45 protein-coding genes, 2 tRNA genes and 1 pseudogene (1 of these 48 running past the window's edge) are annotated in these 57671 nt (G+C 73.4%); 30 read left to right on the forward strand and 18 right to left on the reverse strand.

What is annotated here, in order from left to right:
• Nucleotides 1-178 precede the first annotated feature (178 nt).
• The 3 genes from FMEAI12_RS27545 to FMEAI12_RS27555 are packed head-to-tail and all read right to left on the reverse strand — an operon-like array spanning nucleotide 179 to nucleotide 2830.
• Complete coding sequence (locus FMEAI12_RS27545; RefSeq protein ID WP_112108378.1) at nucleotides 179-1012, reverse strand: enoyl-CoA hydratase; 834 nt, start codon at nucleotides 1010-1012, stop codon at nucleotides 179-181.
• Nucleotides 1013-1058: 46 nt separating this feature from the next.
• Nucleotides 1059-1895: an SDR family oxidoreductase gene (locus FMEAI12_RS27550; protein ID WP_112108379.1), complete on the reverse strand. Its 837-nt coding sequence runs from the start codon at nucleotides 1893-1895 to the stop codon at nucleotides 1059-1061.
• On the reverse strand, nucleotides 1892-2830 hold the full coding sequence (locus tag FMEAI12_RS27555) for a zinc-binding dehydrogenase (protein ID WP_071060338.1): 939 nt from the start codon (nucleotides 2828-2830) through the stop codon (nucleotides 1892-1894). Before FMEAI12_RS27555 ends, FMEAI12_RS27550 begins: the two co-directional genes overlap by 4 nt.
• 268 nt (nucleotides 2831-3098) lie before the next feature.
• On the opposite strand from FMEAI12_RS27555, the gene FMEAI12_RS27560 reads away from it, so the two are divergent.
• Nucleotides 3099-4259: a hypothetical protein gene (locus tag FMEAI12_RS27560; RefSeq protein WP_235014640.1), complete on the forward strand. Its 1161-nt coding sequence runs from the start codon at nucleotides 3099-3101 to the stop codon at nucleotides 4257-4259.
• Nucleotides 4260-4278: 19 nt separating this feature from the next.
• Here FMEAI12_RS27560 and FMEAI12_RS27565 read toward each other — a convergent pair whose 3' ends face one another.
• The 4 genes from FMEAI12_RS27565 to FMEAI12_RS27585 form a co-directional block, all read right to left on the reverse strand.
• Nucleotides 4279-5538 carry a choice-of-anchor D domain-containing protein gene (locus FMEAI12_RS27565; protein ID WP_235014642.1) on the reverse strand — a complete coding sequence of 420 codons (1260 nt, stop codon included), beginning with the start codon at nucleotides 5536-5538 and terminating at the stop codon, nucleotides 4279-4281.
• Nucleotides 5539-6071: 533 nt separating this feature from the next.
• Complete coding sequence (locus FMEAI12_RS27575) at nucleotides 6072-6737, reverse strand: response regulator transcription factor (RefSeq protein WP_012157783.1); 666 nt, start codon at nucleotides 6735-6737, stop codon at nucleotides 6072-6074.
• A gap of 461 nt (nucleotides 6738-7198) precedes the next feature.
• A tRNA-Pro gene (locus FMEAI12_RS27580) sits at nucleotides 7199-7275 on the reverse strand.
• A gap of 160 nt (nucleotides 7276-7435) precedes the next feature.
• Nucleotides 7436-8347, reverse strand: a complete 912-nt coding sequence (locus FMEAI12_RS27585; protein ID WP_112108399.1) for a metallophosphoesterase — start codon at nucleotides 8345-8347, stop codon at nucleotides 7436-7438.
• 230 nt (nucleotides 8348-8577) lie between these two features.
• Here FMEAI12_RS27585 and FMEAI12_RS27590 point away from each other — a divergent pair, with 230 nt between their 5' ends.
• A complete protein-coding gene (locus tag FMEAI12_RS27590; protein ID WP_112108381.1) occupies nucleotides 8578-9036 on the forward strand; it encodes a GatB/YqeY domain-containing protein in 459 nt (152 codons plus the stop codon).
• Between the two features lie 30 nt (nucleotides 9037-9066).
• Here FMEAI12_RS27590 and FMEAI12_RS27595 read toward each other — a convergent pair whose 3' ends face one another.
• Nucleotides 9067-11409: a penicillin-binding protein gene (locus FMEAI12_RS27595; RefSeq protein WP_200835434.1), complete on the reverse strand. Its 2343-nt coding sequence runs from the start codon at nucleotides 11407-11409 to the stop codon at nucleotides 9067-9069.
• Nucleotides 11410-12203: 794 nt separating this feature from the next.
• Between FMEAI12_RS27595 and FMEAI12_RS27600 the strand changes: the two genes are divergently transcribed.
• Entirely contained in the window at nucleotides 12204-12560 is a 357-nt protein-coding gene (locus tag FMEAI12_RS27600) for a WhiB family transcriptional regulator (RefSeq protein WP_071066206.1), read from the forward strand.
• Nucleotides 12561-13021: 461 nt separating this feature from the next.
• On the opposite strand, the gene FMEAI12_RS27605 is transcribed toward FMEAI12_RS27600, so the two are convergent.
• The gene (locus FMEAI12_RS27605) at nucleotides 13022-14512 is read right to left on the reverse strand and encodes an ArsA-related P-loop ATPase (protein ID WP_235014644.1); all 1491 of its coding nucleotides are present in this window, start codon (nucleotides 14510-14512) and stop codon (nucleotides 13022-13024) included.
• Nucleotides 14509-15528: an ArsA-related P-loop ATPase gene (locus FMEAI12_RS27610; RefSeq protein WP_071066205.1), complete on the reverse strand. Its 1020-nt coding sequence runs from the start codon at nucleotides 15526-15528 to the stop codon at nucleotides 14509-14511. Before FMEAI12_RS27610 ends, FMEAI12_RS27605 begins: the two co-directional genes overlap by 4 nt.
• 119 nt (nucleotides 15529-15647) lie before the next feature.
• Between FMEAI12_RS27610 and FMEAI12_RS37395 the strand changes: the two genes are divergently transcribed.
• The 5 genes from FMEAI12_RS37395 to FMEAI12_RS27635 all read left to right on the forward strand — a co-directional run bounded on the left by FMEAI12_RS37395 (nucleotide 15648) and on the right by FMEAI12_RS27635 (nucleotide 22628).
• Nucleotides 15648-15809, forward strand: coding sequence for a DUF4177 domain-containing protein (locus FMEAI12_RS37395; RefSeq protein WP_012157776.1), 162 nt, complete (start codon nucleotides 15648-15650; stop codon nucleotides 15807-15809).
• 88 nt (nucleotides 15810-15897) lie between these two features.
• Nucleotides 15898-16389, forward strand: a complete 492-nt coding sequence (locus tag FMEAI12_RS27620) for a RidA family protein (RefSeq protein ID WP_071066204.1) — start codon at nucleotides 15898-15900, stop codon at nucleotides 16387-16389.
• A 38-nt stretch (nucleotides 16390-16427) separates the two neighbouring features.
• Nucleotides 16428-17519, forward strand: a complete 1092-nt coding sequence (locus tag FMEAI12_RS27625; protein WP_112108383.1) for an NUDIX hydrolase — start codon at nucleotides 16428-16430, stop codon at nucleotides 17517-17519.
• Entirely contained in the window at nucleotides 17516-18295 is a 780-nt protein-coding gene (locus tag FMEAI12_RS27630) for an MBL fold metallo-hydrolase (protein ID WP_071066202.1), read from the forward strand. Before FMEAI12_RS27625 ends, FMEAI12_RS27630 begins: the two co-directional genes overlap by 4 nt.
• 475 nt (nucleotides 18296-18770) lie before the next feature.
• Nucleotides 18771-22628: a tetratricopeptide repeat protein gene (locus FMEAI12_RS27635; RefSeq protein ID WP_112108384.1), complete on the forward strand. Its 3858-nt coding sequence runs from the start codon at nucleotides 18771-18773 to the stop codon at nucleotides 22626-22628.
• A gap of 115 nt (nucleotides 22629-22743) precedes the next feature.
• Here the strand turns inward: FMEAI12_RS27635 and FMEAI12_RS27640 are convergent, their stop codons facing one another.
• Together FMEAI12_RS27640 and FMEAI12_RS27645 are read right to left on the reverse strand one after the other, a co-directional pair.
• On the reverse strand, nucleotides 22744-23433 hold the full coding sequence (locus FMEAI12_RS27640; protein ID WP_018506292.1) for a Crp/Fnr family transcriptional regulator: 690 nt from the start codon (nucleotides 23431-23433) through the stop codon (nucleotides 22744-22746).
• 290 nt (nucleotides 23434-23723) lie between these two features.
• The gene (locus tag FMEAI12_RS27645) at nucleotides 23724-23960 is read right to left on the reverse strand and encodes a hypothetical protein (protein ID WP_012157770.1); all 237 of its coding nucleotides are present in this window, start codon (nucleotides 23958-23960) and stop codon (nucleotides 23724-23726) included.
• A 119-nt stretch (nucleotides 23961-24079) separates the two neighbouring features.
• Between FMEAI12_RS27645 and nth the strand changes: the two genes are divergently transcribed.
• The 4 genes from nth to FMEAI12_RS27665 all read left to right on the forward strand — a co-directional run bounded on the left by nth (nucleotide 24080) and on the right by FMEAI12_RS27665 (nucleotide 27237).
• Nucleotides 24080-24805 (forward strand): endonuclease III, encoded by a 726-nt coding sequence (gene nth, locus FMEAI12_RS27650; protein WP_012157769.1) that lies wholly within the window; start codon nucleotides 24080-24082, stop codon nucleotides 24803-24805.
• A 140-nt stretch (nucleotides 24806-24945) separates the two neighbouring features.
• Nucleotides 24946-25623: a CoA pyrophosphatase gene (locus FMEAI12_RS27655; protein ID WP_368672115.1), complete on the forward strand. Its 678-nt coding sequence runs from the start codon at nucleotides 24946-24948 to the stop codon at nucleotides 25621-25623.
• Nucleotides 25620-26036, forward strand: a complete 417-nt coding sequence (locus tag FMEAI12_RS27660) for a cupredoxin domain-containing protein (protein WP_112108386.1) — start codon at nucleotides 25620-25622, stop codon at nucleotides 26034-26036. The genes FMEAI12_RS27655 and FMEAI12_RS27660 overlap by 4 nt, the downstream gene beginning before the upstream one ends.
• A 19-nt stretch (nucleotides 26037-26055) precedes the next feature.
• On the forward strand, nucleotides 26056-27237 hold the full coding sequence (locus FMEAI12_RS27665; RefSeq protein WP_071066198.1) for a MarP family serine protease: 1182 nt from the start codon (nucleotides 26056-26058) through the stop codon (nucleotides 27235-27237).
• 9 nt (nucleotides 27238-27246) lie between these two features.
• Here FMEAI12_RS27665 and FMEAI12_RS27670 read toward each other — a convergent pair whose 3' ends face one another.
• The gene (locus FMEAI12_RS27670; protein ID WP_112108387.1) at nucleotides 27247-28302 is read right to left on the reverse strand and encodes an alpha/beta fold hydrolase; all 1056 of its coding nucleotides are present in this window, start codon (nucleotides 28300-28302) and stop codon (nucleotides 27247-27249) included.
• 124 nt (nucleotides 28303-28426) lie between these two features.
• Entirely contained in the window at nucleotides 28427-28927 is a 501-nt protein-coding gene (locus FMEAI12_RS27675; RefSeq protein WP_112108388.1) for a phage holin family protein, read from the reverse strand.
• 311 nt (nucleotides 28928-29238) lie between these two features.
• Here FMEAI12_RS27675 and FMEAI12_RS27680 point away from each other — a divergent pair, with 311 nt between their 5' ends.
• The 7 genes and pseudogenes from FMEAI12_RS27680 to FMEAI12_RS39545 all read left to right on the forward strand — a co-directional run.
• Complete coding sequence (locus FMEAI12_RS27680) at nucleotides 29239-30228, forward strand: hypothetical protein (protein ID WP_071066195.1); 990 nt, start codon at nucleotides 29239-29241, stop codon at nucleotides 30226-30228.
• Nucleotides 30229-30386: 158 nt separating this feature from the next.
• Nucleotides 30387-31859, forward strand: a complete 1473-nt coding sequence (gene ssd / locus FMEAI12_RS27685; protein ID WP_112108389.1) for a septum site-determining protein Ssd — start codon at nucleotides 30387-30389, stop codon at nucleotides 31857-31859.
• A gap of 215 nt (nucleotides 31860-32074) precedes the next feature.
• A complete protein-coding gene (locus tag FMEAI12_RS27690; protein WP_235014646.1) occupies nucleotides 32075-33454 on the forward strand; it encodes a TadA family conjugal transfer-associated ATPase in 1380 nt (459 codons plus the stop codon).
• Nucleotides 33451-35016, forward strand: a complete 1566-nt coding sequence (locus tag FMEAI12_RS27695; RefSeq protein WP_112108400.1) for a secretion system protein — start codon at nucleotides 33451-33453, stop codon at nucleotides 35014-35016. Before FMEAI12_RS27690 ends, FMEAI12_RS27695 begins: the two co-directional genes overlap by 4 nt.
• A gap of 191 nt (nucleotides 35017-35207) precedes the next feature.
• On the forward strand, nucleotides 35208-35462 hold the full coding sequence (locus FMEAI12_RS38735) for a DUF4244 domain-containing protein (RefSeq protein ID WP_071066192.1): 255 nt from the start codon (nucleotides 35208-35210) through the stop codon (nucleotides 35460-35462).
• Nucleotides 35463-35472: 10 nt separating this feature from the next.
• Nucleotides 35473-35883 carry a TadE family type IV pilus minor pilin gene (locus FMEAI12_RS27705; RefSeq protein ID WP_112108391.1) on the forward strand — a complete coding sequence of 137 codons (411 nt, stop codon included), beginning with the start codon at nucleotides 35473-35475 and terminating at the stop codon, nucleotides 35881-35883.
• Nucleotides 35880-36257: pseudogene (locus FMEAI12_RS39545) on the forward strand (Rv3654c family TadE-like protein); the annotation flags it as partial. The gene FMEAI12_RS27705 and the pseudogene FMEAI12_RS39545, both read left to right, overlap by 4 nt.
• 131 nt (nucleotides 36258-36388) lie before the next feature.
• On the opposite strand, the gene FMEAI12_RS38740 reads toward FMEAI12_RS39545, so the two are convergent.
• Nucleotides 36389-37438 (reverse strand): hypothetical protein, encoded by a 1050-nt coding sequence (locus tag FMEAI12_RS38740; protein WP_235014648.1) that lies wholly within the window; start codon nucleotides 37436-37438, stop codon nucleotides 36389-36391.
• Nucleotides 37439-37546: 108 nt separating this feature from the next.
• Nucleotides 37547-39979, reverse strand: coding sequence for a DEAD/DEAH box helicase (locus FMEAI12_RS27715; protein ID WP_112108401.1), 2433 nt, complete (start codon nucleotides 39977-39979; stop codon nucleotides 37547-37549).
• Between the two features lie 335 nt (nucleotides 39980-40314).
• Between FMEAI12_RS27715 and FMEAI12_RS27720 the strand changes: the two genes are divergently transcribed.
• The 9 genes from FMEAI12_RS27720 (at nucleotide 40315) to FMEAI12_RS27760 (ending at nucleotide 54707) form a co-directional block, all read left to right on the forward strand.
• Nucleotides 40315-40656, forward strand: a complete 342-nt coding sequence (locus tag FMEAI12_RS27720) for an STAS domain-containing protein (RefSeq protein ID WP_012157755.1) — start codon at nucleotides 40315-40317, stop codon at nucleotides 40654-40656.
• Between the two features lie 36 nt (nucleotides 40657-40692).
• Nucleotides 40693-41295: an ATP-binding protein gene (locus FMEAI12_RS27725; RefSeq protein ID WP_071066188.1), complete on the forward strand. Its 603-nt coding sequence runs from the start codon at nucleotides 40693-40695 to the stop codon at nucleotides 41293-41295.
• Nucleotides 41296-41952: 657 nt separating this feature from the next.
• A complete protein-coding gene (locus FMEAI12_RS27730) occupies nucleotides 41953-44313 on the forward strand; it encodes a sodium-translocating pyrophosphatase (RefSeq protein ID WP_071066187.1) in 2361 nt (786 codons plus the stop codon).
• A 655-nt stretch (nucleotides 44314-44968) separates the two neighbouring features.
• A complete protein-coding gene (gene topA, locus FMEAI12_RS27735; protein WP_112108393.1) occupies nucleotides 44969-48073 on the forward strand; it encodes a type I DNA topoisomerase in 3105 nt (1034 codons plus the stop codon).
• The gene (gene tmk / locus FMEAI12_RS27740; protein WP_112108394.1) at nucleotides 48073-50496 is read left to right on the forward strand and encodes a dTMP kinase; all 2424 of its coding nucleotides are present in this window, start codon (nucleotides 48073-48075) and stop codon (nucleotides 50494-50496) included. Before topA ends, tmk begins: the two co-directional genes overlap by 1 nt.
• 16 nt (nucleotides 50497-50512) lie before the next feature.
• Nucleotides 50513-51769, forward strand: coding sequence for a DNA polymerase III subunit delta' (locus tag FMEAI12_RS27745; RefSeq protein ID WP_112108402.1), 1257 nt, complete (start codon nucleotides 50513-50515; stop codon nucleotides 51767-51769).
• Between the two features lie 42 nt (nucleotides 51770-51811).
• The gene (locus FMEAI12_RS27750) at nucleotides 51812-52717 is read left to right on the forward strand and encodes a metallophosphoesterase (protein WP_112108395.1); all 906 of its coding nucleotides are present in this window, start codon (nucleotides 51812-51814) and stop codon (nucleotides 52715-52717) included.
• A gap of 162 nt (nucleotides 52718-52879) precedes the next feature.
• Nucleotides 52880-53926 carry a regulatory iron-sulfur-containing complex subunit RicT gene (locus FMEAI12_RS27755; RefSeq protein WP_112108396.1) on the forward strand — a complete coding sequence of 349 codons (1047 nt, stop codon included), beginning with the start codon at nucleotides 52880-52882 and terminating at the stop codon, nucleotides 53924-53926.
• A 112-nt stretch (nucleotides 53927-54038) separates the two neighbouring features.
• The gene (locus tag FMEAI12_RS27760; RefSeq protein ID WP_071066210.1) at nucleotides 54039-54707 is read left to right on the forward strand and encodes a histidine phosphatase family protein; all 669 of its coding nucleotides are present in this window, start codon (nucleotides 54039-54041) and stop codon (nucleotides 54705-54707) included.
• Here the strand turns inward: FMEAI12_RS27760 and FMEAI12_RS27765 are convergent.
• A complete protein-coding gene (locus FMEAI12_RS27765) occupies nucleotides 54667-55398 on the reverse strand; it encodes a response regulator transcription factor (protein ID WP_012157746.1) in 732 nt (243 codons plus the stop codon). The genes FMEAI12_RS27760 and FMEAI12_RS27765 overlap by 41 nt on opposite strands.
• 459 nt (nucleotides 55399-55857) lie before the next feature.
• Between FMEAI12_RS27765 and FMEAI12_RS27770 the strand changes: the two genes are divergently transcribed.
• Nucleotides 55858-55929, forward strand: a tRNA-Thr gene (locus FMEAI12_RS27770).
• Nucleotides 55930-56089: 160 nt separating this feature from the next.
• On the opposite strand, the gene FMEAI12_RS27775 is transcribed toward FMEAI12_RS27770, so the two are convergent.
• Nucleotides 56090-56632: an inorganic diphosphatase gene (locus FMEAI12_RS27775; RefSeq protein WP_112108403.1), complete on the reverse strand. Its 543-nt coding sequence runs from the start codon at nucleotides 56630-56632 to the stop codon at nucleotides 56090-56092.
• Between the two features lie 616 nt (nucleotides 56633-57248).
• On the opposite strand from FMEAI12_RS27775, the gene dacB reads away from it, so the two are divergent.
• On the forward strand, nucleotides 57249-57671 hold the 5' portion of the coding sequence (dacB, locus tag FMEAI12_RS27780) for a D-alanyl-D-alanine carboxypeptidase/D-alanyl-D-alanine-endopeptidase (protein WP_112108404.1). It continues 1065 nt past the right edge of the window; the window shows 423 of its 1488 coding nt (coding positions 1-423); its start codon is at nucleotides 57249-57251; its stop codon lies off the right edge, out of view.

Raw genomic sequence — 57671 nt, forward strand, 5'->3', positions numbered from 1 at the left:
ATCGCCACCCCGGCCGCATCCTGACCCTGCCGGCCTCCGACCAGCCCCGACCGTGGCGGTCGGGTGAATCCCACCGGACTCACCCGACCGCCACAGTCGTCCACGCGACGGCCCGCACCCGACGGCCGGGGCCGGATCGCCGGGTGCCGGATCGCTGTCGCGGTGACCGCGGACCGGGTCAGGCGCGGGTCTGCTGGCGGCCGCGCTGGGTGACGTCGGTGCGCCGGGCGGCGACGTGGCTGGTTCCGGGCCGCCACATCTCGGCCATGAGCCCTTCGGCCAGGTGCGCCTCGTCGAGGGTCGCCGTGTTCGCCAGCTGCCGGTAGTGCAGCAGCAGCCGGCGAACGCTCTGCCCGTCGTTGCTCACGATGTCGCCGGCCAGCCGCCGCGCGCACCCCAGCAGCTCGTCGTGCGGCACGACGTGGTTGACCAGGCCGAGCCGCAGCGCCTCCGCCGCGGTCAGGAAGTTGCCGGTCAACGACATCTCGACGGCCCGGCGCAGCCCGATCGACCGCGCCAGCAGGACTGTGGCCCCGCCGCCCGGCATGATCCCGAGCCGGGCATGGGTGTCTGCGAACAGGGCGCGCTCCGAGGCCACCAGGAACGTGCACTGCAGGGCCAGCTCGAGGCCTCCCGTCACGGCCACGCCGTTGACGGCTCCGATGACCGGCTTGTCGATGACGGGCAGGAACCGGAACAGCCCGTTGTCGTACCGCTCGGGCCCCTCCCCCGGCCCGCGCGGGACGGCGGAGGGCGGCACCTCGCCCGAGACCTCCTTGAGATCGACCCCGGCGCAGAACGCGGGATCGGTGCCGGTCAGGATCACCGCGTCGACGCCGGGATCATCCCCGGCCGCGGCGACGGCGTCCCACAGCGCGTGCGTGAGCGCCCGGCTGAGCGCGTTGCGCGCGGCGGGCCGGTTGAGCGTCACCGTCGTGACGCGGTCCGCGGTCTCGACTACGACGACGGGCTCGCTCTCGCCCACCACCGCCACCCCGCTTCCGTAGGTCATGGATTCACCATCGGGTCAAGGATCCACCGGCTCGGGCGGTGTCCCGCTACCGCACGGCAGCGGCGGCCGGCCCACGCACGGCCGCCGCGACCCCGCCGTCCACGAGGAGGTCGATGCCGCTGACGAAGCGCGCCTGGTCCGACAGGAGGAAGGCGACCACGTCGGCGACGTCCTCGGACTGCCCGATGCGGCCGACCGGGGTCCGTTCGACGAGCGCCTGCATGGAGCTGTGCTCCGCCGCCTCCTGCTTGCCCTGCGGCGTGTCGATGATCCCCGGGGAGAGGGAGCAGACCCGGCCGCCGAGCGGCCCGACCCGGACGGCCTCCTGCTGGGCGAAGCGCTGCACCCCCCGCTTGGCCCACGAGTAGGCCCAGCCCGAGTCCTCGACCGTGGCGCCGAGCGCGGCGTGGATCCGGTCGAGGAGGTCCGGGGCGAGCGGGTCGTCCAGCGCGGCGTCGGCGGTCGGGTGGGGTTCACCGATCGCCAGGATCGGCGCCATCGAGGCGAAGTAGACCGACGCCGTGCCGGCCGTGGTGAGCGGCCGCAGCGCCTGCGCCAGCTGCGCCGTGGCGACCAGGTCGACGGCGAAGATGCGCCGCCAGTCGGCCATGGTCGGGGAGATCCCGGCCGCGTGGGCGACGGCGCGCAGCGTGCCGAGCTCGGCGACCCGGGCGGCGAGCCGCTCCACGCCGTCGACGTCGGTGATGTCCAGGACGAACGGCTCGACGGTGGCCGAACCGGCCTTGGTGAGCTCGCCGACCACTCCGGCGACGGCGGGGTCGCGGTCCACCAGGAGCAGGACGTCCACCAGGTCGACGAGCCGGTGGGCGCAGGCCAGGCCCATGCCGCGGCCGGCCCCCGTCACGATGCCCACGGTGCTCACGGCTCGATCACCACCCGCAGCGCGCCGGCCTTGCGGTCGGCGGCGACCCGGAACGCCTCGGCGGCGTCGGCGATCGGGAACCGGTGGGTGATCAGCGTCCGGGTGATCTCGGGGTCCTTGGCGAGCATGGCCGCCGCGTCCTCCATCTCCCGACCGTTCTCATGGGCGCAGTAGCCCATGGAGGGGATGAGCCGCCCCTCGCGGTGGAACAGCGGGCTCCAGTTGACCCCGACCTTGGCTGCCAGCTGGACCCCCACGCAGACCACCGTGCCACCGGGGGCGACGAGATCGATCGCGCGGTCGAGGCCGCTGTCCGAGCCGGCGGCCTCCACGACGACGTCGTAGAGCCCGTCGTGGGCGAGCGTCGCGCCGAGCCGCTCCCCGGCCTCGGCCTGGTGGGGGTGACGCGCGTCGAGGGCGATCTCGGGTGCGCCCTGGTGCCGCGCACCGGCGACGGCGAGCAGGCCCAGCGCACCGGCCCCGACGACGGCGACCCGGGTGTTCGGCCCGGTGCCGGCGAGCCGCAGGGCGTGCCAGGAGACCGACGCCGGCTCGACCAGCGGGGCGTCGCGGACGTCGAGGCCGGCCGGGAGCGGGACGAGCCGCTCCGAGGGCACGCGGAACTGCTCGGCTATCCCGCCGTCGGCGGTCGCGCCGAGGGCCTGCTTCGTGTGCTGCACGCAGAGGTTGTACCGCCCCTGCCGGCAGAGGTCGCACACCGTGCAGCCCATGATCGCCTCGACGATCGCCGCCGACCCGTCCTCACGCACGCCCGCCAGCTCGTGCCCGATGATCCGTTGGCTGCCTAATCTGATGTACAGGAGGTCGGAGCTACAGATGCTCGCGGCCGCGATCTTCAACACCTCACCGGAGCCGGGCGGCTCCTCGAGGTCGACGACGCTGACGCCGCCGTTGCCGGCGCGTACGGCTTTCATGGGAGCTCCCTGACGGTGACGATTCGATCCGCCCTTGTCACCCGCATCACCAGAACGCTGTTCTGACCATGCGGAAACAGCTTCTTCATCGCCGGAATCGTACTCTCAGCACCCCGCCGCGGAAACGGTATCGCCGCTTCCCCACCGGCCCCGCTTTCCGGCGCCGGATCTGACCGCGAGACGTCGCCGCGCCGTCGATATGGTGGGGATCTTCCCGGACGAAACAGTCGCCCACCCGACGGCGGCGGCCGCGGGACAAGGGGCGCACGTGCGGCAACGGGCGACGGCGGTGCTCTCGGTGGCCGCACTGACCATTGCGGCGGTCTGCGGGCTCGCCGCGTGCGGGGGCGCGTCGGGCGACGCCGGCTCGGCCGGCGGCGAGGTCCGCGCCGTCGACGGGCCGGTCGACATGGGTGCCCTCAACGACGTCTGCGCCGGGAACGTGGCCCTCACCTCCGCTCCGCCCTACACCGGGCCGGCACCGCATCCGGTGGCATTGTTCAGCCAGCATCAGGGAAACGACCCCACCGGGTCGACGTTCCCCGTCCGGCTGCTCCAAGACGTGGGCCAGCCCGAGCGCGACGCCTTCCTGGCACGGCCGGCGCAGACCCAGCTCGTCGCGTGCGCCGAGCGGGACGCCCGCGAACCCACCGATGTCATCTGCCGTTTCGACATCGGCAGCCAGAAGCAGGTGCCGTTCTTCCGCACCTCGTACCGGATCACGGTGCGCGCGGCGCACACGGGGCAGGTCGTCGCCACCGTCCCGGTGAACCCGGCCGCCGCGGGGTGCCCGACCTCGGTGAAGGTCGCCTGGAGCGGCGCGGAGGTGTTCAGCGCCCCGACCGACCGTCAGATCGTCACCGCGCTGACGCCCTTCGTTTCCTGGGGCGGAACCGGGACACCGCCGGTGCCCGCGGGCCCGGAGGATGCCCCGGCCGCGGGCGGGGCCCCGGTTGTCGAGGGCTCCGTCCAGATGACGACCGGGCCGGGGGTGGACCCCGCCAGCCCCGCGGTCCGCGCCCATCTCACCTTCTGGGACGCCTTCGCCCGGGCCCAGGAAGGCGACCGCGCCGCCCTCGGCACGCTGCTGGACCAGGTCGACGGATCTTTCTTCGGCACGCTGACGACCATCCTGGACCAGAACCGCGCCATCCCGGGCCGATCCGTCCGCGGGCCGCTGCGGCTCCTGGTCACCGGGGTCTCGGCCGGGCCGGAGGGCGGGGCGGAGGGCGGAGCGGCCGCCGTGGACAGCTGTCTGGACGAGACCGGGCGGGAGACCCTGGAGCAGTCGCTGCCCACCGGGCAGATCGGCATCGCGTCCCGGATCCGGGTGAACCTTGCCCGTGACTCCACCGGCGAGTACCGGGCCACGGGCTTCGCCGATGCGCCACCGGCCCCGTGCCCACCCCCCTCCGGGCGGATCAGCTAGCCCGAGGGCGGAAACGGGTTCAGGAGGCGGAGAGGGTGACCTCGGTCGCGGGCCCGGCGAGATTGTGGTGGATGACCAGGGTGGCCGTCGCATCGGTGCCGCCCTGCGGCGTGTACTCGGGGGTGACGACGCACCGGGCGCCTGTCGGCAGGGACGCGCCCTCGCAGTCGCTCGTGTAGCTGAACGCGGCGGCGTCTGATCCCACGATCTCGACGGACGTGACGGCCAGCGGGTCGTCGCCGGTGCTCTCGACCGTCACCGGCTGGCAGGCGGAGCTGGTGCAGAACACCGTCTCCGGCGTCACGGCGATGCCGGGCTCCGGGCCGGGCGGCGTCGTCCCGGCGCTCCCCTCCAGGTTCACCTCGTTGGCGGGACCGCTGAGATTCTGGTGGATGACCAGCGTCGCGACGGCCGCCTCGCCGCTGTCCAGCGGCACGTAGCCGACGCTGAGGGTGCACTGCCCGCCGGGCGGCAGCTCGGCCTCGCAGCCCGCGTCCACGGAGAACGCATCGGCGTCGGGACCGATGATCTCGGTCGAGGTGACCCGCAGCGTGCCGGTGCCGGTGCTTTCCACGGTCACGGTCCCGGCGCACCCCGAGTCATCGCAACTCAGCGTCTCCGGGGTCACCTCGATGCCCGGCTCACCCGGCCCGCCGCTCGGCCCGCCGTCGTCCGGTGTGGCCGAGGGGTCCGTGTCCTCGGGAACCTCCGGCAGTACCTCGACCTGCTCGGACTCGAAACGGTCACCGGAGTCGTCGTCTGTCGCTTCGGCGACCACCCCGGTCGCCGGGCCGGTCACCTCCAACAGCGCGACGTTCTCCTCGGCCTGCGGGACGAGTCGGTTCGCCCCGTCCACGGAGAAGTGCAGGTTCACCGCGGCCAGCAGCGTGAACCAAGCATCCTTCAGCTCACCGGCGACCTTGTGACGAAGGATCATCAGGGTTCGGTCCGATGGGACGTCCCGCGGCAATGCAACCGATTCGCTGATCGTGAAGGTGCCGATCGGGGTCACCAGGTCACGACTCGCGCTGACGTCGATGTTGCCGTTCTCATCGATGGCGAACACGATGGGCGCGAACGGTGGCTTGTATTCGGCCTGGCAGGCACTGGCGCCGACTAGAACAACGACCGCCAGCAGAAATCCTGCGGCGCGGCGCCGACCGGCCCGGGCCACCGCCGTGAACCCGGTACGATCCTTCCGCCGCCGCCTCCTCGGCTTCGCCGCCACCGCACGGGTCTCGCCTTCCTTCGGTACGCCCGGCCTGAGATCGATGCTCACCTGAGACGTCACTGGAAGGCCCCCCGGCTGTGAGTGAACGGGCGTTTGGCGCGCGGAACCACGCTGGCCCGATGGGCCAGCGCACCCCCCCGTGGCGCGCTGGCCCGGGTTCACCGGACCGGCCGCGGCGGATGTGGCCGGCGATCCGGCTGACCGGCGCGGGTGCCGTTTTCCCACGGGGCGCTGTTTCCCCCGAAGGATGATCGGTCACGAAGATGAGCCTGATCTTTCCGGGAGCGGCCAACATCAGGGGTAGCCCTGAAACCGGGACCGGCTTCGAGTGGCATCCTCGGACAAATGTCCGCCACGGCGCTTCTCACGGATAACCACGCGAATTTCTGTGCCCTGGCAAGCGTCACCCTGACGGCCGGCGGCTACCGGGTCGTCGGTGACGCCGGACAGGATGGGCCGGACTGGCCGCGGCGGTCGCCGTCATCCCGGACATCGTGCTGCTCGTCCTGCAGCTTCCCGACCTCGACGGCCAGTCGGCAGCCGAGCCTGATCGCGTCGTCGGCGCGCCCTGAACACGTCGGTCAGTGATGTGCTCGCAGATAGGTGAGCACCGCGAGAACCCGCCGGTGATCGTCCGGTTCGGGTGCCAGGCCGAGCCGGGTGAAAATGCTGCGCACATGGGATTCGACCGTCTTCGGAGTGAGGACCAGCTGCGCACCGATCGCCTGGTTGGAACGGCCCTCGGCCATCAGCGCGAGCACCTCCCGTTCGCGGGCGGTCAGGGTGTGCAGGGGATCACGCCGCGACCGGGCGGCGATCATCAGGTCGACGACCTCGGGGTCGAGAACGCAGCCGCCCGCCGCGACCCGGGTAACGGCCTCGACGAACGCCTCGATGCCGGTCACGCGCTCTTTGAGTAGATAGCCCACGCCCCGGGCGTTCGCGCCGAAAAGCACCGGAAGGTAATGCGACTCCAGGTAGTGCGAGAGCAGCAGCACCCCGAGGTCCGGATGCCGGGCGCGCAGCTCCACCGCGCTCTCCAGCCCTTCCAGCCGGCCGGTGGGAGGCATGCGGATGTCGATGACCGCGATGTCGGGGCGTAGCGCCGAGACCGCGTTACGCAGCCCGTCGGCGTCGCTCACCTGCCCCACGACCTGGAAGTCGTGCTGCTCCAGCAGCCAGGCGATGGCCTGACGGAACAGCGGCGCGTCGTCCGCCAGGACGACCCGGGTCGGCGTCACACGCATGGGAGCACAGCTCGTATGGACGTCCCACCTCCGGCACGGTCGCCCACCGTCAGCCCGCCGACGACCGCGGCGACCCGGACGACCACGCCGACGGCCACAACACCGAGCACCACAGCCGCCCGTACTCGGTATGGACGAGCCGGCTTGTCCCCCTTGGCACCGCCCCAGCATCCCAGACCCGCCACGAAACGTCACAGACCTGACACAAGGAGATCGCACGTCTTACCGGACCCGCCGCGGGCCCAATCAAGTCGGCACGCCCCGCCGGCCACGTCTCTATGTACGGTTCCGAGCAACCGCGGCGGTTCGAGCCGTCCGAAATCCCCGGCTGTCTCCGGCGACCTCGGGGAGATTCCCGATGAGTTGAATCTTCTCAGTCCGGTGGGCGGAGGGCCGGCGGCTCAGATGGTCACCCAGAGCGGCGAAGAGGCCACTTTCAATGATCGAAAGTGGCCTCTAGCTGGTCGGGGTGGCGGGATTCGAACCCACGACCTCTTCGTCCCGAACGAAGCGCGCTACCAAGCTGCGCCACACCCCGCGACCGTGGCTCAGTGTACTAGACGCAAGGATCCGAGTGGCGTGCCGGGGTGCCCCGGTTTTCGGAACGGTCCACCGGGCCGGCACCGGCGCTCCGCCGGCTCGCCCGCCCTCCAGCCCGCCCTCGGGACCGCCGGCCTGCCCTCCGGGGACGGCACGGATCAGCGACGTTCGGTGAGCGTGAGCAGCGTTGCCTCCGGGCGGCAGTTGAAGCGGAACGGGGCGAACGGTGAGGTACCGAGCCCGGCGGACACGTGCAGCCAGGAGTGCCGCCCGCCCGCCGCGTGCCGCGACAGGCCCCAGGCCCGCTCCCGGCCGATGCCGCAGTTGGTGACCAGCGCGCCGTAGCCGGGCAGCCGGATCTGTCCGCCGTGGGTGTGGCCGGAGAGGATGAGGTCGACCCCGTCCGCCGTGAAGGCGTCCAGCACCCTGGGCTCGGGGGTGTGTGACAGGCCGAGCGCCAGCGCCGCGCCCGGCTCGGGCGGGCCGGAGACCAGGGCGAGCCGGTCGCGGCGCAGGCGGGCGTCGTCGACCCCACGCAGGTCGAGGGTGCGGCCCCCCATGTCGATCGTGCCCCGGATGTTGGTCAGCTCACGCCAGCCGCTGGCCGTGGCGAGCGCGCGGGCGAAACCCGCCCAGTCGAGCGCCGGGCCCTTCGGCCCGGGCGTGTACGTGCGTTCGAGATAGCGGTGTGGGCTGCGCAACGTTGGTGCGTGGTAGTCGTTGTTGCCCGGCACGAACAGGCCGGGGAAAGTGAAGAGCGGGTCGAGCGCGGCGAGCAGCGGGGCCTGGGCCCGGGGGTGCGAGAGCACGTCGCCGGTGAGCACGACGAGGTCGGGGACCAGCCGGGCCAGATCCGACAGCCAGGCGAACTTGCCGTGCTGGTTCGGGGTGACATGCAGGTCCGAGATGTGCAGCAGGCGCAGAGAGGTACTTCCCGGCGCGAGAACCGCCACCTCGCGCCGGCGCAGGGTGTAGGCGGTCCGCTCGTAGACGCCCGCGTAGAGCGCGGTGCCGAGACCCGCGGCCGCGAGCCCCGACACCGCGCGGACAGTTCCCCGGCTCGGTCGCATCGGTCGCATCGCTCCAGTCTCGCCCAGCCGCACGACGGCCCGGCTGCCCGGTGCCACGCCCGCGGACGTGTCCGACCACCCCGGCGGACAGGTCCCGCCACCCCGGCGGACGTCCCCGGTCGCGTCGGCGCCGTCTACCAACGGCCGCACCGGCGCGAACCGGACCAGCGGCTGCACCTGAACGGAAACCGCGTGGCCGCCGGTGCGGGCGGGCCGTAGGCTCGGCGACCATGAACACACTCAAGGAGCGGCTGCGCGAGGATCTCACTGTCGCCATGCGAGCACGTGACGACCTGCGCCTGTCGACGCTGCGCCTTGCCCTCGCCGCGGTGAAGGACGCGGAGGTCGCCGGCACCACCGCCCGGGAGCTCGACGACGCCGAGGTCGAGAAGATCCTGGCCCGGGAGGTCCGCAAGCGCCGGGAGGCCGCGGAGGCGTTCGCCGCCGCCGGGCGGCCCGAGCAGTCCAGCCGCGAGAACGCCGAGGGTGACGTTCTCGCCGACTACCTGCCCAGCCAGCTCGGCGAGGACGAGCTGCGAGCGATCATCGACGAGGTGATGGCCGAGCTCGGGCTCACCGGCATGAAGGCGATGGGCCAGGTGATGAAGGCCGCGCAGGCTCGCATCGCCGGCCGGGCGGACGGGAGGCGGGTGTCCGAGCTCGTCCGCGCGCGGCTGAGCGAGTCCTGACAGCCGGATCCCGCCGCGCCGCGCCGGCCTTCAGTTCCGGAGCTGGTTGCGCAGGTCCGGCAGCCTCGGGATGCCTGCGCGGCCGTCCCCCGCCGGTGGGGCGGCGGGCTGGCCGGGGCGTGCGCCGGCGCCGTTCGGCAGCAGCACCGCGCCGGTGAGGCCGCCGGACACCTGGAGCACCACCTCGGTGTCCATGGAGACCTCCCCCCCGGGCTCGGGAGCCATGCCGACGACGATCCCGGGCGGGGCCACGTGCGGCACGGTCTCCGAGCGGACCCGGAATCCCAGCGAGCGCAGGGCGTACTCGGCCGCCTGCTGGCTCTGCCCGCGGACGTCCGGCAGGGCCTTCTTGGGCACCTGCGGCTGGGTGTTGTCCGGCGCCGGCAGTGGCATGACGGGCAGCGCCAGGCCGTCGATCGTGCGCGTCATCGTCCGGGCCCAGATCTGGGCCGGGAATCCGCCGCCGAACACCACACGGCTGGTGAGCACGTTGCGAAGCTGATGAGTCGTCGGGCCGCGCGGGTCGGCGAGGGTGACCGCGGTGGCCAGCTGCGGGATGAAACCGGCGAAGGACGCCGTGCTGAATGCCTCGGCCGTTCCGGTCTTGCCCGCCGCCGGACGTCCGATCTGCGCGTTCCCGGACGCGGTCCCGTGGTTGATGACGCCCTGGAGAACCGAGGCGACGGTGTCCGCGATCCCGGGGGCGAGGACCTGTTCGCATGGCTTTCCGGTGTTGAAGGCCAGCGGACGGTCAGCCGTCCCGACGCGCTGTGTGATCGAGAGCACTGTGCGGGGATAGCAGCGGTTTCCGCGGGCGGCGAGCGTCGCGTAGGCGGTGGCGAGGTCCAGCGTGCTGATCTCGTTCGAGCCGAGGATCGCAGAGCCGTCGACCGGTCCGATCCCCCCGCCCCTGCACTCGGGGTCGTTCTCTTCGTTCGGCCGGATCCGGCAGGAGGAGACGCCTAGCCGGCGGGCCATCTCGGCGGTCTTCATGACACCGAGACGCTCGGCGAGCTGGATGTAGTAGGTGTTGACCGAGTTCCAGGTCGCCGTGGTGAGGGAGTAGAAGCCGTCCTCGCTCGGGTCGGCGTTGCTGTAGCAGTTCTTCCCGCCCGGATCGGGGTTGGGGAAGCGCTCCGAGCGATAGCACAGCGGCGAGTGGAAGGTGGTCGACAGCGGGATGTTGTTCTCCAGCGCGGCGGCCAGTGTGAAGACCTTGAACGTGGAGCCGGGCGAGAACGAGTCGGGGTCGACCGGGTAGATCTCCTTGGTGTGGACGAAGTCGGCGGTCAGCGCCGGCGGCTGGTTGTCGTCCGGCGTGCCGTAATCCCGGTTCACGGCGAGCGCCAGCACGTTGCCGGTGCCCGGCTGCACCATCGCGACGCCGGCGGCGACCCGGTTCCCGGTGGGGATCACCTCGCGTGCGGACGTCTGCGCCGCGCCCTGCGCGACCGGGTCGAGCGTGGTCCGGATGGTGAGCCCGCCCTCGAACAACAGCCGGCGGGCGTCCTCGGGGGTGGCGGCGAACGTCCGGTCGGCCAGCAGCACCTGGCGGACGTAGGAGCAGAAGAAGGGGGCTGAGGAGTCCTGGCAGGCGTCAGGTGACCGCGCCGGGCGGTTGAGGACGAGTTCCTCGGCCCGGCCCGCCTTCCACGCGGCGGCGTCGAGGTGGCCGAGCTCGCGCATCCGGTCGAGGACGATGTTGCGGCGTTCCCTGGCGGCCTGCGGGTGAAGCGCCGGGTTGTACGCGGTGGGGTTCTTCACCAGGCCGGCCAGCATCGCCGACTGGGTGACGCCGAGCTGGCTGACGTCGATGTTGAAGTAGTGCCGGGCGGCCGCCTGGACGCCGTACGCGCCGTCGCCGAAATAGGCGATGTTGAGGTACCGCTCGAGGATCTCGTCCTTGGTGAGGTGTTCTTCCAGATACAGTGCGTAACGGGCTTCGCGGAGCTTGCGGTCGACCGTCTGCTCGGTCGCGGCCGCCTTTTCCTCCGGTGTCCGGGCGGAGGCCAGCAGGACGTTCTTCACGTACTGCTGGGTGAGGGTCGATCCGCCCTGGGTGACCCCGCCGGACTCCTGGTTGGCGAGGTACGCGCGGATCATTCCGCGGTAGTCGACGCCGGTGTGCTCGTAGAAGCGCGCGTCCTCGATGTCGATCATCGCCTGGCGCATCTGCGGCGGGACCTTGTCCAGGGTGACGATCTCGCGGTCCTGCTCGCCGCGCAGCACCGCGATCTGGTTTCCGGCGGCGTCCAGGATGCGTGAGGGCTGGGCCAGCGGGGGGACGGTCAGATTCGCGGGGAGAGAAAGGAAATGGTCCGCGCCGCCCTTGGCGGTCACGCCGGCCAGGCCGATGACGGGCAGCGCGAGCATGCCGACCAGAACGCCCGCCACCACGCTGGTGGTGAGGACGCCGAGCAGCCGTTTCGGTGTGACTCGGCGGCGGCGCGCCGAGTCGGGCCCGATATGCCGTGAGGCTGGGCCGGAGGCCGGCGCGGACAGGCCTGATTGCCACGTGGACCGCGCGTCGGCCGCGCCGCGGAGTTTCGACCGGATCACGCCTGGACCCACCGTGGCGCCGGGAACGCTCCGAACACGGCGTGCACGGGGTACGCGGGGAACACGGGGAACGGCTGGGTGCACGGAACGCCCCGGGGCTCGGTCCCGGCTTCGGCGACCGGCGCTTCACCGGTGTTTCGGCCTGGTATGAACACTGAGCCCGGGACCCCCTGCTCGAGTCCTCCGCTGCCGTCGACGATGCCCGCCTTCGTCAGGTGCCCGCACCGGCCGCGGCCGAGGCGCTGATCCAGTACTGCGCTGACCCAAACACCGTGCCCGCCCGGGGCCCGCCAGTCCAGGACTGTGGTCCCGCACACTGCCCGCCCGGGACCACACGGGCACACACGGCAAGGCGTCCGAACGGCTACCTCATCGAGCTAAGACTACGACGCCACAGCAAGGTCACGGTTGCGTCACCGAAGTGACACACGGGCGTCACAGATCGCACTACTGCGGCGATCGGGATCAATGGCCCGGACTAGTCATTTGGACAACCACCCGTGTGGGGTCTGTGCCGTGGCCACGCCACTCCGTACGGTTTCGGTTCAACGCCACGTCACCACCCGCACGGGCCCCCTGACCCGGACTCGAGAAGAAAGGCAGGTGGCATGACCAGTAGCCTGACCCCACCCGTCAGCCTGTCACGCCGTACCAGTACGACCGGGCTCGTCGGCTCCACCACCGACGGCGACTGGACGGCCCACGCCGCCTGTCGCGACCTCGACCCGGATGAGCTCTTCGTCCAGGGAGCGGCCCAGAACCGGGTGAAGACCAGGTGCTTCGGGTGCGTCGTGCGCACCGAGTGCCTGGCGGACGCCCTCGACAACCATGTCGAGTTCGGCGTCTGGGGAGGAATGACCGAGCGGGAGCGCCGCGCGCTGCTCCGCCGCCGTCCGGACGTCACGTCCTGGCGGAAGCTGCTCGCGGACGCCCAGGCGGATCACCGCTCCGCGTCCGCCGGCTAGCCCGGCCTCGAGCCCTCATCCGGAGGTGTCCGACGACAGCGGGGTCGAGCGGACACCACCACCCCGAACGTGACACCAGCAGTACACAGTTGTTTCCATCCGAGTCGCGTATAGCCCGGATGGGCGGTGAAGTCTCCACCAGTGGCGCTGGTCCCCCGCAACATCCCGGGCAACACGTTCCTGTGTATGGCCCGGACGGGCGGAGGCCCTCCTTGGACCCGGGTTCACATCGCACCGGCGCGATTCCCGGGGCCGTCATCTCAGTGCGTCAAGCCAGTTCAGTGCGTTGAGTCAGTGCATCGAGCGAGTGCATCGAGTTCCGTACGCGGTCCCCGACGGGTCCCGCGGAACGACCCTTCGTGCCTACGGCAGGACCCCGCCAGGTGCCTACGCCAGCCACCTCCACGTCGGCCTCCCCCAGAACACGCGCCGCGCGCTCCCACCCGCCGTTCCCCGGCCGGTCAGCCGGCCGCCGCGGCCCGTTCGTCCCCGGCGAGCGCGCGACCGATCTCCCGCAGCCCGGCCAGGTCGTGGACGTCCTCGGACAACGCCTCGACCTCGACGAGTGCCGTGTCCGGATGGGCACTGGTGAACCGTTCACGCAGCCGGACCTCACGTTCGGCGAGCCGCGCCCGGTCGGCGTGGATACGCAGCACAGCCGCGGCCAGCGGATGCTCGCCGTGGTCGGTGAGATTCTCAGCGGCGGCCAGCCCCCGCTCGACGGTCAGCGCGGAGGCGGCGCAGAAGTGCATCCTGTTGACGATCAGTCCCGCGAGCGGCATGCCGTCCGCGTCGAGCCGGTCCACGAAGTAGGACGCCTCCCGCAGCGCGGCCGCCTCGGGCGCCGCGACCACCACGAAAGAGGTGCCGGGCGCCGCGAGCAGGCGGAACGTCTCGTCGGCGCGGGCCCGGAAACCGCCGAACATCGTCTCCAGCGCGGCCACGAACTGGCTCACGTCGGCCAGCAGTTGCGCGCCGAGCACCTTCGTGATGACCCGGGTGAACATGCCCAGGCTGGCTCCGATGACCTTCGCGTACGCCCGGCCACCGGCCTTCGCGGGCGCCAGCAGCAGGCGCAGCAGGCGCCCGTCGAGGAAGTCGCCGAGCCGGTTCGGCGCGTCCAGGAAGTCCAGCGCCGAACGGGTCGGCGGGGTGTCGACGACGATCAGGTCCCAGGAGCCGCTGGCGTCGAGCTGCCCCAGCTTCTCCATCGCCATGTACTCCTGCGTACCGGCGAAGGACGACGACAGCGACTGGTAGAACGGGTTCGCCAGCAGCGCCTCGGCCCGTTCGGGCGTGCTGTGGTCGAGGACGATCTCGTCGAACGTCCGCTTCATGTCGAGCATCATCGCGTCGAGACGGCCACCGGCGGCCGGGTCGACCCCCGCGACCTCGCGGGGGTTGTTGTCGAGCGCGGTCAGGCCGAGCGACTGCGCGAGGCGCCTGGCCGGGTCGATCGTCAGTACCACCACGCGCCGGCCACGCTCGGCGGCGCGCAGCGCGAGCGCGGCGGCGGTCGTGGTCTTGCCGACCCCGCCCGACCCGCAGCACACGATGATCCGCTCGGTGTCGAGCATGGCGTCGACGTCCAACCGCGGGACCCCGAGCGGATGCGGACGCGGCCGCGGCCGGCTCGGCGCCGTCCGCTGACCCCGTCCCGTGGCCCTACGGGCCCCGGTCGCCTTCCGCGGCGATCCGGGCGTCGCCTTCGCCCGCCCCGTGGTGGTCTTCTTCCCCGCAGCGCGTGATCCCGTAGCGCGTGCCCCCGCGGCGCGGGTCGGCTTCCCGGCCGTCGCGCCGGAACCACTCTCACCGGCGCCATCGCCGCCACCGGACGGCGGCCCGCCACCGGCCCGCCCGCGGCCGCCCGTGGAGCCACCGGCCGGGTCCATGCCGGTGGTCGGGTCCATGCCGGTGGTCGGGTCAGCCGGGTTCTCGCCCGCGGGGGTCATGCCACCATCCGCTGGGCTCGGAGCATCTCGGCGAACCGGTAGAGCGAACCGAGATCCACGCCGTCCGCCAGCAGCGGCACCTCGTAGACCGGACGTCCCAGCGCGGCGATCTCGGCACGTTGCGCCGTCTCCAGCGCGACCCGCTCGGCGTGCTGCGCGGCCTCCCAGGCCAGGTTCGAGATCAGTTCCTCGGTCGGCTCGATGCCGGTCTCCTTGATGCCGGTGGCCAGTTCCTCGCGGTCGAGCTGGCCACGCCGGGCCAGGTCGAGATCGCCGGGGGCGAGCAGCGGGCTGCGCACCATGTTCACCACCACCGCGCCGACCGGCAGGCCCACCTCGCGCAGCTCCCGGATGCCGTCCACCGTCTCCTGGACCGGCATCTCCTCGAGCAGGGTGACCAGGTGGACCGCCGCCCGCTCGGGCGCCAGCACCGCCATCACGCTGTCCGCCTGTGCCCTGATCGGGCCCATCCGCGCCAGCCCCGCGACCTCCGCGGTGACGTTCAGAAAACGGGCGATCCGGCCGGTGGGGGGCGCGTCGAGCACGACCGCGTCGTAGGCGAGCCCACTCGGACGGGTGCCGTCCGGCCGGTTGACGGCCTCCTTCACCTTGCCGGTGAGGAGCACGTCACGGACACCGGGGGCGACCGTGGTGGCGAAGTCGACGGCGCCGATGCGGCCGAGCGCCCGACCCGCGCGGCGCAGGTTGTAGAACATCTCGAGGTACTCCAGCAACGCCTCGTCCGCGTCGATGGCCAGCGCGAAGACCTCGCCGCCGCCGGGCGCGCTCGCCACCTTGCGCTCACGGTAGGGCAGCGGCGGGGTATCGAAGAGCTGGGCGATCTGCTGGCGCCCCTCGACCTCGGTCAGCAGCACCCGGCGCCCCCCGGTGGCCAGCGCGACGGCCAGCGCGCCGGCGATCGTGGTCTTTCCCGTGCCGCCCTTGCCGGTGACGATGTGCAACCGACAGTCCCAGGGGCCGGCGGTCGCCGCTGGCGCGTTGTCGTCACCGGTCACGTGCTCGACCGTACCCGTGGGCCGCCGATCCGGACTGCCACGCCCCGGACCCTCGTCACGGCGGCCACACCGCCTACCCAACCGGGTGGCGGTCCGCGGATGCTCTAGGGTCCATCGTCATGCAGACCAAGTGGGAGTACATGACTGCCCCGCTCCTGATCCACGCCACCAAGCAGATCCTCGACAACTTCGGTGCCGACGGCTGGGAGCTCGTCCAGGTCGTCCCCGGGCCCAACCCGGAGAGCCTGGTGGCGTACTTCAAGCGGCCGAAGTCCCAGTAGGGACGTCCGCCCGCGACGGGACGGTCGCCCCCGCCCCCCGCCCCCTGTTCCCTGACGTGCCCTCCTCGACAGAAGGTCGACTCCGACGATGACCGCTCCCGTCCCGCCCGCGGCCGCCACGACGCCGTCCGGGCGGCTCGCCGAGCTCGGGCTGGTCCTCCCGGCGGTGCCCACCCCGGCCGGGGCCTATGTCCCCGCGGTGCGCGACGGCGATCTGGTCTGGACCGCGGGGCAGCTCCCGCTGGTGGCCGGGAAGCTGCTGGCGTCCGGCCTGGTCGGTGCGGAGATCACCGCCGAGCGGGCCGCTGAGCTGGCCCGCGTGTGCGCGCTCAACGCGCTCGCCGCGGCCGCGGCCGCGGCGGGTGGCCTGGACACGATCACCCGGATCGTGAAGGTCGTCGGCTTCGTCGCGAGCGCGCCGGGATTCGTCGGCCAGCCGGTCGTCCTGAACGGCGCCAGCGAGCTGCTCGGCGCCGTCTTCGGTGCCGCCGGACTGCACGCGCGCTCCGCCGTCGGGGTCGCGGCGCTCCCGCTGGGAGCGCCCGTGGAGGTGGAGCTCGTCGCCCGCGTGGCCGGCTGACCTCGGCTTCTGCCGGCCGTACTGTCTACCATCAGGGGATGGCTGATCATCAGGCGGCAATCGTCGCCCGGTTCGGCGCGTCCCGCCGGATGGAACCGGAGGAGGAACTCCGGCTGGCTCGGCTGGCCGCCAACCCGGCACCCGCCCGGGACGCGGCGACCGTTGTGCTCCTGCGCGACGCGCCGGTCGGGTCCGGCATCGAGGCCTACCTGCTCAGGCGCACCCGGGCGATGTCGTTCGCGGGCGGCATGCACGTCTTCCCGGGCGGGCGGGTCGACCCGTCGGACGCCGCCGAGGATCTCCCGTGGGTCGGGCCCTCCGTCGAGGAGGCGATGCCGGGGCTGGACGACGATCCCGCCCGCGCGCGGGCCCTGGTCTGCGCGGCCGTCCGCGAGACCTTCGAGGAGTGCGGCGTCCTGCTCGCCGTACCGACGGGCACATCCGTACCAGCCGGCGGAGCCACGCCGACGGGCAGGAACGTGCCGGCCGGACGTGTCGACGCGGCGGGCGGCGCTGCCGGTACCGGCGATCCGGGCACCGGCGATCCGGGCTGGGCCGCCGAGCGGCGGGCGGTGGAGAGCCACCGCAGTGGCCTCGCCGAGCTGCTGACCCGCCGCGGGCTGGCCCTGCGGGCCGACCTGCTGGCCCCGTGGACCCGTTGGATAGCCCCCGAGCTGGAGCCACGACGGTACGACACCAGGTTCTTCGTCGCCGCGCTGCCGGCCGGGCAGCTGCCGGGCGAGCTCGCGACGGAGCTCTCGACCGAGGCTGACGGAATGCTGTGGATCCGTCCGGCGGAGGCGATGGAGCGGTTTGTCGCCGGCGAGATCGGCATGCTCCCGCCCACCGCCTTCACCCTCGCGGAGCTGTCGGCCTACGACGACGTCGCCGGTGCGCTCGCGGCCGCGCGCACCCGCGACCTGAAGCCGATCATGGCGAGGATCGTCGCCCGCGACGGCACCTGGCAGCTGTCGTTCCCACACCTGTTACCGCCGGACGGTGCCCTCGGCACACCGCCGGACGGTGCCCCCGGCACACCGCCGGACGGTGCCCCCGGCACCGAGCCGGGCACGCCTTCGGGAACCGCCCCGGCACCGGCCGCGGGCACCCGCGGTGGTGTCCCGCGGTGACCGCCCTCCGCCGGGTCACGAAGCTGGCCTCCGTCGTCCTCGCGCCGAATCCCGGCCCGATGACCCTCGACGGCACGAACACCTGGATCCTGCGGTCACCGGGCGACGCCGGCTGCGTGGTGGTCGATCCCGGCCCCGACCACGGCGAGCACCTCGCCCGGGTCGCGGCCGCCGGCCTGGTGCGCACGATCCTGCTGACCCACGGCCACTCCGACCACAGCGAGGGCGCCGCGACGCTGCACGCGCTGACCGGGGCGCAGGTGCGCGCCCTCGACCCAGCGCACCGCCTCGGCTCGGAGGGCCTCGGCGCCGGGGACGTCGTCGCCGCCGCCGGGGTCGAGTTGCGGGTGCTGGCCACCCCTGGGCACACCTCGGACTCGCTGTCCTTCGTGCTGGCCGGCGACGACGAGCACCCGGCCGTGCTCACCGGCGACACGATCCTGGGGCGCGGCAGCACGGTCGTCGCCCATCCCGACGGCCGGCTCGCCGACTACCTCGCGAGCCTGCGCCTGCTGCGCGAGCTCGGCGACACCACCGTGCTGCCCGGCCACGGCCCCGAGCTGCCAGCGGCCGGGCGGGCGGCCGAGGCATACCTGGAGCACCGGGCCCGGCGGCTCGATCAGGTGGTCTCCGCGTTAGCCGATCTGGGTGCGTCGGCCGAGCAGGTGACGCCGATCGACGTGGTCCGGATCGTGTACGCGGACGTCGACGTGGCACTCTGGCCGGCGGCCGAGCTGTCGGTACGGGCCCAGTTGGACTATCTCCGCCCACGCTGAGCCACCCGCCGCCGCGCGCGCGGGGTCACCCCGGCGCACGCCGGTCCGCCACGCCCCGCGCAGGTCAGGGCCCCGGCGGCGGTCACCGCGGGTAGCCGGCGGGGCCGGTGTGGACGTTCAGAGACTGGCCGCAACCTGCCGAAAGACGCGGGTCATATCCCGGAAACCGGGTAGACAAGTGAGCTGCGCCACTATAGAGGCCGGGCCGCTCGCGGTCTGGATCCCCGCGAACGGGGCCAGGTCGGTCATCCGACACACCTTGATCCAGAAAGGGAGACGAAGGCCACTAAACTTTCCGGCGGAGGAGACCGCTCGTGCGCTTTGTGACCCTTTGGACCATTGGTACCGACCGCGGGCCCTCGTACCCGCGGGACGTTACCGACCGCGCGCGCTCCGGTGCCGGCCCCCACCCGGCCTTCCGACCCAGCGGTTCGCGCGGCCCAGCGATCATCCGGCGGAGAGGAACCGATCCACGATGGTGATCAGCTCCCCCACGACCGGTCCCCTGGTCTGTCCCAGATGCGGCACCCCGACGGTGCCCGGCGGGCGGTTCTGCTTCAACTGCGGGCTCCGGTTCACCCAGACCGACACGCCGCGCGCCGAGGCCGCCGAGCGCCGGGTCGTCACCGTCCTGTTCGGCGACCTGTCCGACTTCACCGCCTGGGCGGAGGACCGCGACCCCGAACGGGTCGGCGAGGTCACCGACCGGGTCCTCGCCGCGCTCGCGCGCGAGGTCGACGAGGTCGGCGGGCGGGTCGACAACCTCAGCGGTGACGGGATCATGGCCGTCTTCGGCGCCCCGACGGCGCACGAGGACGACCCGGAACGCGCCGTGCGCGCCGCGGCGGCGATGCAGGAGACGGCCCGTCGCCTGATCAAGGACGAGGGCGGCGACAGCAGCCCGCTCGGCCTGCGGGTCGGCGTCAACACCGGCGAGGTGCTCGCCGGCGTGCAGGCGGCGCTGTCATACACGGTCATCGGGGACACGGTGAACACCGCCGCGCGGTTGTCCGGCGCGGCGGCGGTGGGCACCGTCTACGCCGGCCGGGACACAGTCACCGCCACCCGCTCCGTCGCCACCTGGCGCGATCTGCCGCCCCTGGTGCTCAAGGGCAAGCGCGAGCCGGTGCCCGCCTACGAGCTGGTCAGTCTGCGCCCGTCCAACATCGCCCGGCCGGGCCTGGCCGACGACGCGACGTTCATCGGGCGCGAGCAGGAGCTGGCCGAGCTCAGCCGCTACTTCGCCGGCGTGGTCGACGCCGGCCAGCCCGACATGGCGGTGGTCATCGGCGAGGCCGGCATCGGCAAGACCCGGCTGGCCCGGGAGCTCGCCGAGACCGCCGAGGCGACCGCGGGCGCGACCGTGCTGTGGGGGCGCACCGTGCGCCACGGCGACGTCCGCGACCTCGCCCCGCTGATCGACCTCATCCGCGGGGCGTGCGGCATCACCGACGGCGACACCCTCGACCGGGTCGCCGACCGGGTACGCCGCACGGTCGCCGGCCTCACCCATCCGATCTTCGAAACGAAGCTGCCGAGCGGCATCGGGGACCGCCTGCTCGGGATGCTCGGCGTGCCGCCGGACCGCCGTCCCAGCGCCGGGGCGACCACCCCGCCGGGTGACCCGGTCGGCCGGGCCTCCCACGGCGAGGCTGTCCAGCGGGCCGCCGACGACGCCGTCGAGACCGTCGGCCTCCTGCTGAGCGCGCTGGCGGTCCGCAACCCGGTGCTGGTCGTCGTCGACGACCTGGAGTGGGCGACCAGCCGGCTGACGACGGCCCTGCGGCGGCTGACGACGACCCTCAACGGCCCGGTGATGCTCGTCCTGCTCGACCGGGAGAGCCCGCAGTTCTCCGATCTCGTCGGCGCGCGCCGCATCGCGCTCAGCCCGCTGCCGGAGAGCGCGGCGCGTGCCCTGCTCAAGGACTACCTGGGCGAGCCCGGCCTGTCCCGGGCGACCCAGGCCGAGCTGCTGGCCCGGGTGCACGGGAACCCGTTCTTCCTGACCGAGCTGCTCAACCTGCTGGTGGACCGCGGTCTGCTGCACCAGGTGCCCGACCCTGGCGGCGAGGGGATGCGCTGGGTGCTGGAGGGCTCGCTGGCCGCGACCGTCCTGCCCGCCGGTGTCCAGTCGGTGCTGGCAGCCAGGATCGACGACCTGGACGCGGCCGCCAAGGCGGCGCTGCGGGCGGCGGCCGTGCTCGGCCCGCGCTTCCCCGCCGAGGCGCTCCAGGTGGTCGGCGAGCGCCCGGCGGCCGAGGTCGAACGCGCGCTGTCGGTGCTCACCGAGCGCCAGCTCGTCCGCCCACCGCGGCAGGGCGAGACCCTGTGGCGGTTCGTCCACCCGATGGCGCGCGACGTCGCCTACTCGGGCCTGCCGAAGGTGGAGCGGGCCCGCCGGCACGCCACGGCGGCGCGCTGGGGCGTCACGGCGATGATCGGTTCGTCCCGCGAGGTGTCGACCTTCGTCGCCACCCACGCGCTGCGCGCCTACGACCTGGCCGCCTCGATGGCGCTGCCCGCGGGTGACCCGGCCTGGTCGGCGCGGGAGGCCGGCTTCCACGCGCACGTCCGGCTGGCCCGCTCGGCGCTCGCCCGCGACGACCATCGGGCCGCGGCGGACCTGCTCGCCGACGCCCGCCGGCTCGGGCGGGGCGTCATCGACGGCGACGACGACATCAACGTGCGGATCCTGCACGCCGAGGCGCTGGTCTGGCTGCGCCGGCTCGACGAGGCGGAGCGGACGCTGCGCCCGGCGCTGCGGGTGAACGTCCCGAGCCGGCGGGCCGCCGCCTACGCGGTGCTCGGTGAGCTACGGCAGAAGCAGGGCCGTGGCGAGGAGGCCCGCCAGTCGCTGATCACGGCGCTGGAGGCCGCGCACCGGGCCGGCGACGACCGGGCGGTGGCCGCGGCGCTGCGCCGGCTCGGCCTGCTCGAATACGCCGCCGGCCGCATCCAGGCCGCGGAGGAGCGCTACCGCGAAGCACTCTCGCTCGCCCGCCGCGTCGACGACCCCCGCGGGGTCGGCTGGGCGCTGCAGCACCTGGCGTGGAGCGCCACCACCCGCGGGGACTACGCGAAGGCCGAGCGCACGCTGCGCGAGGCGTCCGCGGTGTTCGAGCGGCTGGAGGACGCCGGCGGGCTCGGCTGGTGCTCGGGCACCGAGGCCCTCGTCCTGCTGCTCTCGGGTCAGCTCACCCGGACCCGCAAGGTCTCCCGCGTGCTCATCAACCTCGCCGAGTCGATGCGCGAGCGCTGGGGGCAGGCGGTCTGCCTGACGATCGACGCGGTCGCCGCGGCCGAGCTCGGCGACATCGAGACCGCCGAGAGCGAGGCGGCCCGCGCGGCGGAGCTGTTCACCGAGACCGGCGACAGTTGGGGGCGCACCCTGACCCTCATCGCGCGCGGGCTGGCCGCCCGTGGGGCTGGCCGCCCCCGGCGCGGTGCGGACCTGCTGACCGAGGCGTGCGCGGAGGCGGCGTCCACCGGGCATGTGCTCATCGGCGCCTTCGCCCAGGTGCTGCTCGGCCTGACCAGGCTGGACGCCGGCGAGGTGGATGCCGCGGAGGAGGCCGCCCGGCGCGCCCTGGCCGACCTGGACCGGCTGGAACTGCGCCCGCACGCCCAGCTCGGGGCGAAGGTGCTCGTCGCGCAGATCGCGCGGGCGCGCGGGCGCCTCGACGAGGCGATCACCGAGCTGCGGGGGGCGCTGTCCGCCAGCGAGCCGGCGACGCTGATGTTCCCGCGCCGGCAGGCCTACGCCCACCTCGCGGGCACCCTGCTCGACGCGGGCGAGCCCGACGAGGCCCTGCGGGTGGCCCGCCAGGCGGTCGGAGTGGACGCCGAGGACGTCCGGGCACAGGTGCTGGCATACCGGGCGCTGGGGACGGTCCTGGCGGCGCACGGTGACGTCGAGGGCAGCCGCGAGGCCTACGAGCAGGCCCTGGCCGCCGCGACGGCCACCGGCGCGGTCAGCGAGGCGCCGCAGACCCGGCGGCTGCTCGCGGCCCTGCCGGGATCCGCCCCGGAAGCCCTCGACGCACCGGACGGGCTCAGCGCACCGGAAGGGCTCGGCGCAGCAGACGGACCGGGCGTGGCGGACGGGCTGGGCACACCACACCAGGACGGGCTGGCCGCCCAGGATGACCTGAGCGCACAGGACGGGCTGGGCGCGGCGGCCGCGCTGGCGAAGGTGAGCGTGAACGGGACGAGGGCGCGGGCCAGGACGGCGGCGCGCCTGCCGGGATCACCGGTGGTCGTGCCGGTGGCCGACCCGTCCGGTGAGGCCGTGCCCTCGGTGGAGATGCCGCCCGCCGAGGGCACCAGCCGGTAGCCGGGTACCGCTGAGGACGTCTGCCGCACGGATGCGTCCCCCGGATCCGGCGGCGGCGGCGGATCCGGGGGACGAACGGGCAGGGGACAGGCCGGTTTTCAAACCGGCGGTGGGTTCAGCGGGCCCGGCGGGCGAGCCGCTCACGGTCGAGCAGCACGACAGCGCGGGAATCCAGCCGGAGCCAGCCACGGGTGGCGAAGTCGGCGAGGGCCTTGTTCACCGTCTCCCGCGAGGCTCCGACGAGTTGAGCCAGCTCCTCCTGAGTGAGGCCGTGTTCGACCCGGACCCCGGCCGCCTCGTTACCCGGCTGGGCCGGTTCACCGAAGCGGTCGGCCAGGTCGAGCAGCGCCTTGGCGACGCGACCGGGCACGTCGGTGAACACCATGTCCGCCATCGTGTCGTTGGTCCGCCGCAGGCGGCGGGCCAGCACACGCAGCAGCAGCGCTCCGGCTTCGGGCCGGGAACGCAGCCATGGCCGCAGCGCGGTGTGCTCCAGCGCGACGAGCGACGCGTCGGTCACGGCGGTCGCCGTCGCGGTGCGCGGCCCGGGATCGAACAGGGAGAGCTCTCCGAACAGGTCTCCCGGCCCCATCACATACAGCAGGTTCTCCCGCCCATCGGCGGACTGGCGTCCTATCTTGACCTTGCCGGACAGAACCACGAAAACGCGGTCGCCGACATCCCCTTCGCGGAACAGCACGTCGCCACGGGTCACGTCCTGCCGGTCCAGGTGATCGGAAAGCGCCTGGCGGTCGGGCTCGGACAACCCGGCGAACAGCGGAACGCGGGCTAGCAGATCGTCCACGCCCTGAGCATGCCAGGACACGGGACGCAGAGCACGGCCAGGGACCCCCATCGGCCTGACCAGGTCACGCAGATGCACCCGAATGCTCTGTTCTGATACGTAAAGTGACGCAAGAAGGACCACCAAAGTGGTCCAGGTCACAATCCGCCTAGTACGGCCGATCGGCACCGGCCCGATCGTGCCACTCCCGGCGGGGGTCACATCGACACAGCCCGGCCCAGTTCAGGACGGCTGTTCGGGGGTCAGGAGGGCACGACACGCGACACGCCCGGGGCCGCATGAGTTGCCCGTCAGGCGGCACGGTGCTTGCCCGGCGGCGTGCGGCGAAGCCGGCGCCGGTAACGCTCGAGCGCGGCCGGCAGGCCCTGTTGGACGAACGTGGCGACTTCGTCCGGGCGGGCGCTGTCGAGGAAGCCCTCGAGCCCCTTACCCGTGTCGGCGGCGTTGAGTGGCCGCTCGACCCGCTCCATCGCCAGCAGGAGCCCGAGCAGCACCAATGGGAACGTGATCGCGGCAAAGACAAACATGGCCCGTCCATGGTCGCCGATGTCGGCGCCGCGCCCGCACCCGGGGGGTCGACGCGCCCTGCCGGACCACGTCGAAGCGACGGGTCCCGCGGGCCGACACGCCGGATACGCTGCGAGGCATGGCAACCACCGTCGACGCGCGAGCCGAGACGGCGCTGGCGCGCACCCGGCGCGCCCGGCGGATCGTGCGCGCGCTCGGCGAGCTTCACCCCGACGCCCGCATCGCGCTGCATTTCAGCAGTCCGCTGGAGCTTCTCGTCGCCACGGTGCTGTCGGCGCAGTGCACGGACAAGAAGGTCAACGAGGTCACGCCGGGAGTCTTCGCCCGCTACCCGACCGCCGCCGCCTACGCCGCCGCGGACCGCGACGAGCTCGAGGCGATCCTGCGGCCCACCGGCTTCTTCCGGGCGAAGGCGAACTCGCTGATGGGCATCGGCGCCGCCCTGGTCGAGCGCTTCGACGGCGAGGTCCCTGGCCGGCTGGAAGCCCTGGTCACCCTGCCCGGTGTGGGCCGCAAGACCGCGAACGTCGTGCTGGGCCACTGCTTCGGCATCCCCGGGATCACGGTCGACACCCATGTCGGGCGGCTCTCCCGCCGCTTCGGCCTGACCACCGAGACCGATCCCGTCCGGGCCGAGAGCGACCTCGCCGCGCTGATCGAGCGGCGCGACTGGACGATCGCCTCCGACCGCATGATCTTCCACGGCCGCCGGGTGTGCCACGCCCGCCGGCCGGCCTGCGGCGCCTGCGCCATCGCGCGGATGTGCCCGTCCTTCGGCACCGGCCCGACCGAGCCGGCCGAGGCCGCGCGTCTCGTCCGCGGGGACGCGGAGGCGGCCCGGTGAGCGACCCCGCGCCGTCCGGGGATCCGAGCAGCCAGGACGTCAGCCAGGACGCCCACTCCGCGAGCGCCGGCGGAGACACTCGTCCGGCGAGGGGCGGCGGAGCTCCGGTTCCCCCATGGCTGACCGCGCTGACGGCGGCGGTGGGCGACGGCATCCCCGTCCAGACGCGACACGCTCGCCAGACGCGGCCGGGCGGGCGGGCGGCGGCCGTCCTGATCCTGTTCGGGGAGGGTCCGGACGGGCCTGACGTGCTGCTCCTGCAGCGGGCCGCCGACATGCGCGACCATGCCGGGCAACCGGCGTTCCCCGGCGGCGGCGCCGACGAGACCGACGCGTCGAGGGCCGCGACGGCGCTGCGTGAGGCGGAGGAGGAGGTCGGGCTCGACCCGGCCGGCGTCGAGGTCCTCGCCACCGCCAGCCCCCTCTACCTGGCTGCCAGCCACTTCCTGGTCACCCCCGTGCTCGCCTGGTGGCGCACGCCCACCGCGGTGGACGCGGTCGACCCGGCGGAGACGTCCTCGGTGGCCCGGGTACCCGTCGCGGAGCTCGCCGACCCGGCGAACCGGATCCTGCTGTGGCATCCGTCCGGCTTCGGCAGCCCGGCGTTCCGCGTCCGCGGTATGACGGTCTGGGGTTTCACCGCGGGCGTCCTCGACGCCCTGCTGCGGCTCGGCGGATGGGAACGCCCCTGGGACACCGGGACGAAAGTGGACGTGCCCGAGATCACCGTGGCGATCTCCGCGGCCATGGCCCTCCCCCACGCGGTGGTGGAGCCGCGGGGACCACTCGACGAAGCGGGCGGTACCGTCGGAAGATGACCTCAAGATCCGCTCGATCGGCCCTGGCCGCGCTGGCCACGGCCGTGGCGGTGCTCACCGCGCTGACCGGGTGCGGGAGCGGCGGCGACGACACCGGCACACCCTCGGCCGCGGCGACGCTGACCCCGAGCGTCAGTGACGGCACCCAGGTCTTCGCCGTGGTCGGCCAGGTGGACCAGACGTTCTCGGCCCGCGAGCTCGTCGCCCACCCCGGCACGATCCGGGTCGACTTCTCGGTCGCGAAGGGGTCCGCGCCGCACAACTTCGTCATCTCCGCCATCCCCGGCGCCACCACGAGGATCGTCAGCGCCGGCAACTCCCAGTCGATCACGTTCACCGCCGACAAGCCCGGGCGATATCCGGTGGTCTGCACCCTGCACCAGGGCATGACAGCCACGCTTGTGATCGTCTGAGCTCGGCCGACGAGCCCCGGTGAACCTTCTCGATCTCGTCCTGATCGTCCTGGTCGTGATGTTCGCGGTCTCCGGCTACCGCCAGGGGTTCGCCGTGGGGGCGCTGTCGTTCGTCGGCTTCCTCGGCGGCGGTGTGCTCGGCGCCAAGGTGGCACGCCCCTTCGCAGAGCTCATCGGCCGCGAGGAGGACGGTGCCCTGGTCGGCCTCATCGTCGTGGTGGGCCTGGCCCTCGTCGGGCAGATCGCGGGCACCGCGCTCGGAGCGGCCCTGCGCGGCCGGCTCACCTGGCGGCCCGGCCAGCGGCTGGACGCGGTCGCCGGCGCCGTGCTCTCCGGGGTGTCCGTGCTGCTGGTCGCCTGGCTCGTCGCGACCGCGGTCGACCGCTCGCCGTTCCAGACCCTCGCCCGCGCCGCCCGCGGATCCGAGGTACTGGGCACCGTCGACACGACGATGCCCGACGACGTCCGCCACACCTTCGCCGACCTGCGCCGACTCATGGACGACCAGGGCTTTCCCGAGGTGTTCGCCGGCCTGGACGGCGAGCGCATCGTGGCCACCGATCCACCGGACCCTGCGGTCGTCAGCGCGGCGGACGTCCAGAACGCCGCGGCGAGCATCCTCAAGGTGCGGGGGCAGGCGCCGTCGTGCGGGAAGCAGGTCGAGGGCACCGGCTTCGTCATCGCGCCCCAGCGGGTGATGACGAACGCGCACGTCGTGGCCGGTGTCACCGAGGCCGTCGTGGAGCTGGACTCCGGGGCGCTGCCGGCCGAGGTGGTGCTGTTCGACCCCGACCGGGATGTGGCCGTCCTGCACGTACCGGGGCTGCTCCGGCCCCCGCTGCGCTTCCAGTCCGCGCCGCCCGGTGACATGGGCGACTCGGCGGTCGTCGCCGGCTACCCCCAGGACGGGCCATACACCACCGAGCCCGCGCGCATCCGCAACGAGCAGGTCGCGCGGGCGCCGGACATCTACTCCCGCGGCACGGTTCGCCGCGAGATCTACGCGATCCGCGGGCGGGTACGGCCGGGCAACTCCGGCGGGCCGCTGCTGTCGAGCGCCGGGACGGTCTACGGCGTGGTCTTCGCCGCGGCCACCGACGACAACGACACCGGGTACGTGCTGACTGCCGACGAGGTCAGCGAGCCCGTGCGGCAGGGAGCGCAGGCCCTCGTGCCGGTGAGCACCCAGAGCTGCGACTGACCGGCGGGGTCACCGCCGCCCGTACTCCCCCCGTCCAGGCTCCGCTCGGGCGTCCGGCTCGGCGTTCGGTTCAGCCGCCGGCTCGGCGTCCGGTTCGACGTCCGGTGCCGGTTCGGCCGCGCCCTCGGCCGTGCGGGCCTGCTCGGGCGCGGTCTCGGCCAGCCAGGTGATCAGGTCACGGGTGACGGTGTCGGGGTCCTCCTCGTGCGGGAAGTGGCCCAGCCCGTCGTACAGCCGCCAGGAGTAGCTGGCAGCCACGTGGCGGTCCGAGCCGGCCGCCGTGGATGGCAGGAAACAGCGGTCGAGCCGTCCGTGCAGCTGCAGCGTCGGCACCCGCACGGACGTCCGTAGCAGCTCGGCGAAACGTGCCCCGTCGGGGCGGAACAGCGAGCGCACGACCCAGCGGTGGTACTCCAGGGAGCTGTGCGCGACCCCGGGGATCCGCATCGCGAGGCGGTAGCGGGCCTCGGTCTCCGGCGCCGGGTAGCCCGGTCCGCCCCAGGAGCGCAGCAGCTCGCCGACGTGCGCCGCCCCGTCGGCGACGAGGCGACGCTCAGGCCGCCACGGCAGCTGGTAGGCGGCCAGGTGGCGGCTGGCCAGGCCCTGTCCGCGGGGGTCCGCGGCGATCTGGCGCCGGATCCGCAGCGGATGGGGCATGCCGATCACCGCCAGCGCGCGCACCACCCGCGGGCGGCGGACCGCGGTCGTCCAGCCGAGCAGGCCCCCCCAGTCGTGCCCGACGATCACCGCGTCCCGCTCGCCGAGGGCCCGCACCAGGCCGGCGACGTCGTCGGCCAGGGTGAACGCGTCGTAGCCTCTGGGCGGCTTGTCGCTGGCGCCGTACCCGCGCAGGTCCGCGGCGACCACCCGGTAGCCGGCCCGCGGGAGGTCCCGGAGCTGGCTGCGCCACGTCCACCAGAACTGCGGGAAGCCATGGAGAAGGAGGACCAGCGGCCCCTCGCCGGCCTCGGCGACGTGCAGGCGGGTCCCGTTGGTCGATACGTCACGGTGGCGCCACGGCCCGTCGACGAGAACCGTGGCGGACTCGGGGGTCGCATCCTCCATCGCTCGCAAGGATGGCAGATCCCGCGGCTGTGCCGACCAGTGGTTGCGCGGGTCACACGGATCGTCGGGACCTCGGCGGCCTGAGTGACCAGAGGGGCCTCCGCGGCTCCGCGGCTCCGCGGCCTCAGTGGACGCTGGGGCCGTCGTCCAGGTGCGCCGTCGGCGCCGGCGGCGTTCCGGCGTTTCCCGGCTTCGTGCGCGCCCGCGCCGAGCCGTTGGACCCGTTCGTCGGGTTGCGCAGCCATGCGATGTCGTCGCGGACGGTCTGGATGGTCCGTTCGGGCGGTGAGAGGCGCTTGAACCTGGTCACGGCGAAGATCGTGAGCAGGCCGGCCGCGGCGAGGTAGAGCACCGCCGTCAACAGGTACGCCCAGAATCGCTCCAGGCCCGCCCAGGTGAACAGCTCACCCAGGAACACCGTGCCGGCGATGAACGCGCCCAGGCCCAGACCGGCCGCCGCGACGAGGAACCCGATGCCCAGCCCGGCCGACACCGCCTGGCGCGCGAGCTCCGCCTTGGCGAGCTCGATCTCCTGGCGGATCAGCAACGACATGTCCCGGGTCGCGAGCGCGACCAGCTCCCCCAGCGTCGGTTCCCGCCCCGCTCGCGAACTGTCGGTCGTCATCGGCACACTGGCCCTCCCTCTCGAAGTCGGTCGGCGGACCCCGCGGTCAGGTCCGGGACCGATGCCCTCCCGGGAGCGCGCACGGCCGCCGTCACGCGGCCGACCCGTCCGGATGCCCTGCCTGCAGTGTGACCGCTCGTTGCGGACCACGGGGGGCAACAACCCGAAGGAGCGATGTGATCCGGAGGACGATTCGCCCACCTCACGCTTCATGGCGCACCTCATGACACACCTGATGGCGGACGACCTGGCGCCTTCCGCCCGCACGGTGGGCCGGTGCCGGCGAACCCAGCCGGGGTAGCGTCTGCGGGGTGACAGCACGTTCGTCGGTATCAGTCGTCGGAACCGACCCATTGAGCCAGGTTGCGGCGATTCCCGGTGTCGACGAGGCCGCGACGGCGGCCCGCGCGGCCGTCGACGCGCTCCTTCGGCATCGCATCCTGCGGCGCCGCAGTGCCGAGGTGACCGCCGAGGCATCGCTGCGGGCAGCCCGCGCCTCGGCCGCGCTGGAGGGCCACGACATCGCGCTGGACGCGCTGCGGGCCCGGCTGGGCGAGACCGGCCGCGACAACGACCAGCCCGCGGTCTCGGTCAGCCAGTCGGCTGACCCATGGGAACGCTCACTCGCCGTGACGCTGGGAGCGGTACGCCTCTACGCGGAGCTGGGCACGCTCTCCTCCGCCTGGGAGCGCGCGCCGCGCCAGGCGCTGGCACGCATGCACGTCCTCGCCGGGCGCGGGCTGCTTCCCGACGACGTGCTCGGCCGGCCGCGAACGGACGCCTCATGGTCGCCGACCAGCATCACCGGGGCCGCCGTCACGGACGTCGCGGGATCTCCGCCCGTGCCGGCGATGCCGGCGGCGGAGATGTCCCAGCGCCTGGACGGGCTCACCGCGGTGCTGACCGTGCCGACCAGGGCTCCCGCGATCGTGGTCGCGGCGATCACGCACGGTGAGCTGCTCGCGATCCGTCCCTTCGGCGCGCTCGACGGGATCATCGCCCGGGCCGCCGCGCGCCTCGTCCTGGTCAGCCGCGGCCTGGACCCGAAGGCACTGGTGGCAACGGACGTCGGCCATCTCGAGCTCGACCGCGACCGCACCGGCTCGGCGGGAGCGGCCGGCACGGATGCCGTAGTGCCGGGTGTGGGTGTCGGCACGGAGCCGGACTACCGTGCCGCGCTCGCCGCGTACGTCGCGGGCGGCGCCGAGGGTGTCGGGGTCTGGGTGCGGCACTGTGCCGGAGCCCTGGAGCTGGCGGCGCGGGAGTCCCTCGCGGTGTGCGAGGCACTCTCCCGGGGCTGAGTACAGGCCCGTTCCCGGCGGGACGCCTGCCGAGGCACGGCCCGCGCGAAACGGTTCTTATAGCACGGCCCGGCCCACCCTGAAGATCCACTCAGACCGGGGGGCACGGCGCATGGTGGCCGCACACAGCCACCCGCGCCGAAGGGACGGGCCCCGCCATGACTCCCGCGAAGCCCCTGACATCAGCAGACGACAACCATCGCCAGCGCCCCCTCGTCGTCACCGACGCGCCCGACCTGCTGGACGACCTGCTCCGGCTCGCGGCCGCGGCGGGAGCGGCCGTCACGGTGGTGCCGACGGCCAGAGCCGCGAGCCGGTACTGGGCGAGCGCGCCGCTCGTCGTCGTGGGCGCCGACCGCGCCGCCGCCTGCGTCGCCGCGGGCCTGCCGGAGCGGTCCGACATCGTGCTCGTCGGCACCGACGTCGACGATCACCGCACCTGGAACCTCGCCCTCCTGATCAACGCCGAGCACGTGATCTTCCTACCCGAGGCCGAGACCTGGCTGGTCAACCTGCTCTCGCGCGCGGCTGACGCGGCGCGGCGGCGGTCGCGGACGGTGGGCGTCCTCGGCGGCCGGGGCGGGGTCGGCTCGACGACGCTGGCGGTGGCCCTCGCCCGGGCGGGGCTGCGGCGTGGCGTCCGTTCGGTGCTGCTGGAGGTCGACCCGTTCGGCGGCATCGCGGTGGGCGACGACAGGCCGCCGACGGCCGGCCCGTCAGCGGCCACGATGCCGTCGACCGCGGCACCGCCGGCGGACCCGCCCGGGGTCGGCCGGGGCCCGTTCACCACCGCCCCTCGCGGCGCACGCCCGGTGCCGCCGGGTGACCGGTCGCGGCGGCACCGTCCCGGCCCGCCCAGCGGGGCGCACGGACGTCCCGGCGGAGGCACCGCGACCGGCGGGAGCCCACGCGAGGCGCCCATCACCAACGAGGAGGACGGCTTCCTCGACGGGCTGCTCGCGGGGCCGACCATGACCGGCGGCGACCTGCCGGTGCTCTCCTGGGACCGCGGGGCGATCCCGGTGCTGCCACCCGCGGCGGTCGGCGCCCTGTTCGCCACGGCGCGCGGGAGCGCCGACCTGATCGTCGCGGACCTCCCCCGCTCGGCCGACCCGGCCTGCGACGTCGGCCTGTTCCTCTGCGAGACGGTGCTCGTCGTCGTGACGACGCAGCCGTGGGCGACCGCCGCGGCGGCCCGGGTGATCGCGCACGCCGCTCGCACCTGCTCGGACGTCAGGCTGGTCGTCCGGCTGCCGCCGTCCGGTCCCGGTGGCCGCGGCGAGCCCATGCTGCCCGGTGGGACGGACCTGTCCGGGCGTCCGGCGACGGCCGGAGCGGTCGCGGCCCGGCTGGGCCTCCCCCTGACCGGGGTGATCCGCGACGAGCCCGGGGCGAGCCCCGCCGCACTCGCCACCGAGAGCCGGCGGCGGGAGGCGGACGGTGAGGGAGACCGTCCGACCACAGGTCGCACTTCGGGCAAGCCGCGCTCAGATGCCACAGACGGGACCACGAAGCGGGGCGTCGTCGACAACGCGGCGACCGGCTCGGAACCCCGAATCGGCGCATCGATCATCGAGTTCAGTGACCTCTTCATCGCGGAACTCGGGTTGGACGGCGGAGCTCGGCGATGAATGGCCGCCAGTCGCTCCCCTCCCCGGGGAACCGCCCGCGCCTGCCCGGCGTTGCTCGCGCCAGTTCCCCTCTCCCCGGAACGGGTGGAGCCGGCGGGACCGGTGGAATCGGTGGGACCGGTGGAATCGGTGGGACCGGTGGAATCGGTGGGCTCAGCGCGACCAGCGGGATCGACCGAATCAGCCAGATCAGCCAGATCGGTCGATTCGGCGCAATGGCCGGGATGGCGGAGATCGGTGGGATCACCGGCAGCGGCCCCGGCCGAACAGGCGAACGCGAGGCCGCCCCGAAAATCCCCGGCGCATCCGCGGGCGGCGAGCAACGACTCGGGCCACTCAGCGTCCTGCTGCGGGACCCGGAGGTCACCGACGTCCTGGTCAACGGCCCCGATCAGGTCTGGATCGAGCGGGCCGGCCGCCTGCGGCACACGGCCGTGCGCTTCCCCGACGACGCCGCCGTCCGCGGGCTCGCCGTGCGGCTCGCCGGCAGTGGCGGCCGGCGCCTGGACACGGCGATGCCGTTCGTCGACGTCCGGCTGCCCGACGGGATCCGGCTGCACGCGGTTCTCTCCCCGCCCGCGCTCGGCGGGACGTGCCTCTCGCTGCGCAGGCCACGGCCCCGGCCGTTCACCCTGGACGAGCTCGCCGCGCTGGGAACGATCGGGCCGTCCGAGGTGATCGTGCTGCGCGCCGTCCTCGCCGCCAGGTTGACGACCGTGATCAGCGGCGGGACGGGCACCGGGAAGAGCACCCTGCTCGCCGCGCTGCTCGACGCCGTCCCCGCGGGCGAACGGATCGTGCTGGTCGAGGACACCGCCGAGCTCGTCCTCGCCCGGGTCAACCTGGTGCGGATGGAGGCCCGCCCGCCCAACATCGAGGGCGCGGGCGAGATCACCCAACGCGAGCTCGTCCGGCAGGCACTCCGGATGCGCCCGGACCGGCTGGTCGTCGGCGAGGTGCGGGGGCCGGAAGTGCTCGACCTCCTGATGGCGATGAATACGGGTCACGAAGGGGGGCTCGGTACGGTTCATGCCAACACAGCCGAGACGGTGCCCGCCCGGTTCGAGGCTCTCGGGGCGCTCGCCGGCCTGCCGCGCGCCGCGCTGCACAGCCATCTGGCCGCGGCCGTCCACGTCGCCGTCCACCTCGGTCGCGACGGCGACGGCGCCCGCCGCGTCACCGGCATCGGTGTCGTGCGCCGCGACACGGACGGGATCGTGCGGATCGTGCCCGCGCTTGCCGGCGGAACCGGCCCGGTCCACCGCGACCCGCACGGCGACGACCGAGCACGTGGCGATGACCGAGCACGCGGCGACCGGCGGGCCCACGACGACCACCGGTCCCGCGGCGGCCAGCGAGCGCGCGGTGACCAGCGGACATCCGGCGATCAGCGGCCACCCGGTGGCCGGGGAGTCCACGGCGGGCGTCCGTTCGCCGGCGTCGAGCGCGAGGGGCTTCCCATCCTGCGGGCGCTCCTGCGCGACCGCGGGTTCTCGCTGTGGCCCTTCGATCAGGCCACCCCGGTCCGGCGCGGCCCACGGCCGGCCCCGGTCACCGCACCGCCGCCTCCCGCGAGCGCGCCGGAGGCACGATGACCACCGGCGGCCGCGGGCGGCGGGTGGCGACCTCGAGGCTCGCCGGCGGGGCCGCACGGCTGGGCCTGATCGTCGCCGTGACGGCTCTCGCCGGCCCGCTCGCCGGGCTTGCCGTCATCGTCGGTCGGGCGGCGCAGCTCGCCATCCGGCGCGCGACTGACCAGCGGTACGAGGCGGAGCTGCGCGGCGCGGCCGAGGACGTGCTGGCCGCTCTGTCGACCGAGCTCGATGCCGGCGCGGCCCCCGACGAGGCTCTCCGAACCGCTCTGTACTCGGTCGGGGACCTGCCGACCCGGCCCGGCCGACGGCGACGCGGCGCGGGCCACGGCCACGGCCAGGCAGGCGTGACCGGGCAGGCGGCCGGTGGGCTCGACCTGGCGCGCCTGCGGGAGCTGCTGCCCGACGCGGAGGACCCCGCGCGCCTGCTGGCCCGGTGCGAGGCTCCCGCGCTGCGCCAGCTCGCGACGGCGTACCGGGTCTGCCGGCTGGCCGGCGTCCGGCTCGCCCCCGTCGCGACCATGCTCGCCGACGCCGCCCGCGCGGATGCCGCCCGGGCCGACGAGCTGGCGTCCGCGCTCGCCGGGCCACGGTCCTCGGGTCGCCTGGTGGCGGGTCTGCCCCTGCTCGGGCTCGCGCTGGGCGCGCTCGTCGGCTCGTCGCCGGTGGAGGTGCTGCTGACCGGATCGGCCGGTCGGGCGTGCCTGACCGCAGGCGTCCTGCTCGACCTCGCGGGACTGCGCTGGCTGCGCCGCATCGCGGACGGCGTGCAGGCTCGAGTGCCGCCGGTCTGCGCCGGGCCGCTGCCCGCCGGCCGGCGCTGGGGCGGTTCGACCTCGCGCGAGTACCGGCGCCGCCTACTGGCCGATCTTCCGCTCGCCCTCGACCTCGTGGCCGCGTGCCTGCGGTCGGGCGCGACCACCCAGCACGCGCTGGAGGTCGTCGGCGTGGCGACGGGCGGTGCGGCGGGCTCCCAGCTGAAAGCCGCCGGCCGGGCCATGCGCCGGGGCGTCCCCGTCGACGAGGCATGCGACCGGCTCCTGGCGGCCGGCGGCGCCCCTCGTCCCGATGCGGCCCGTGCCGGAACGGGCCGCGCCGGCGCGGCCCGCGCGGTGGGGCGGCGTGGGGGCGACCGGCGCGCAGCCGGTCGCCGTGAGGGGCTCAGGCACGACTCCTCCAGGCACGAGAGCGGCGGACCAGGCAGGGGCCCGACCCGGCACTCGCGCAGGTCGTGGCGAGCCGATCCGCACCGCACGGGGCGCGGGTCGAACCGGCGCAGGGAGACCCGCGTGGTGACGGCCACCGCCGCCGCCATCGGCCGGACGGAGTCGTCGGGGGCGAAGCTCGCCGCGACACTGACCAGGATCGGGGACCGTGCCCGACAGGAGGCCCACGCCGCGGCCATCGCCGCCGCACGCCGAGCGGGTGTCCTCGCCGTCGCCCCGCTCGGGCTGTGCTTCCTGCCCGCGTTCCTGCTGCTGGGGGTCGTACCCGTCGTCATCGGCTCGGCGCCGGATCTCGGCCCGGCGTTCGGCCCGACCACTCCACCCACGCACCAGGGCTGAGGCGCCTTGACCACGCCGGGAGGACCCGTTTGCGGCCCCTCGGTCGCGGCCGTTCGGTTACGGCGGCCCCTGTGGACGGGAACCCGCCGTCCACAGGAGCTCCTTCGTCGGCGCGGGGCGGCTGATCCGGCGACACGATCGATGGTGCACGGGCCGGTCCGGCCCGGCTCCCCTTGAACCCGGAGGCAACCATGCTGTTCCTGTACGCGCTGCTCCGCCCGCGGCGCTCCGTGCCCTCGCCGCGGCCACGGCACCGGCGCTGGTACCGCTCGCCCCGGTCGAACACGGGCATGCCGACGGACGCGGGAATGTCGACGGCCGAATACGCGGTCGGAACGCTGGCCGCCGTCGCGTTCGCGGGGGTCCTCTACGCAGTCATCTCGAGCTCGGCCACCCGCTCGTTGATCTCCTCGGTCGTGCAGCGCGCGCTGACGGTCACGTTCTGACCTCGCCGCGATGCCCGTACCGGTACGGCAGCCACACGACGACCACGACGACGAGGACCGCGACGACGACGGCGGCCAGGTGACCGCCGAGCTCGCCATGGGCCTGCCGAGTCTCGTGGCGGTCGTGTTCATGCTCATCTGGATGATCGGCGCGGTGTCGGCGCAGGCCCGGTGTGCCGACGCCGCCCGCCTCGGCGCACGGGCCGCCGCCCGCGGCGAGGCGGAGGCCGCCACCCGGGCCTGGGCGCAGCGCGTGGCACCGCCAGGCGCCGCCATCGAGATCACCCGGGCCGAGGGCGCGGTCCGCGTCCGCGTCACCGTGGCGGTGGGTGGCGACGACATCGGCCGCCTGGTGCCGGTGGTCACGGTGGCGGCGGTCGCGGTCGCCGCTGTGGAGGAGGGCCTGGTGGAACACCCGTGAATCGGCTTCCACCGCCCGCCAGGCGGCTCTCGCACCTGCTTCTCGGGGAAGCCCGCGCCGACCGCGGCTCGGCCACGATCTGGCTGCTCGGCGCCCTTTCCGTCATCGTGCTGGTCGGGTCGGCGGCGCTGGGCCTGATGGTGGCCGGGGCGGCCCGCCAGCGCGCGGCGGCCGCGGCCGACCTCGCCGCACTTGCCGCGGCGTCGGACCGATCGGCCCAGCCCGAGGCGGCCTGTCGCCGGGCCGCGACGACGGCGTCCGCCAACGCCGGAAGGCTGTCCCGCTGTCAGGTCGAATCCGACAGCATCAGGATCGGCGTGGAGGCCGACCTGCCCGGCCCGCTGCGGGTGCTCGGCCCGGCCCGGTCATGGGCGCGCGCCGGGCCCTGGGAGGGTGGGCCCGGCGCGTATCAGCCGACCGCGGTGGAAGGTGTCAGCTCCACTCGCTCACTTGATGGTCAGGGCGTGCGCACACCGACGGATCGGGCGGTGCGCACGCCCACGGGTCAGGGGGTGCGCACACCCGCGGGAGGTGTGGGCGACCCGGACGCCGGCACCGCCCCGGACGCCCCGGAGACGGGCCCCGGCGCCGTGGGAGCACCAGGGACGGTCTCGGCCGCCTGCGCCTCGCGCTTCTTGCGCCGCAGGTCGGAAACCCGGGCCACGACGCGGTCCCCCGGATGCGCCGTCGGCACGGGCCGCGCCGGAGCGGCCGGCGAGCCGGTCGTGGCGGCGCGCTCGGCGCGGGCGGACCGACGTCCCGCCGACCGTCCCGACCCCGGCGCGGATTCCGGCGCGGCCACCGGCGTGGGGGCGGTTGCGTTCGCTCGCCCGCCCCCGGCCTGGCCGACCGGAACGGTCACGGCGGCACCCTGTTCGATCGGTGCGCCAGCGGCCCGCCCCTCGCCGGGCTGGCCCTCCCCGGTCCCACGGCGCCCCATCCGAAGCGGACCGGTGTCGGCTGCCGCGGCTGCCGCGGCAGCCGCCTGGCGACTGGACTGGGAACGCACGACCGGGTCAGGCGCGGTCGTCGGCACGGAGCCGGTCTGTGCGGGCATAGCCGGTGTCGGTACCGCGGATCGGCGCGAGGGCGCGGTACCAGCGGCCCCACCCGGCCTGACGGCGCCGGGGCCACCGGCGGGGACCGGGGCCGGGCCGGAACGAGGCGCCACCCCCACCGGAGTGGGCCCAGCGGTCGCGGCGGACCCAGTGGTCGCGGCAGACCCAGCTGTCGGGGCGGAGGCGGTAGTCGGTGCGGTCGGGGCCGAGTGCCGAGGTGCCGGGGTGGGCACGGCCCGCGTCATGGCGGCCAGGTCACGGGCACGCTGGCGCTCCAGCCGACGCCGGTGCCTGTCCCGGGCGAAGCCCTGCAGCGTGATCTGCGTACCGGCCACCACCAACACGCCGGTCGCGAGCCCGAGAACGAATAGCCCCCAGACGTCGAAGGAGAGCGACTGACCCATGATCATTACTTCTGTCTGACCGGAGTTCTCCAGGACGATGTCCGCGGTGAGAACACCCGCCAGAAGCAACAGGACCACACCGACGGTGACCACCGGAACCTCCAGATTTCCTGCTACGTATCGATTGCGCCGCCTTGAAAATCCGACAGAGGGCGGTCTACCCCCGATACGGTCGTCTGCACCCCCGGCCCGCGATCGTGTTCATTCCCGCCGGGGGCTCGGCGGGTCCGCAGGGTCGCCGTCCACCGCTGCCAGCACGGCGTCGAGCAGCCGGACCGCGGCTGCCTTCTCGAGCGGCTCGTTGCCGTTGCCGCACTTCGGCGACTGGACGCAGGACGGGCAGCCGGCCGGGCATTCGCACGCGGCGACGGCGTCCCGGGTCGCCCGTAGCCAGTTCGCCACCCGCAGGAAACCGCGTTCGGCGAACCCCGCCCCACCGGCATGGCCGTCGTAGACGAAGACGCTGGTGCGGCCGGTGTCCGGGTGCAGATCGGTGGAGACCCCGCCGATGTCCCACCGGTCGCATGTGGCGAACAGGGGCAGCAGGCCGATCGCCGCGTGCTCGGCGGCGTGCACCGCCCCCGGCACGTCGGCGGGTTCGATTTGGGCCGCGGCGAGGAGCTCGTCGGTCACCGTGTACCAGACAGCCCGCGTACGCAGCTGGCGCGGCGGCAGGTCGAGCGGCTCCTGCCCGAGGACCTCCCCGGTTGTCAGCCGGCGCCGTTGGAAGGCGATCACCTGATTGGTGACCTCGACCGTCCCGAGATGGATCTCGACGTCGGCGAACCGCGCGGAGCGGGTGGACTCGACGACCCGGATGTCGGTGTGCTCCCGCGCGACCGTGGTCCAGTCCGGCGTCGCCGCGTCGACGAAGGCCACCGCGTCGTCCAGGTCGAGCTCGTTGACGATGAAGCTGGCGCCCTGATGCAGGTACACCGCCCCCGCGTGCACCGTCGAGTGCGAGGTCGCCGCGTCGACGGTGCCGAGCAGCCGGCCCGTCGCCGTCTCGACGATCCGCACCGGTGGGCCGCCGACACCACGGATGTCGACGTCCGGGCGGTGCCGCTGGGTCCAGAACCAGCCGGTGGGTCGTCGACGCAGCCGCCCGCGCCGGACGAGGTCGTCGACCGCCGCGCGGGCACCGGGCCCGAACAGCTCCAGGTCGTCCTCGGTCAGCGGCAGTTCGCTGGCGGCGCATTCCAGGTGGGGCATGAGCACGTACGGGTTGTCGGGGTCGAACACGCTGGCCTCGATCGGCCGGCCGAAGACGGCCTCCGGATGGTGGACGAGGTAGGTGTCCAGCGGATCGTCCCGCGCGACCAGGACCGCGAGCGCCGCCTGCCCCGTCCGGCCCGCGCGGCCGGCCTGCTGCCACAGCGATGCCAGGGTCCCGGGAAAGCCAGCGATCACCGTGGCGTCGAGTCCGCTGATGTCGACGCCGAGCTCGAGCGCGGACGTGGCGGCCACGCCGAGGAGCTCACCCGTCCGGAGGCGTCCCTCCAGCGAACGGCGTTCCTCGGGCAGGTATCCCGCCCGGTAGGCGGCGACCCGCTCGACCAGTTCGGGGGCGGCCTCGCCCAGGCCGCGGCGGGCGGCGGCGGCCACCACCTCAGCGGCCCGGCGGGAACGGACGAACACCAGCGTCCGCACGCCCTCGGCGACAAGATCGGCGAGCAGATCAGCGGACTCGGCGGTCGCGGCCCGCCGGACGGGGGCGTCGTTCTCTCCGTGTGGCACGGGAGCGCCCGCACCGTCCACGTCCGGGCCAGCCACGTCTGTGCCGTCCGCGGGGGTGCTCGGCCGTCCCGCGCGGACGCCGAGCAGCGGCGGCTCGTACAGCGCAAAGTCCATGGGCCCTCGGGGAGACGCGTCGGCGTCGACCACGTCGACGTCCACGCCGGTCAGCCGGGAGGCGGACAGGCCCGGATCAGCCACCGTCGCCGAGGCGAGCACGAACACCGGCCGGGTGCCGTACCGGGCGCAGACCCGCCGCAGGCGCCGCAGGATCTGGGCGACGTGCGCGCCGAACACGCCCCGGTAGCCGTGGCACTCGTCGACGATGACGAACCGGAGACCGCGCAGGAACGGGGCCCAGCGGCGGTGTGCCGGCAGGATCCCGCGATGCAGCATGTCCGGGTTGGTGAGGACGAACGTGGCATGCGCGCGCACCCACTCCCGCTCGGGGCCCGGGGTGTCACCGTCATAGGTGGACGCCCGGACACCGGTCAGCATCAGTGAGCGCACCGAACGAAGCTGGTCGTTGGCCAGCGCCTTGGTGGGCGCCAGGTAGATGGCGCGCGAGCTCGGCTCCGCCAGCAGCCGGGTCAGCACGGGCAGCAGGTAGCCCACAGACTTCCCCGAAGCGGTACCGGTGGCCAGCACGACGCCGCGCCCCTCGTGCGCCGCCCGGGCCGCCTCGACCTGGTGGGTCCACGGCTGCTCGATCCCCGCCGCGCGCAGCCGGCTCACGAGCAGCGGGTCGGCCCACTCCGGCCACGCGGCCGGCTGGCCCCGCCGGGCGGGAACGCTCTCGACGTGGGTGATGTTGGCCGCCCGTCGGCTGTCCCGGGCGAGTCGGTTCAGGACGGTTCCGACTCGCGCGGGATCGTGCTCGGTGACGGCCGGCGAACCCACGCCCGTCACGATAGGCGGTCGCCCGAGGACGATGTCCGCCCACCATCCAAACCACTTGCTCCCATTACCTGGCCGATCCCTGCCAGGTCACGGTAGGCAACCTGATGACACCCCACACCGGGTCCAACACTAGATCGGCGATAGCATCATCCGAGGTGCGTCGCCTCGGATGAGCGAGGAGCAACACCGGGTCGATTCATCCGTCGGCGGCGCCGAATGCCGGCTCGCCATCTGTGTTGCGGGCCATCGGATTGATCCTCCTCATGGGAGGGTAGTGCCGCCGTGATGTCGGTCGCCCGAGGCGCGGGCGCCGGGAAGAACCACTAGGAGGATCCGTGGATCTGTCCCTCACGACTCGCCAGGAGGGGACCCACACGGTCGTCGTGGTGGGCGGCGAGATCGACGTTTACACCGCCCCCAAGCTTCGCGAGCAGCTCATCGACCTGGTCTCGGCCGGGTCGTACCACCTGGTGGTCGACATGGAGGGGGTGGAGTTCCTCGACTCCACCGGTCTCGGCGTCCTGGTCGGCGGACTCAAGCGGGTTCGTGCCCACGAGGGCTCGCTGCACCTGGTCTGCACCCAGGAACGTATCCTCAAGATCTTCAGGATCACGGGACTCACCAAGGTCTTCCCCATCCACTCCTCCGTCGAGGAAGCCCTGGCCGCCAGGGACTGATCAGGTCCCGTTCGCGAAAGGCAGGTCCTCGGACGCATGCCCACCGTCGAGTTGCACTTCGCCGCCTTGCCCGGCCATGTCCGTACCGCCCGGATGATCGCGACCGCGGTCAGCAGGCGCGCGGGCGTGCCAGCCGGCGCCGTCGACGAGATCAAGTTGGCGGTTGGTGAGGCGTGCGCCCGAGCCGTCCGGGTCAACCGCCGGAGCAATCCCGAGGCGCTGGTGCACGTGGCGCTGACCGACGCGCCGGAGACGTTCACCGTCGTCGTGTCGGACAGTGGCGCCCCGGGAGACGAGGTCGCCCCCGGGCCGGACGGCGGCCTCATCAGCGCGCCTGCCCTGCTGGACCTCGGTGGCGCGGACCTCGGTGGCGCGGCGGCCCTCGGCTCCGCCGCGCTCACCGCGCCGGGCCTCGATGGCGACCCTGACGCCGACCAGCCCTTCCCGCCCGGCCTGGGCCTGGCCCTCATCGAGGGCCTGGTCGACGAGGTCGCCGTCCGGCGCGGCACGGACGGCACGGGCACCGTCGTCGAGATGACCTGGCACACCGGTGAGCCGCCGGCCGATTCCGATCTCGACTCCGCCGCCTACGCGGCACTGGCCGCGGAGATCGCCGGTTCCGCCCGCCGCGAGGCCTGACGAGCCGACAGCGAGACCTGGCGAGCCGCAGTGAGACCCTGCGGGCCCTGACGCGGCCGAGAAAGGCCCGACGCCTGCTTGACGCCTGGCAGCGACTCGGGTGAGTTCCCGACAGCGATCGGGGCCCACCCGAGGTTCGAGCGCGTCCAGCCACACTTCGAGCAGGCCGTCGGCAGCCGAACGGCACGCCGGCCTGCGGGCGTCAGCCCGGGCGACACCTCACGGGCCGCGCTACAACAAAAACGGGCGACTCGGCCAGCCACAACCGAAAAACGAGCGCACGTCACAGACGTGCGGATAGACTCCGCCGCATCTCACCGACGGTCGATCGGGGCCGTCGGTGTTTCCCTTGGTGTTCCCCGTGGGGCCTGGCCCCGGGCCACAGGCCAGGGCCACACGAAGGCGTTCACCGCGCGGGCTGGTCGGCGGCGCCGGGTACGGACCGGCACCGCTACCTCACCGGAGTAACGTCCGGCGCCCGCTCGGCGCCCGCTGGAAGGTGGCTCCCGCCCGCTGACCGGTGTCGGTCGCCACCCAGGACGTCGTCGGATGCGACGTGTACGGCTGTGATCGACGAACGGTGCACGGCGGGCGTTCTGTGCCCGACCCACATCTGCCGCGGCCACAGAGGGCGCACACAGCAGACCGGGAGGAGCCATGTCCCCGATCCACACCCTACAGGCCGAGGACCCCCCTATCGACCTTAGCGGTGGAGCTGTCGGATTGGTCGCCGGTGTGGCGATCGTCGCAGCACTCGCCCTCCTCGTCGCCGCCTACCTGGTGCGCGAGGTACTGGCGGCGAACGCGGGCACTCCGAAAATGATCGAGGTGGGCAGAGCGGTTCAGGAGGGAGCCGCAGCCTACCTCCGCCGGCAGTTCCGGACCCTCGCCGGGTTCGTCATCGTGATCCCGTTCGTCCTGTTGCTCCTACCGGCGGATGACACGGGCGCTCGCGTGGGCCGTTCCGTGTTCTTCGTCGTGGGCGCCGTCTTCTCCGCGCTGGTCGGCTTCGTCGGCATGTCGCTCGCGACCCGGGCCAACACCCGCACCGCGGCGGCGGCGATCGAGAGCGGTGAACGTGCCGCGATGCGGATCGCGTTCCGTACCGGCGGCGTCGTCGGGATGTTCACCGTCGGACTCGGCCTCCTCGGGGCGGCGGTGGTGGTCCTGGCCTTTCGGGACACCGCCCCGCAGGTGCTCGAGGGGTTCGGGTTCGGCGCCGCCCTTCTCGCGATGTTCATGCGAGTCGGCGGCGGGATCTTCACCAAGGCGGCAGACGTCGGAGCGGACCTGGTCGGCAAGGTCGAGCAGGGCATTCCCGAGGACGACCCGCGCAATGCGGCGACGATCGCCGACAACGTCGGCGACAACGTCGGCGACTGCGCCGGGATGGCCGCCGACCTGTTCGAGTCATACGCGGTGACCCTGGTCGCGGCGCTGATTCTCGGGGTCAAGGCGTTCGGCGAGAACGGGCTGGTATATCCGCTGCTGATCCCGGCGGTCGGCGTGCTCACGGCGATCATCGGGATCTTCGCCGTCTCCCCCAGAGACGGCGACCGCACCGGCATGACCGCGATCAACCGGGGCTTCTTCATCTCCGCCGTGGTCTCCGCGATCGGCGTGGTGATCGTCTCCATGGTCTACCTGCCGGGCAGTTTCGCCGAGTTCCCGGGGCTGGAAGGCAGCACCCAGAGCGGCGATCCGCGGGTGATCGCGATCAGCGCGGTGCTCATCGGCATCGTGCTCGCCGCCGCCATCCAGCTGCTGACCGGCTACTTCACCGAGACGAACCGCCGCCCGGTCCTTGGCGTCGCCGAGGCGTCGACGACCGGGCCGGCGACGAACATCCTGGCCGGAATCGGGGTGGGTCTCGAGTCGGCTGTGTACTCCGCGTTGCTCATAGGCGCGGCTGTGTTCGGCGCGTATCTCCTCGGCTCGGGCAGCGTCACGATCGCCCTGTTCGCGGTGGCGCTTGCCGGAACCGGCCTGCTCACCACGGTCGGTGTCATCGTCTCGATGGACACGTTCGGCCCGGTCAGCGACAACGCCCAGGGCATCGCCGAGATGTCGGCCGGGCCGGAGGGCATCGACGAACGCGCCGGGGCGATCCTGACCTCGCTGGACGCGGTGGGCAACACCACCAAGGCGATCACCAAGGGCATCGCGATCGCCACGGCGGTGCTCGCCGCGACCGCGTTGTTCGGCTCGTTCACCGACACGGTCACGACCGCGCTCGCCGACGCGGGGGCGTCCACGGAGGCCGCCCGGGGCACCGTTGGTGGGCTGAACATCGCCTATCCGGACGCCCTGGTCGGCCTCATCATCGGCGCCGCCGTAGTCTTCCTGTTCTCCGGTTTGGCGATCAACGCGGTCGGCCGCGCCGCCGGCCGGGTCGTGATGGAGGTGCGCAACCAGTTCCGGACCAAGCCGGGAATCATGGAGGGCACAGAGAAGCCCGACTACGGCGCCGTTGTGGACATCTGTACCAGGGACTCGCTGCGCGAGCTGGTGACACCGGGAACACTCGCCGTGATGGCCCCGATCGCGGTCGGGTTCGGCCTCGGCTACCCGCCGTTGGGCGCGTTCCTCGGCGGGGCGATCGCCGCCGGGGTGCTGATGGCGGTCTTCCTCGCGAACTCGGGCGGCGCCTGGGACAACGCGAAGAAACTCGTGGAGGACGGCAACTACGGCGGCAAGGGCTCTGAGGTGCACGCCGCGACGGTGATCGGGGACACCGTCGGCGACCCGTTCAAGGACACCGCCGGACCGTCGATCAACCCACTACTCAAGGTGATGAACCTCGTCAGCCTGCTGATCGCTCCGCTGGTCGTGAAGTTCTCGGTGGGCGAGGACGAGAACACGGCCGCCCGCATCGGCATCGCCCTCGCCGCCGTCGTGGTGATCGTCGCGGTCGTCGCGACGTCCAGGCGGCGGGGCTCGTCGGTGGGGGACGGGCCGCCGACGCCCTCGGCACCGCCGACGCGCACCCCGCCGTCGGGCTCGGAGGTGAAGGTCTGACGACGAGATCCGGCGCTGTCGGCGCGTAACCGGCACACCGACCGCGTGATCTGACGGTGTCCCGCAGCGAATGCTGCCCGACGATCTTCGTCCGACCCCGTCCGGATCGCCACCGGTGCTGTGTCGAGGCCTGGTGGACGCCCGCCCGTGCGGTCGTGCGCAGCCGGTCGGCCCTTCGCTCGCCGAAGCGATGCGGGGCCGCATCCCGCCTGGTAGGCGGGATGCGGCCCCGTTCGTGGTCGCCGGGTCCGGCAGTCCGGCGAGCGTCTCCGGGGCAAAGTGGTGATCGGGCGGGGTCATCCGGCACGCGATCGTCTGCCGCTGGACCGCCCGGCGTGGACGACGGCACGATGGTGCGGATGCCTGCCGGCGCAACCGCCGAGGGAGTGCCCGCGCGGCCCCCGACGGCGGACGGGGGGAGCCCTCCAGCCACACACCGGCGTACGGTGCTCCCTGCGGCCGATTCCGGCAGCGGGAGATGTCCGGTCGTGCCGGGCCCGTGTCCACGCCCATGGAGCGGGGATCGCCGGCGCGCCGACAACAGCCCCGGGCGGGCATTGGAGCAACTGACAGAGGTAGATCACACGAGGATCACCCGGGCGGCACTGACGTCCCGAGCGGTCCACCGGAGCAGCACGCCGTAACGAGGAGAGAAGTGCCACCGCGCACGAATTCGACGAGCCGGACGACCGCGGGGTCGCCCACGCCGGTCGCCGAGCCCGCCAAGCCCGCGGCAGCGAGCGCCACGGCGGCCAGCGCCACGGCAGCGAGCGCCACGGCGGCCGAGGCCGAAGCGGCCGAGACGGCCGAGACGGCCGAGACGGCCGAGGCCGGCGCCACCGCAGGGCGCGCTTCGGGCGCCCGCGCCACGGGCGGGCGCCGCCCGGCGCGGGCCACCGCGAACGGGAACGGGACCCGTCTGGTGATCGTGGAGTCGCCGGCCAAGGCGAAGACGATCGCGGGCTACCTGGGCCCGGGGTGGCAGGTGGAGTCGAGCATCGGCCACATCCGCGACCTGCCGCGCAGCGCCGCCGACGTGCCGACCGCGCACAAGGGCAAGCCGTGGGCCCGGCTCGGGGTCGACGTCGACAACGGCTTCGAGCCCCTCTACGTCGTCAGCCCGGATAAGAAGGTCCAGGTCAGCAAGCTCAAGTCGCTCGTCAAGGACGCCAGCGAGCTCTACCTGGCGACAGACGAGGACCGCGAGGGCGAGGCGATCGCCTGGCACCTCCTGCAGACCCTGAAGCCGACCGTCCCGGTCAAGCGGATGGTCTTCCACGAGATCACCCCGCAGGCGATCCAGCGTGCGGTCGACAGCCCGCGGGAGATCAACGAGAACCTGGTCAACGCGCAGGAGACCCGGCGGATCCTGGACCGGCTCTACGGCTACGAGGTCTCCCCCGTGCTGTGGAAGAAGGTCATGCCCAAGCTCTCGGCGGGGCGGGTCCAGAGCGTGGCGACCCGCGTCCTCGTCGAGCGGGAGCGGGCGCGGATGCGGTTCCGCACCGCGGAGTACTGGAACATCGAGGGTGTCTTCCAGCAGACCGTCGCGCACGACGGCGCCGCCCTCGACACGACCCCGCTCCCGGCGACCCTCGTCGCGCTGGACGGGCGGCGCCTGGCCAGCGGCCGCGACTTCGCCCCGACCGGCGAGCTGACGTCCGACGGGGTCGCGCTGCTCGACGAGGCCGGCGCCCGCGCGCTGGCCGGCCGGCTCACCGGCGCCGCGTTCGCGGTGCGGTCGGTCGAGACCAAGCCGTACCGGCGCTCGCCCTACCCGCCGTTCATGACCTCCACGCTCCAGCAGGAGGCCGGCCGCAAACTGCGGTTCTCCAGCCAGCGCACGATGCAGGTCGCGCAGCGCCTCTACGAGAACGGCTACATCACCTACATGCGGACGGACTCGACGAACCTGTCCGAGACCGCCCTGGTCGCCGCCCGGGACCAGGCCCGCACCCTCTACGGCGCCGAGTACGTCCCGGACCGGCCCCGCACCTACGCCAAGAAGGTCAAGAACGCCCAGGAGGCCCACGAGGCGATCCGGCCCGCCGGGGATCACTTCCGGACCCCGGGTGAGGTGCGCTCGGAGCTCGACGGTGACTCGTTCCGCCTGTACGAGCTGATCTGGCAGCGCACGGTGGCCAGCCAGATGGCCGACGCGCGCGGCACCAGCGCCACCATCCGCCTGGGCGCGACCTCCAGCTCCGGGGAGGACGCGGAGTTCTCCGCCTCCGGCAAGGTGATCACCTTCCCCGGGTTCCTGCGCGCGTACGTCGAGGGCGCCGACGACCCGGACGCCGAGCTCGAGGACCGCGAGCGGCGGCTGCCCGACGTCCGGCGGGGGGACCCGCTGGCCACCCGCACGCTCACCCCGCGTGGCCACACGACCAGCCCGCCGCCGCGGTTCACCGAGGCCAGCCTGGTCAAGACGCTGGAGGAGCTGGGGATCGGCCGGCCGTCCACCTATGCGTCGATCATCGGCACGATCCAGGACCGCGGCTACGTGTGGAAGAAGGGGTCCGCGCTGGTCCCGAGCTTCGTCGCGTTCGCGGTGGTCGGGCTGTTGGAGGACCACTTCACCCGGCTCGTGGACTACCAGTTCACGGCCTCGATGGAGGACGACCTCGACGCGATCGCCGCTGGTACGGCCGCGTCCACGGACTGGCTCACCGGGTTCTACTTCGGTCTGCCCGACACGACCGACACCGGCGGTTCCGGCGCGGTCGAGGGCCTCAAGCACCTGGTCGGCGAGCGGCTCGGGGAGATCGACGCCCGCGAGGTCAACTCCATCCCGCTGGGCAAGGCGGACGACGGCGAGCCTGTCGTCGTGCGGGTCGGTCGTTACGGGCCCTATGTCCAGCACGCTGACGGGCGTGCCAGCGTCCCGGACGAGGTCGCTCCCGACGAGCTGACCGTGGAGCGCGCGCTCGAGCTGCTGGCCGCGCCCAGCGGCGACCGTCTGCTCGGCACGGACCCGAAGACGGGTGCGTCGATCACCGCGAAGGCCGGCCGCTACGGCCCGTACGTGACGACGGACAGCGAGCCGCCGCAGACCGCGAGCCTGCTGCGCACCATGTCGTTGGAGACCGTGACCCTCGAGGACGCGCTGCGGCTGCTGACGCTCCCCCGCGTCCTCGGCACCGACGCGGAAGGCGCGGAGGTCACCGCCCAGAACGGGCGGTACGGCCCCTATGTGAAGAGGGGCGCCGACAGCCGTTCGCTGGAGTCCGAGGACCAGTTGTTCACGGTGACGCTGGACGAGGCGCTCGCGCTGCTCGCGCAGCCGAAGGCCCGCGGTCGGCGCCAGGCTGCGCAGACGCCGCCGCTGCGTGAGCTCGGGCCCGACCCCGCCACCGAGCGCCCGATGGTCCTGCGCGAGGGCCGGTTCGGCCCGTACGTGACCGACGGCGAGACCAACGCCAGCCTGCGCAAGGGCGACGCGGTCGAGACCATCACGGTCGAGCGTGCCGCCGAGCTCCTCGCGGACCGCCGAGCCCGCGGCACGACCACGCCGCGCCGGACCACGAAGACCACGGCCAAGGCGCCCGCGAAGGCCACAGCCAAGCCCCGGACGGCCGCGAAGACCACCACGAAGGCCAAGCCCGCGGGCAAGACGTCGGGCGGCACGGCGAAGTCCGGCTCCCGCGCGTCGAAGTCCGCCGCCAGCGGCGCCGGGGAGACCGGCACCGCCGCGGGCGACGCATCCGGCACCGACAGCGCCACCGGAGCAACGTCCGGTGGCTCTCAGCGGTCGAGCTGATGGATCTGCCCGTCGGCGAGAGCCACGGCAAGCTGGACCAGACACCGCTGCGGGCCGCGCGGGCGGCTCCGCGGGAGCCCGCGGCGACTCCCGTGGTCAACACCGACCCGCCGAGCGCCAACTCGACGAGCACCGATTCGCCGACCACTGACCCACCAGGCACTCACCTGCCAAACACCGAGCCGCCAGGCACTGGGCCGCCGGCTGGTCGGCGGGCCCCGCGTCCGCCACGGATGCGGGTCCGGCGGCCACTGAGCCGTCATCCGGTCACGACGGTGCCCTCGCCACCGCGTGCGCGCACCACCAGCGGCTCGGACGGCGACCTGCGGGCGGTTCTGCGAATTCCCGAGTTCCGCCGGATGTGGATCCAGCTCAGCCTTTCCAGCCTGGGCGACTGGATGGGCCTGCTGGCGACCACCGCCCTGGTCACCCAGCTGACCGAGAGCTTCTCCGGACAGGCGTTCGCGATCAGCTCCCTGCTGATCGTCCGTCTGCTGCCCGCGCTCGTGCTGGGCCCGCTCGCCGGAGCGATCGCCGACCGCCTCGACCGCCGGATGACCATGGTCATCACCGACGTGATGCGGTTCGGGCTGTTCCTGTCCATCCCGATCGTGGGAACCCTCGGATGGCTACTGATCGCGTCCTTTCTCGTCGAGTGCGTGAGCCTGGTGTGGGCACCGGCCAAGGAGGCCTCGATCCCGCATCTGGTCCCGCGTAACCGGCTCGCGGCGGCCAACACCCTCAGCCTGATAACGACCTACGGCACGGCGCCGCTGGCCGCGGCGATCTTCACGCTGCTCGCCACCGTGTCCCGGGCCCTGGGCCCGTCCATTCACTTCTTCCGCGACTCCTCCCTGGACATCGCGCTGTACTTCAACGCGGCCACGTTCCTCGGGTCGGCGATCGTCATCTGGGGCCTGCGGTCGATCGGCCGCGCGGAACGGCCCGAGCACAGCACGGAGCCGGGCTTCTTCGCCTCGATCACCGAGGGCTGGAAGTTCGTCGGCCAGGACCGCCTCGTCCGCGGGCTGGTCGTCGGAATCCTCGGCGGCTTCGCCGGCGCCGGCTGTGTGGTGGCGCTCGGCAAGCTCTACGTCGAGATCCTCGGCGGTGGCGACTCGGCCTACGGCGTGCTGTTCGGCGCGGTGTTCATCGGCCTCGCCGCCGGAATGGGCGCCGGCCCGAAGCTGCTCGGGGATTACAGCCGTACCCGCCTTTTCGGCGTCTGCGTCACCGCCGCGGGAATCACGCTGGTGATCGTCGCGATCATCCCGAACCTGGTGATCGCCTGCATTCTGGTCGTGTTCGTCGGCGCCCTCGCCGGCGTCGCCTGGGTGACCGGGTACACCCTGCTGCAGGCCGAGGTCGCCGATGAGCTGCGCGGGCGCACCTTCGCGCTGGTCCAGTCGCTGGTACGGGTCGACCTGCTGGTCGTACTCGCGGCCGCGCCGGCCCTCGTCGGTCTGATCGGTTCGCACCAGGTCCACCTCTGGGGTGACATCAACGTCCGGGCCGACGGTGTCACCGTCGTCCTGCTCGCCGGCGGGCTGCTCGCCGTCGCGGTCGGCCTGTTCTCCTACCGCCAGATGGACGACCACACCGGGGAAGCCGTCCTGCCCGAGCTGTGGAACGCGCTGCGCGGGCGGCGGCCGGGCGCTGCCCGCCGCCGTCATGGCGGGTTGTTCATCACCGTCGAGGGTGCCGCGGGCGCCGGCAAGACGACCCAGCTGGAGCTGTTGCGAAGCTGGCTGTCCTCGAGCGGGCGCGAGGTCGTTCCGGCGTACGAGACCGACGGGACGTCCCTCGGCGCGGGCCTGCGGGACCTGCTGGACGACCCCGCGAACCGGCTGCACGCCCGGACCGAGCTGCTGCTGGACGCGGCCGACCGCGCCGAGCACGTGGCCCGGGTCATCGAACCGGCGCTGGCACGGGGCGCGATCGTGCTCACCGACCGTTACGTGGACTCCGCGATCGCGTGCCAGGCGCTCGGCCAGCGGATCGACAGCGACGAGCTGACGGTGCTGACCCAGTGGGCCAGCCACTCGTTGCTGCCCGACGTGACGATCCTGCTGGACCTGCCTGCGGAGCAGGCGCTGGCCCGAGGCGGGGGTGATCCTCACCTCGGGCGGGAGAGCGAGGACGACGGCGGCGGACACGATGGCGGTACCGGACACGATGGCGGTGCCGGGCACGGCGGCGGTGCCGTGCCCGGCGCGGGGCCGGATCGCTCCGGCACCGACCCGGTCGCGGCCGTGGCCTACCACCGACGGGTTCGCGAGCACTTCCGCAGGCTCGCGGACGAGGATCCGGACCGGCACGTCATCCTGGACGCGACGCTCTCCCCGCAGGAGCTGCACCGGCAGATCCGTGCGGTGATCGCCGGACGCCTGCGCCCGGCGATCACCGGTGACGACCCGCGATGACGATCAGGTCGCGGTGATGCACGACAATGACGGTGTGACGGTCTGGGACACCCTGGTCGGACAGGACGCGGTCGTCGCCACCCTGACCGCCGCGGCCACGGCGGCGGCGCTGGTCACCGAAGGTGGGTCGCTGGTCGCCGCCCGGGCGGGCATGACCCACTCCTGGCTGTTCACCGGCCCGGCCGGCTCGGGCCTCGCCGACGCGGCCCGGGCCTTCGCCGCCGGCCTGCTCTGCGAGAACATCCCGCCAGGCTGCGGGCAGTGCCCTGGCTGCCACACCGTCCTCTCCGACACCGCGGCCGACCTTCGCACGGTCCGCCCGGAGGGTCTCTCGATCGGAGTGCGGGACGTCCGTGCCCTGATCAGGGACGCCGCCAGCGCCCCCAGCGCGGGCCGATGGCGCATCCTGCTGATTGAGGACGCGGACCGCTTCACCGACTCGGCGGCGAACGCGCTACTCAAGGCGCTGGAGGAGCCGGCCGAGCGAGCCGTGTTCCTGCTGTGCGCCCCATCCGTCGACGACGTGCTGCCCACCATCCGCTCCCGGTGCCGGTCGGTCGCCCTGCGGCTGCCGAACCCGAAGAACGTGGCCGACGTCCTCATCCGGGAGGGCACAGCCGAGGATCTCGCCGCCGTGCTGGCGCAGGCGTCCCAGGGGCATGTCGGGCAGGCTCGCAGGCTGGCCACCGACCCGCAGGCCCGCGCACGGCGGGAGTCGGTGCTGCGCCTGCCCTCCCGGCTGCGGCGGGTCGGCGACTGCCTGGCCGCGGCCGCCGACCTGGTGGACGCCGCGAACGCCGACGCGCAGGCCGCGAACGCCGAGCGCGACGAGGTCGAGACCGAGGCGCTGAAGACGGCACTGGGCGTCGGCGCGACGTCCTCCGGTACCAGGTCGACGTCCGCGCGGGGTGCCAAGGCGGGGGCCAAGCCGAGGTCTCTCCAGGTCCGCGGCGCTGCCGGGGCACTCAAGGAGCTGGAGCGGACCCAGAAGAGCCGCGGGCGGCGCACTGTTCTCGACTCCCTCGACCGGGCCCTGGTGGATCTTGCCGGGCTGTACCGGGACGTACTGGTCCAGCAGCTGCGGGGGCAGGTCACCCCGGTGCACCCCGACCAGGCCGACGCCGTCGCCCAGCTGGCCGCCGCGGCCACCCCGGAGCAGACGTTGCGCCGGTGGGAGGCCGTCCTGGCGACACGGCAGGCGCTGGCGGACAACCCGGGTCTTGTGCCGCAGCTGGCTGCCGAGTCTCTTGCCCTCACGCTGCGCGACGCATAAGAACCTGTTCGGCGGCAGGCGCCACCGGAGGAGAGGACGGGCATGCGGGTTGCGGCGGTCGGCGACCTCCATGTCGTTCCCGGATCCGCGTTCCGGCTCCGGCCGCTCTACCAGCGGGCGGCGCTCGTCGCCGACGTCCTGCTGCTGGCCGGTGATCTGACCAACGACGGCGAGCTGGACTCCGCGGCGGAGCTGTGCACGGTTGTCCGCGGGCTCGACCTGCCGGTCGTGGCGGTGCTGGGAAACCACGACCACGACGCCGGCGAGGGCCCGCGGGTCGCCGCGATGCTCGGTGACGCCGGCGCGATCGTGCTCGACGGCACCGCGGCGACGATCGGGACGGCGGCCGGCCCGGTCGGGGTCGCGGGCGTGACGGGGTTCGCCGACAACCACCTGGCCGACGGCGGGCCCGGCGGCCGGACGCCCGAGGACGCCGCGGCCGACGCCTTTCACCTGCGCGACGCGCTCGCCTCGCTCGACACCGACGTCCGCATCGCCCTCACCCACTACGCGCCCGTGCGGGAGACGCTGACGGGCGAGGCGCCGGGGCTGCACCGGTTCCTCGGCAGCTCCCTGCTCGGCGCCGCCATCGACGGTTCACGCGCGGCGGGAGCCGGGCGCGGCACCGGTCCCGGGCGCGGGGCGACCGCAGCGCGCAGGTCCGGCATGGCGGGCACGCTCGACCCGCCGGGGCCGGCGTCGGTCCTTCCCTCGGACGGCCCCGCTCCGGCGCCAGCCGACGGCTCCTGGCATGGCAGCGTGATCCCGGGCTCCGGCGCGGGCGCCGCCGACGCGCCCGCCACCGCGCTCGCCGTCCACGGCCACGCCCACCACGGCCAGGAGACGGGACGCACCCCGGGCGGTACGCCGGTGCGCAACGTCGCCCGCCCGGTCATCGTGGCCCCGTTCGCCGTCTACCAGGTCCCGGGCGGCGCCCGCATCGGATGACACCGGCCGGCCCCGGGGCGCGCCGACCGACCCGTCTCCATCCGGAATGGAGCCGTCGCACCCCGCATCGGGCGAGATGGGCGAACCGGGAGCCTCGCCGCCGCTCCCGTCGTAGTCTTCCGTGGACCGGGCATCCGAGGGCGGAAGGTGGCGGGACGTCGCATGCCGATGATGTGCGCGGTGTCCTTCTCCCGCCGGGGCCGGCTCTACTACGCCGATCCGGGCCCGTACAGCCCGCGGGTCGGTGACCGGGTCCTGGTGCCCACCGACGAGGGGCCCGAGGTCGCCACCTGCGTGTGGGCGCCGCAGTGGGTCAGCGAGGATGTCGGCGGCCTGCCGGTGCTGGCCGGCCTCGCGGACGAGGACGACCTGCGCCGTGACGACGCCGCCCGACGGCGCCGCGCCCAGGCGAGGGTCGCCGCCCGCCGGCTCGTCCGGGAGCACGGCCTGCCGATGAAGGTGGTCGGAGTGGACGTGGTCCCCGACAGCAACGCCTTCACCGTCTACTTCACCGCCGAGAACCGTGTCGACTTCCGTGCCCTCGTGCGTGATCTCAACCGGACGCTTTCCGCCCGCGTACAGCTGCGGCAGCTCTCGGCCCGCGACAGCGCGAAACTCCAGGGCGGGATCGGCTCCTGCGGGCGGGACCTCTGCTGCTCCACCTTCCTCACCGACTTCGAGCCGGTGAGCGTGCGGATGGCCAAGGACCAGAACCTCTCACTGAACCCGATGCGCATCAGTGGGGCGTGCGGCCGGCTGATGTGCTGCCTGCGCTACGAGCATCCCCTCTACGAGGAGTTCACCGCCGCCGTCCCCGCGGTGGGCGCCCGCGCGTCCACACCGGACGGGGACGGCCGGGTCGTCGCGCACGACGTGCCGCGCCAGCAGGTGACGGTCGCCCTCGACGGCGGGGGCCGGCACGCCTGCTCCCGCGCGGACGTCTGCGGCTCACGCAAGGCCTACGAGGCCACCCATGCCGCCGGACCGGCACGCCCGGCCAGCACCGCGGACCCGACCGGCACGGCAGGGCCAGCCGCCACGGCAGGGCCAGCCGCCACGGCGGAACCAACTGGGACCGCGGAACCAGCCGGGCCGGCGGGGACGGCGGGGACGGCGGGCCCGGCGCCGGACGGCGGCGAGGACAGCTCCCCCGACACGGCCGGCGGGCGGTCCCACCGCCGCCGTTCCCGGCGGCGCACGGAGCACTGAGGGCGTACGCGGCACAGACCGCCCGAACTTCGGGACGGCAGCTCGCGGCAAAACAGACAGCGCGACATGACCGCGCGCCGGCGCGGCCGGCGGCATCCACATGGGGGGAACCATGCAACGGCGGGTGTGGCTGGTACGCCACGGCGAGAGCACGGCGAACGCGGGGCAGCCGTCGGCCGATCCGCACGGGATCGGGCTCACCGACCTCGGAGTGCGCCAGGCTGACGCGGTCGCCGGGATGATTCCCCACGACCCGTCCCTGATCGTGGTCTCCTGGTACCTACGCGCCCGGCTGACCGCGGAACCGACCGCGCGCAGGTTCCCGGCCACCCCGCTGGAGGTCTGGGACGTCCAGGAGTTCACCTACCTGGGCAGTCTCCACGGTCAGAAACTGACCGACCTCGAACGGGCGCCGTTCGCGCGGCAGTACTGGCACCAGGCGAACCCGTACTCGGTGGACCGGCCCGAGCTGGGCTGTGAGTCGTTCGCCGGGCTGATGGACCGGGCCGACCGGCTCCTCGCCCGGCTGCACCAGGCGCCCCCGGGACTTGTCGTGGTCTTCACCCACGGCATGTTCATCCGCGCGGTGGACTGGTGCCTACGGGCACGCGCCGGCACGGCCGAACGGCTCGACATGGGCGGCTACCGGGAACACCACCGGCGCCGACCCGTGCCGAACGGATCGATCATCGAGCTCCAGGAGGGTGACCGGGAGCTACGCGAGGCGACGGAGCCGGATCTCAGGGATCGAACCGGTAGCCCATCCCCCGGAGCGTGGTGACCAGGCGGCGCTGCGGCGGCCTTCCCTCGACCTTGGTGCGCACCCGCCGGACGTGCTCGGTCACGGTCGCCGGGTCCTGGAAGCGGGTGCCCCAGACCTGTTCAAGCAGTTCCTCGCGGCTGAACACCCGGCGTGGATGTCGGGCGAGGAAGGCCAGCAGCTCGTACTCACGGGCGGTGAGATCCACCCGCTCACCCGCGACGGCCACCTCCCGCGCGCGCAGGTCGATCGAGACGTCGCCGTAGATGAGGGGCTCGTTGCCGTCCCCCGTTCGCTGCGGCGGCGCCTCGACGGGCCGGCGGCGCAGCCGCGCACGCACCCGGGCGACCAGCTCGCGCAACGAGTACGGCTTGACCACGTAGTCGTCGGCGCCGAGCTCCAGGCCGACGACCCGGTCGACCTCCTCGGCACGTCCGGTCAACATGATCACCGGCACTTCGCTTGTCTGGCGCAGCCGGCTGAGGACGGCGAAACCGTCCATCCGCGGCATGGCCACGTCCAGCACAACGAGATCTATCTCGGTGGTCTGGAACAGTCGCAGCGCTGCCTCGCCGTCCGCGGCCTCGAGCACCCGGTACCCAAATCGCTCAAGGCTGCGTGCCAGCGCGATTCGCGATGCCTCGTCGTCTTCGGCGACAAGCAGCGACGCTCCGCGCGTCGTGCCTGGCGCACCTTCCCCGGCCCCGGTCATGGTGCGAAACCCTACGCAACCTCTCCGGAGCCACTGCGACCGGGGGTGCCTTTTCGACACCTTCGGCCGACGCGCGGGGGTTCGAGCATTCAAATCCGTAACAGAAAGCCTTGCAAGACATGCGATCAGTGCGCGTCCCGATCATTCCGTATCCCGCGGACAACCGAACGTCGACAGGATGTGGCGGGGTGCGCAGACAGGCAGAGCGGTGACTTCCCGCCGACGGACGCCCCAGCACACACCGAGCCACCGAACTGGACCGCATCCGGATCCGGGACGCACCGGATCGAGCCCGTCACCCGCCGGCAGCCCGGCCACCCCGACCCAGGGTGGCGTGCGCGCGAGCCACGTCAGGGCCCGGACCACGGACGGGCGCCGATCGCCACATCGTCTTCGTCTGGCATACTCGTCCGGGCAGGACGGCGCCGGAGCCCACCGGCTCGCAGCCGCCTGGCCGATGCCGGAGTAGCTCAGTGGCAGAGCAATCGCCTCGTAAGCGATAGGTCGCGGGTTCAATCCCCGCCTCCGGCTCAGACTCTCTTCCCAGCCAGCGCCGTTCACCGTCAGCGGCGGCCTGGCCAACCCCCCTCGCACCTGCCTCAGGGCATGCCACAGCGGCCGGTGGGGGCAATCCCACCGGCCGCCCGGGACGGCCGTGCTCGATGCCGGAGCGTGGCCGTCGCCGTGGTTGTCAGGCCGTGTGTGCGTGCGCGGCGCCGTCCTCGTCCGCGCCGTGCTCGACGCCCTCGGAGTCCTTGAGCCGGGTGATCGAGGCGAGGATCTCCTTCTCGGCGGCCCCCCGGTCCACCCAGGAGGCGCCCTCGACGGACTTCCCGGGCTCGAGGTCCTTGTAGACCTCGAAGAAGTGCTGGATCTCCAGCCGGTCGAACTCCGGCAGGTGACGGATGTCACGCAGGTGCTCCTGCCGGACGTCCGCCACCGGGACGCAGAGGACCTTGTCGTCCGGGCCCTTCTCGTCCGTCATCCGGAACATGCCGATCGTGCGGCACCGCACGAGGCAGCCCGGGAAAGTCGGCTCCTCCAGCAGAACCAGCGCGTCGAGCGGATCGCCGTCCCGACCGAGCGTGCCCTCGATGAATCCGTAGTCGGACGGATAGTGGGTGGACGTGAACAGCATCCGGTCCAGCCGGATGCGCCCGGTGTGGTGATCCATCTCGTACTTGTTGCGCTGCCCCTTGGGGATCTCGATGGTCACGTCGAACTCGAGGTCCACGCCGTTCCCTGTCTCCTTCGGTCCGTCCGGCACCGAAGGCCGGCTCTGTGTCTGAAGGACGCCGTGTCCGGCGTCCATGGGTCGTCCGTCTCGCGATGCGCCGCTACCCGCGTGGCGCGTCACTCGGTCGCGGTAGTCAAGCCGAGACCCGGACCCGCGGTTCGTGCGGGTCCACTGTGCCCTGTGCGCGGTGACGCGCTGTGGCGGGGTGCGGCCACCGGGCCGCGGTGCCACCGCACGGCGCCGCCACTCGCACGATCGCACGGCCACGCCCCGCGAGGCGCGCCGCGCAGTCGGCTCCGAGCGCCCCCGGGCGACATCCATCGTGCCTGTCACACCCCGCGGCGCACACCATGGTGTGGCCTTCTTCGTACCCGATCCACATGATTGCCGAAGCGGTTCCACCCCGGACTGAGGCCGAGCCACCCCCGCGTGGGGTGTTCCCGCTCGCCGGAAACCCACGCGGCCAGCACGGTCGCGGGCTCCGGACGGCCGGGAGGCACACCGCGTTCTCCCGTCGCCGGGGCGAGGCCGTCCACCTTACGAAAGCCGGGACGTGACCGGCAGGGCGCCACCCGCGCGACACCGACCTGCGTAACCTTCCCGGGTGACCACAGTGCCGCTGGGCGCGCGGGCCGGTGGCCTCACGGCACTGGCCGGAGCGCTGCTCGCCGGATCGCTCTCGCCCGGTCCGGCGGCGCCTCCGGGCGGCGCCTCACCGGCCCCGCCGGGTGTACGCGCCGAGGCGTCCGCGCTGCCGGGGCTGGACCCGGACGCACCGAAGGCCGACCCGGCCGCGGTGGCCGCGCGGCTGCTCGGGCCGCTCTCCGACCCCGTGCTGGGCGGCCCGGCGACACTGGTGGTCGACGCGCTGACCGGGCAGGTGCTCCTCGCGAACCGCCCCACCGAGCCGACCGCTCCCGCGTCCACGGTCAAGATCGCCACGGCGACCGCGGCGCTCACCACGCTCGATCCGGACGCCCGCCTGCGCACCCACGCGGTCTACCTCCCGCCGGCCAGCGCGCCACCCGCGGCGACC

It is taken from the genome of Parafrankia sp. Ea1.12 (genome assembly GCF_900465275.1).
Taxonomy (GTDB): domain Bacteria; phylum Actinomycetota; class Actinomycetes; order Frankiales; family Frankiaceae; genus Parafrankia; species Parafrankia soli.

What these genes read in the sequence shown, in the direction of transcription:
- FMEAI12_RS27545 (WP_112108378.1), bottom strand. Translation starts at nt 1,012, where the DNA reads ATGACCTACGGAAGCGGGGTGGCGGTGGTGGGCGAGAGCGAGCCCGTC.
- FMEAI12_RS27555 (WP_071060338.1), bottom strand. Translation starts at nt 2,830, where the DNA reads ATGAAAGCCGTACGCGCCGGCAACGGCGGCGTCAGCGTCGTCGACCTC.
- FMEAI12_RS27575 (WP_012157783.1), bottom strand. Translation starts at nt 6,737, where the DNA reads ATGCGTGTGACGCCGACCCGGGTCGTCCTGGCGGACGACGCGCCGCTG.
- FMEAI12_RS27585 (WP_112108399.1), bottom strand. Translation starts at nt 8,347, where the DNA reads ATGCGACCGAGCCGGGGAACTGTCCGCGCGGTGTCGGGGCTCGCGGCC.
- FMEAI12_RS27590 (WP_112108381.1), top strand. Translation starts at nt 8,578, where the DNA reads ATGAACACACTCAAGGAGCGGCTGCGCGAGGATCTCACTGTCGCCATG.
- FMEAI12_RS27595 (WP_200835434.1), bottom strand. Translation starts at nt 11,409, where the DNA reads ATGCTCGCGCTGCCCGTCATCGGCCTGGCCGGCGTGACCGCCAAGGGC.
- FMEAI12_RS27600 (WP_071066206.1), top strand. Translation starts at nt 12,204, where the DNA reads ATGACCAGTAGCCTGACCCCACCCGTCAGCCTGTCACGCCGTACCAGT.
- FMEAI12_RS27605 (WP_235014644.1), bottom strand. Translation starts at nt 14,512, where the DNA reads ATGACCCCCGCGGGCGAGAACCCGGCTGACCCGACCACCGGCATGGAC.
- FMEAI12_RS37395 (WP_012157776.1), top strand. Translation starts at nt 15,648, where the DNA reads ATGCAGACCAAGTGGGAGTACATGACTGCCCCGCTCCTGATCCACGCC.
- FMEAI12_RS27620 (WP_071066204.1), top strand. Translation starts at nt 15,898, where the DNA reads ATGACCGCTCCCGTCCCGCCCGCGGCCGCCACGACGCCGTCCGGGCGG.
- FMEAI12_RS27625 (WP_112108383.1), top strand. Translation starts at nt 16,428, where the DNA reads ATGGCTGATCATCAGGCGGCAATCGTCGCCCGGTTCGGCGCGTCCCGC.
- FMEAI12_RS27635 (WP_112108384.1), top strand. Translation starts at nt 18,771, where the DNA reads ATGGTGATCAGCTCCCCCACGACCGGTCCCCTGGTCTGTCCCAGATGC.
- FMEAI12_RS27645 (WP_012157770.1), bottom strand. Translation starts at nt 23,960, where the DNA reads ATGTTTGTCTTTGCCGCGATCACGTTCCCATTGGTGCTGCTCGGGCTC.
- nth (WP_012157769.1), top strand. Translation starts at nt 24,080, where the DNA reads ATGGCAACCACCGTCGACGCGCGAGCCGAGACGGCGCTGGCGCGCACC.
- FMEAI12_RS27660 (WP_112108386.1), top strand. Translation starts at nt 25,620, where the DNA reads ATGACCTCAAGATCCGCTCGATCGGCCCTGGCCGCGCTGGCCACGGCC.
- FMEAI12_RS27670 (WP_112108387.1), bottom strand. Translation starts at nt 28,302, where the DNA reads ATGGAGGATGCGACCCCCGAGTCCGCCACGGTTCTCGTCGACGGGCCG.
- FMEAI12_RS27675 (WP_112108388.1), bottom strand. Translation starts at nt 28,927, where the DNA reads ATGACGACCGACAGTTCGCGAGCGGGGCGGGAACCGACGCTGGGGGAG.
- ssd (WP_112108389.1), top strand. Translation starts at nt 30,387, where the DNA reads ATGACTCCCGCGAAGCCCCTGACATCAGCAGACGACAACCATCGCCAG.
- FMEAI12_RS27690 (WP_235014646.1), top strand. Translation starts at nt 32,075, where the DNA reads ATGGCCGGGATGGCGGAGATCGGTGGGATCACCGGCAGCGGCCCCGGC.
- FMEAI12_RS27695 (WP_112108400.1), top strand. Translation starts at nt 33,451, where the DNA reads ATGACCACCGGCGGCCGCGGGCGGCGGGTGGCGACCTCGAGGCTCGCC.
- FMEAI12_RS38735 (WP_071066192.1), top strand. Translation starts at nt 35,208, where the DNA reads ATGCTGTTCCTGTACGCGCTGCTCCGCCCGCGGCGCTCCGTGCCCTCG.
- FMEAI12_RS27705 (WP_112108391.1), top strand. Translation starts at nt 35,473, where the DNA reads ATGCCCGTACCGGTACGGCAGCCACACGACGACCACGACGACGAGGAC.
- FMEAI12_RS27725 (WP_071066188.1), top strand. Translation starts at nt 40,693, where the DNA reads ATGCCCACCGTCGAGTTGCACTTCGCCGCCTTGCCCGGCCATGTCCGT.
- FMEAI12_RS27730 (WP_071066187.1), top strand. Translation starts at nt 41,953, where the DNA reads ATGTCCCCGATCCACACCCTACAGGCCGAGGACCCCCCTATCGACCTT.
- tmk (WP_112108394.1), top strand. Translation starts at nt 48,073, where the DNA reads ATGGATCTGCCCGTCGGCGAGAGCCACGGCAAGCTGGACCAGACACCG.
- FMEAI12_RS27745 (WP_112108402.1), top strand. Translation starts at nt 50,513, where the DNA reads ATGCACGACAATGACGGTGTGACGGTCTGGGACACCCTGGTCGGACAG.
- FMEAI12_RS27750 (WP_112108395.1), top strand. Translation starts at nt 51,812, where the DNA reads ATGCGGGTTGCGGCGGTCGGCGACCTCCATGTCGTTCCCGGATCCGCG.
- FMEAI12_RS27755 (WP_112108396.1), top strand. Translation starts at nt 52,880, where the DNA reads ATGCCGATGATGTGCGCGGTGTCCTTCTCCCGCCGGGGCCGGCTCTAC.
- FMEAI12_RS27760 (WP_071066210.1), top strand. Translation starts at nt 54,039, where the DNA reads ATGCAACGGCGGGTGTGGCTGGTACGCCACGGCGAGAGCACGGCGAAC.
- FMEAI12_RS27765 (WP_012157746.1), bottom strand. Translation starts at nt 55,398, where the DNA reads ATGACCGGGGCCGGGGAAGGTGCGCCAGGCACGACGCGCGGAGCGTCG.